Annotated in this window: 50 protein-coding genes, 8 tRNA genes, 1 other RNA gene and 1 pseudogene (1 of these 60 only partly in view); 27 read left to right on the top strand and 33 right to left on the bottom strand. The window is 69.7% G+C overall.

All coding sequences use genetic code 11. The features are described 5' to 3' along the window. Positions 1-102: 102 nt before the first annotated feature. From AQJ84_RS18055 to AQJ84_RS18035, 5 genes are all read right to left on the bottom strand, one after another. The gene (locus AQJ84_RS18055) at positions 103-1,647 is read right to left on the bottom strand and encodes an amino acid permease (RefSeq protein WP_030043813.1); all 1,545 of its coding nucleotides are present in this window, start codon (positions 1,645-1,647) and stop codon (positions 103-105) included. Between the two features lie 48 nt (positions 1,648-1,695). Beyond that, the gene (locus AQJ84_RS18050) at positions 1,696-3,807 is read right to left on the bottom strand and encodes an FG-GAP repeat domain-containing protein (protein WP_030043814.1); all 2,112 of its coding nucleotides are present in this window, start codon (positions 3,805-3,807) and stop codon (positions 1,696-1,698) included. Between the two features lie 230 nt (positions 3,808-4,037). After that, entirely contained in the window at positions 4,038-6,167 is a 2,130-nt protein-coding gene (locus tag AQJ84_RS18045; RefSeq protein WP_053192841.1) for a DEAD/DEAH box helicase, read from the bottom strand. Positions 6,168-6,413: 246 nt separating this feature from the next. After that, the gene (locus AQJ84_RS18040) at positions 6,414-6,950 is read right to left on the bottom strand and encodes a hypothetical protein (RefSeq protein WP_030043817.1); all 537 of its coding nucleotides are present in this window, start codon (positions 6,948-6,950) and stop codon (positions 6,414-6,416) included. 131 nt (positions 6,951-7,081) lie between these two features. After that, complete coding sequence (locus AQJ84_RS18035) at positions 7,082-7,432, bottom strand: metallopeptidase family protein (protein ID WP_030043818.1); 351 nt, start codon at positions 7,430-7,432, stop codon at positions 7,082-7,084. 84 nt (positions 7,433-7,516) lie between these two features. Here AQJ84_RS18035 and AQJ84_RS18030 point away from each other — a divergent pair, with 84 nt between their 5' ends. From AQJ84_RS18030 to AQJ84_RS44190, 7 genes are all read left to right on the top strand, one after another. Next, a complete protein-coding gene (locus AQJ84_RS18030) occupies positions 7,517-9,100 on the top strand; it encodes a metallophosphoesterase family protein (RefSeq protein WP_053192843.1) in 1,584 nt (527 codons plus the stop codon). Positions 9,101-9,180: 80 nt separating this feature from the next. Then, positions 9,181-9,253: transfer RNA gene (locus AQJ84_RS18025), tRNA-Glu, on the top strand. 37 nt (positions 9,254-9,290) lie between these two features. Next, a tRNA-Asp gene (locus tag AQJ84_RS18020) sits at positions 9,291-9,365 on the top strand. 24 nt (positions 9,366-9,389) lie between these two features. Further along, a tRNA-Phe gene (locus AQJ84_RS18015) sits at positions 9,390-9,463 on the top strand. 171 nt (positions 9,464-9,634) lie between these two features. After that, on the top strand, positions 9,635-13,603 hold the full coding sequence (hrpA, locus tag AQJ84_RS18010; RefSeq protein WP_053192845.1) for an ATP-dependent RNA helicase HrpA: 3,969 nt from the start codon (positions 9,635-9,637) through the stop codon (positions 13,601-13,603). A 94-nt stretch (positions 13,604-13,697) separates the two neighbouring features. Next, positions 13,698-13,772, top strand: a tRNA-Asp gene (locus AQJ84_RS18005). A 131-nt stretch (positions 13,773-13,903) separates the two neighbouring features. Next, positions 13,904-14,143, top strand: a complete 240-nt coding sequence (locus AQJ84_RS44190; RefSeq protein ID WP_037804159.1) for a DUF6274 family protein — start codon at positions 13,904-13,906, stop codon at positions 14,141-14,143. A gap of 474 nt (positions 14,144-14,617) precedes the next feature. Here the strand turns inward: AQJ84_RS44190 and bldC are convergent, their stop codons facing one another. Both bldC and AQJ84_RS17990 read right to left on the bottom strand, forming a co-directional pair. Next, complete coding sequence (gene bldC, locus AQJ84_RS17995; protein ID WP_003949541.1) at positions 14,618-14,824, bottom strand: developmental transcriptional regulator BldC; 207 nt, start codon at positions 14,822-14,824, stop codon at positions 14,618-14,620. A 547-nt stretch (positions 14,825-15,371) separates the two neighbouring features. Continuing rightward, the gene (locus tag AQJ84_RS17990) at positions 15,372-16,214 is read right to left on the bottom strand and encodes a hypothetical protein (RefSeq protein WP_030043819.1); all 843 of its coding nucleotides are present in this window, start codon (positions 16,212-16,214) and stop codon (positions 15,372-15,374) included. A 223-nt stretch (positions 16,215-16,437) separates the two neighbouring features. Between AQJ84_RS17990 and AQJ84_RS17985 the strand changes: the two genes are divergently transcribed. Continuing rightward, positions 16,438-17,544 (top strand): Leu/Phe/Val dehydrogenase, encoded by a 1,107-nt coding sequence (locus AQJ84_RS17985; RefSeq protein WP_053192847.1) that lies wholly within the window; start codon positions 16,438-16,440, stop codon positions 17,542-17,544. Positions 17,545-17,865: 321 nt separating this feature from the next. Next, entirely contained in the window at positions 17,866-18,120 is a 255-nt protein-coding gene (locus AQJ84_RS17980; RefSeq protein ID WP_030043821.1) for a DUF3073 domain-containing protein, read from the top strand. Positions 18,121-18,187: 67 nt separating this feature from the next. Here the strand turns inward: AQJ84_RS17980 and purM are convergent, their stop codons facing one another. The 7 genes from purM to purS form a co-directional block, all read right to left on the bottom strand. Continuing rightward, the gene (gene purM, locus AQJ84_RS17975; protein ID WP_030043822.1) at positions 18,188-19,252 is read right to left on the bottom strand and encodes a phosphoribosylformylglycinamidine cyclo-ligase; all 1,065 of its coding nucleotides are present in this window, start codon (positions 19,250-19,252) and stop codon (positions 18,188-18,190) included. 60 nt (positions 19,253-19,312) lie between these two features. Further along, positions 19,313-20,842: an amidophosphoribosyltransferase gene (gene purF, locus AQJ84_RS17970; protein WP_030043823.1), complete on the bottom strand. Its 1,530-nt coding sequence runs from the start codon at positions 20,840-20,842 to the stop codon at positions 19,313-19,315. Between the two features lie 72 nt (positions 20,843-20,914). Further along, a complete protein-coding gene (locus AQJ84_RS17965) occupies positions 20,915-21,712 on the bottom strand; it encodes an META domain-containing protein (RefSeq protein ID WP_030043824.1) in 798 nt (265 codons plus the stop codon). Positions 21,713-21,759: 47 nt separating this feature from the next. Beyond that, entirely contained in the window at positions 21,760-22,557 is a 798-nt protein-coding gene (locus AQJ84_RS17960; RefSeq protein WP_030043825.1) for a maleylpyruvate isomerase family mycothiol-dependent enzyme, read from the bottom strand. 194 nt (positions 22,558-22,751) lie between these two features. Next, positions 22,752-25,010 (bottom strand): phosphoribosylformylglycinamidine synthase subunit PurL, encoded by a 2,259-nt coding sequence (gene purL, locus AQJ84_RS17955; protein WP_053192849.1) that lies wholly within the window; start codon positions 25,008-25,010, stop codon positions 22,752-22,754. Beyond that, positions 25,007-25,687, bottom strand: a complete 681-nt coding sequence (purQ, locus tag AQJ84_RS17950; protein ID WP_030043828.1) for a phosphoribosylformylglycinamidine synthase subunit PurQ — start codon at positions 25,685-25,687, stop codon at positions 25,007-25,009. Before purQ ends, purL begins: the two co-directional genes overlap by 4 nt. Beyond that, positions 25,684-25,947 (bottom strand): phosphoribosylformylglycinamidine synthase subunit PurS, encoded by a 264-nt coding sequence (gene purS / locus AQJ84_RS17945; RefSeq protein WP_030043829.1) that lies wholly within the window; start codon positions 25,945-25,947, stop codon positions 25,684-25,686. Before purS ends, purQ begins: the two co-directional genes overlap by 4 nt. 320 nt (positions 25,948-26,267) lie before the next feature. On the opposite strand from purS, the gene AQJ84_RS17940 reads away from it, so the two are divergent. The 8 genes and pseudogenes from AQJ84_RS17940 (at position 26,268) to AQJ84_RS17905 (ending at position 31,141) form a co-directional block, all read left to right on the top strand. Further along, positions 26,268-26,585 (top strand): histone-like nucleoid-structuring protein Lsr2, encoded by a 318-nt coding sequence (locus AQJ84_RS17940; protein WP_030043830.1) that lies wholly within the window; start codon positions 26,268-26,270, stop codon positions 26,583-26,585. A gap of 124 nt (positions 26,586-26,709) precedes the next feature. Then, positions 26,710-26,781 (top strand) — tRNA-Gly (locus tag AQJ84_RS17935). Positions 26,782-26,861: 80 nt separating this feature from the next. After that, positions 26,862-26,937, top strand: a tRNA-Gly gene (locus AQJ84_RS17930). A 126-nt stretch (positions 26,938-27,063) separates the two neighbouring features. Continuing rightward, positions 27,064-28,026, top strand: coding sequence for an ABC transporter ATP-binding protein (locus tag AQJ84_RS17925; RefSeq protein ID WP_030043831.1), 963 nt, complete (start codon positions 27,064-27,066; stop codon positions 28,024-28,026). Further along, positions 28,023-28,820 (top strand): ABC transporter permease, encoded by a 798-nt coding sequence (locus tag AQJ84_RS17920; RefSeq protein WP_030043832.1) that lies wholly within the window; start codon positions 28,023-28,025, stop codon positions 28,818-28,820. Before AQJ84_RS17925 ends, AQJ84_RS17920 begins: the two co-directional genes overlap by 4 nt. Before the next feature lie 70 nt (positions 28,821-28,890). Beyond that, positions 28,891-30,114: pseudogene (locus AQJ84_RS17915) on the top strand (sensor histidine kinase); the annotation flags it as partial. 317 nt (positions 30,115-30,431) lie between these two features. Then, complete coding sequence (locus tag AQJ84_RS17910) at positions 30,432-31,046, top strand: response regulator transcription factor (protein ID WP_030043834.1); 615 nt, start codon at positions 30,432-30,434, stop codon at positions 31,044-31,046. A gap of 22 nt (positions 31,047-31,068) precedes the next feature. Beyond that, a tRNA-Gly gene (locus tag AQJ84_RS17905) sits at positions 31,069-31,141 on the top strand. Between the two features lie 43 nt (positions 31,142-31,184). Here the strand turns inward: AQJ84_RS17905 and AQJ84_RS17900 are convergent. The 6 genes from AQJ84_RS17900 to ffs all read right to left on the bottom strand — a co-directional run bounded on the left by AQJ84_RS17900 (position 31,185) and on the right by ffs (position 40,287). Continuing rightward, positions 31,185-32,084, bottom strand: a complete 900-nt coding sequence (locus tag AQJ84_RS17900; RefSeq protein WP_030043835.1) for a phosphoribosylaminoimidazolesuccinocarboxamide synthase — start codon at positions 32,082-32,084, stop codon at positions 31,185-31,187. Between the two features lie 137 nt (positions 32,085-32,221). Next, positions 32,222-33,751 carry a N,N-dimethylformamidase beta subunit family domain-containing protein gene (locus AQJ84_RS17895; protein ID WP_030043836.1) on the bottom strand — a complete coding sequence of 510 codons (1,530 nt, stop codon included), beginning with the start codon at positions 33,749-33,751 and terminating at the stop codon, positions 32,222-32,224. Between the two features lie 176 nt (positions 33,752-33,927). After that, positions 33,928-35,850 (bottom strand): M48 family metalloprotease, encoded by a 1,923-nt coding sequence (locus AQJ84_RS17890; protein ID WP_053192590.1) that lies wholly within the window; start codon positions 35,848-35,850, stop codon positions 33,928-33,930. 316 nt (positions 35,851-36,166) lie between these two features. After that, positions 36,167-37,420: a phosphoribosylamine--glycine ligase gene (purD, locus tag AQJ84_RS17885; RefSeq protein ID WP_030043839.1), complete on the bottom strand. Its 1,254-nt coding sequence runs from the start codon at positions 37,418-37,420 to the stop codon at positions 36,167-36,169. 217 nt (positions 37,421-37,637) lie between these two features. Beyond that, complete coding sequence (locus AQJ84_RS17880) at positions 37,638-40,073, bottom strand: DNA polymerase III subunit gamma and tau (protein WP_030043840.1); 2,436 nt, start codon at positions 40,071-40,073, stop codon at positions 37,638-37,640. Positions 40,074-40,192: 119 nt separating this feature from the next. Next, an RNA gene (gene ffs / locus AQJ84_RS17875) (signal recognition particle sRNA small type) lies at positions 40,193-40,287 on the bottom strand. A gap of 73 nt (positions 40,288-40,360) precedes the next feature. On the opposite strand from ffs, the gene AQJ84_RS17870 reads away from it, so the two are divergent. Next, positions 40,361-40,448, top strand: a tRNA-Ser gene (locus AQJ84_RS17870). Positions 40,449-40,526: 78 nt separating this feature from the next. Here AQJ84_RS17870 and AQJ84_RS17865 read toward each other — a convergent pair. From AQJ84_RS17865 to AQJ84_RS17820, 10 genes are all read right to left on the bottom strand, one after another. Beyond that, positions 40,527-41,789 (bottom strand): tyrosine-type recombinase/integrase, encoded by a 1,263-nt coding sequence (locus AQJ84_RS17865; protein ID WP_030043841.1) that lies wholly within the window; start codon positions 41,787-41,789, stop codon positions 40,527-40,529. Between the two features lie 11 nt (positions 41,790-41,800). Further along, positions 41,801-42,034 carry an excisionase family DNA-binding protein gene (locus AQJ84_RS17860; RefSeq protein WP_030043842.1) on the bottom strand — a complete coding sequence of 78 codons (234 nt, stop codon included), beginning with the start codon at positions 42,032-42,034 and terminating at the stop codon, positions 41,801-41,803. Then, positions 42,027-43,331 (bottom strand): replication initiator, encoded by a 1,305-nt coding sequence (locus AQJ84_RS17855; RefSeq protein WP_030043843.1) that lies wholly within the window; start codon positions 43,329-43,331, stop codon positions 42,027-42,029. The genes AQJ84_RS17860 and AQJ84_RS17855 overlap by 8 nt, the downstream gene beginning before the upstream one ends. Before the next feature lie 157 nt (positions 43,332-43,488). Continuing rightward, on the bottom strand, positions 43,489-43,737 hold the full coding sequence (locus AQJ84_RS17850; RefSeq protein WP_030043844.1) for a hypothetical protein: 249 nt from the start codon (positions 43,735-43,737) through the stop codon (positions 43,489-43,491). A 24-nt stretch (positions 43,738-43,761) separates the two neighbouring features. Further along, positions 43,762-43,956, bottom strand: a complete 195-nt coding sequence (locus AQJ84_RS17845) for a hypothetical protein (RefSeq protein WP_030043845.1) — start codon at positions 43,954-43,956, stop codon at positions 43,762-43,764. A gap of 15 nt (positions 43,957-43,971) precedes the next feature. Further along, the gene (locus AQJ84_RS17840; protein WP_030043846.1) at positions 43,972-44,163 is read right to left on the bottom strand and encodes a mobile element transfer protein; all 192 of its coding nucleotides are present in this window, start codon (positions 44,161-44,163) and stop codon (positions 43,972-43,974) included. Between the two features lie 12 nt (positions 44,164-44,175). Then, positions 44,176-44,790 carry a DUF2637 domain-containing protein gene (locus tag AQJ84_RS17835; protein ID WP_030043847.1) on the bottom strand — a complete coding sequence of 205 codons (615 nt, stop codon included), beginning with the start codon at positions 44,788-44,790 and terminating at the stop codon, positions 44,176-44,178. 85 nt (positions 44,791-44,875) lie between these two features. Next, positions 44,876-46,252: an FtsK/SpoIIIE domain-containing protein gene (locus AQJ84_RS17830; protein WP_030043848.1), complete on the bottom strand. Its 1,377-nt coding sequence runs from the start codon at positions 46,250-46,252 to the stop codon at positions 44,876-44,878. Continuing rightward, complete coding sequence (locus tag AQJ84_RS17825; RefSeq protein WP_030043849.1) at positions 46,252-46,608, bottom strand: SCO3933 family regulatory protein; 357 nt, start codon at positions 46,606-46,608, stop codon at positions 46,252-46,254. The genes AQJ84_RS17830 and AQJ84_RS17825 overlap by 1 nt, the downstream gene beginning before the upstream one ends. A 165-nt stretch (positions 46,609-46,773) precedes the next feature. Further along, positions 46,774-47,559, bottom strand: a complete 786-nt coding sequence (locus AQJ84_RS17820) for a GntR family transcriptional regulator (protein WP_030043850.1) — start codon at positions 47,557-47,559, stop codon at positions 46,774-46,776. A gap of 107 nt (positions 47,560-47,666) precedes the next feature. On the opposite strand from AQJ84_RS17820, the gene AQJ84_RS17815 reads away from it, so the two are divergent. The 8 genes from AQJ84_RS17815 to AQJ84_RS17785 all read left to right on the top strand — a co-directional run bounded on the left by AQJ84_RS17815 (position 47,667) and on the right by AQJ84_RS17785 (position 53,921). Further along, on the top strand, positions 47,667-48,074 hold the full coding sequence (locus tag AQJ84_RS17815) for an NUDIX hydrolase (RefSeq protein ID WP_030043851.1): 408 nt from the start codon (positions 47,667-47,669) through the stop codon (positions 48,072-48,074). A 46-nt stretch (positions 48,075-48,120) separates the two neighbouring features. After that, positions 48,121-48,549 carry an ATP-binding protein gene (locus AQJ84_RS17810; protein WP_030043852.1) on the top strand — a complete coding sequence of 143 codons (429 nt, stop codon included), beginning with the start codon at positions 48,121-48,123 and terminating at the stop codon, positions 48,547-48,549. Between the two features lie 74 nt (positions 48,550-48,623). Further along, the gene (locus AQJ84_RS17805) at positions 48,624-48,890 is read left to right on the top strand and encodes a hypothetical protein (protein WP_225877403.1); all 267 of its coding nucleotides are present in this window, start codon (positions 48,624-48,626) and stop codon (positions 48,888-48,890) included. Further along, positions 48,887-49,264 (top strand): hypothetical protein, encoded by a 378-nt coding sequence (locus AQJ84_RS17800; RefSeq protein WP_030043854.1) that lies wholly within the window; start codon positions 48,887-48,889, stop codon positions 49,262-49,264. Before AQJ84_RS17805 ends, AQJ84_RS17800 begins: the two co-directional genes overlap by 4 nt. Positions 49,265-49,623: 359 nt before the next feature. Beyond that, entirely contained in the window at positions 49,624-50,568 is a 945-nt protein-coding gene (locus tag AQJ84_RS43090; RefSeq protein ID WP_128092357.1) for an AbiTii domain-containing protein, read from the top strand. Between the two features lie 897 nt (positions 50,569-51,465). Further along, the gene (locus tag AQJ84_RS17795) at positions 51,466-52,347 is read left to right on the top strand and encodes a hypothetical protein (RefSeq protein ID WP_128092358.1); all 882 of its coding nucleotides are present in this window, start codon (positions 51,466-51,468) and stop codon (positions 52,345-52,347) included. A 339-nt stretch (positions 52,348-52,686) separates the two neighbouring features. Then, a complete protein-coding gene (locus AQJ84_RS17790) occupies positions 52,687-53,184 on the top strand; it encodes a hypothetical protein (RefSeq protein WP_051870183.1) in 498 nt (165 codons plus the stop codon). Between the two features lie 188 nt (positions 53,185-53,372). Next, the gene (locus AQJ84_RS17785; RefSeq protein ID WP_051870184.1) at positions 53,373-53,921 is read left to right on the top strand and encodes an SMI1/KNR4 family protein; all 549 of its coding nucleotides are present in this window, start codon (positions 53,373-53,375) and stop codon (positions 53,919-53,921) included. Between the two features lie 474 nt (positions 53,922-54,395). On the opposite strand, the gene AQJ84_RS17780 is transcribed toward AQJ84_RS17785, so the two are convergent. The 3 genes from AQJ84_RS17780 to AQJ84_RS43085 all read right to left on the bottom strand — a co-directional run bounded on the left by AQJ84_RS17780 (position 54,396) and on the right by AQJ84_RS43085 (position 56,696). After that, positions 54,396-54,965: a hypothetical protein gene (locus AQJ84_RS17780; protein WP_063753177.1), complete on the bottom strand. Its 570-nt coding sequence runs from the start codon at positions 54,963-54,965 to the stop codon at positions 54,396-54,398. 154 nt (positions 54,966-55,119) lie between these two features. Next, positions 55,120-55,881, bottom strand: coding sequence for a hypothetical protein (locus AQJ84_RS17775; protein ID WP_030043860.1), 762 nt, complete (start codon positions 55,879-55,881; stop codon positions 55,120-55,122). A 647-nt stretch (positions 55,882-56,528) separates the two neighbouring features. Beyond that, a complete protein-coding gene (locus AQJ84_RS43085; RefSeq protein ID WP_157875007.1) occupies positions 56,529-56,696 on the bottom strand; it encodes a hypothetical protein in 168 nt (55 codons plus the stop codon). A 356-nt stretch (positions 56,697-57,052) separates the two neighbouring features. On the opposite strand from AQJ84_RS43085, the gene AQJ84_RS17765 reads away from it, so the two are divergent. Beyond that, positions 57,053-57,164 carry the 5' portion of an SCO2400 family protein gene (locus AQJ84_RS17765; protein ID WP_030043862.1) on the top strand. It continues 860 nt past the right edge of the window, so only the first 112 of its 972 coding nucleotides appear in the window; it begins with the start codon at positions 57,053-57,055; the stop codon falls past the right edge of the window.

Genomic DNA, 57,164 nt, shown 5'->3' with positions numbered 1-57,164 from the left:
GTTGCCACCCCGAGCATAGCCGGAGGAGGCCGTGTCTCCGATCGGGTATCGGGGACACGGCCGTGCCGACGGGGGACAGCGGGCTGCTTCGGGCCCGGAGTGTCAGGGATCGACCGGTTCGGGGGCGTTCACACGAGCCGCCGCGAGGGCCCGCGTCCGCTCGTGCTCGGGGTTGAGGAACCAGTGCCGGGCCGACGCCAGCCACCAGGTCGCGGCGAAACCGAGGACCACCAGGACGGCGATCGGGGCGTAGTTGAAGGTCTCCCAGGTGACGGGCGAGACCTGCGGCAGCATGAACAGCACCGTGATCACGCCGACCCACGCCACCGCGACCACACCGATCGCCCGCGACCAGCGGCCCAGGTGCCACGGCCCCCGCTGGAAGGCCTCACCCTTCCGCAGCCGCAGCAGCGTCGGGATGACGTACGCGATGTACAGGCCGATCACGGCGATCGAGGTCACCGCCGCGTAGGCGGTCACGTTGATCAGGTAGGGCAGACCGAGCACCAGCGCGCCGCCGGCCGCCAGCCACACCGCCGCCACGGGTGTCCGGGTGCGCGGGCTCACCGTGTGCCACAGGTGGGAGAAGGGCAGCGCGCCGTCGCGTGAGAAGGCGTAGATCATGCGGCTGTTGGCCGTCACGGAGGCCATGCCGCAGAACAGCTGCGCCCCGATCACGACCAGCAGCAGCAGTTTGCCCGCCGTCGCGCCCAGGGCGTCCAGCAGGATCTGGGCCGGCGGCGCCCCGGTCGACGAGCCGAGGGCACCGTCGTACGACTGGATCGCGAAGGTGAAGCCGAGCAGCAGGACGAAGCCCGCGATCCACGACGTCCAGATGGACTGGACGATCCCCTTCGGGCCGGCCGTCGACGCGTCGTGCGTCTCCTCCGTCATGTGGGCGGAGGCGTCGTAGCCGGTGAAGGTGTACTGGGCCATCAGCAGGCCGAGCAGGACGACGTACACCCCGCTGCCCCAGCCCGTGTTGTTCACGAACTCGCCGAAGACGAAGGACGCGGACTGGTGGTGGTCCGGCACGAAGGTCAGGGCGCCGACGATCACCGCCACGCCCACCACGTGCCACCACACGCTCACGCTGTTGAGCAGCCCGACGATCCGGACCCCGAAGGTGTTCAGCAGGCCGTGCAGGATCAGGATGCCCGCGAACAGCAAAACCGTACGGCCCGGCGTCACCTCGAAGTCGAACTGGAGGTTCAGGTAGGCGCCGAGGAAGGACGCCGCGCCGAAGTCGATGCCCGCGGTCACCGCGACCTGGCCGAGGACGTTGAACCAGCCCGTGAACCACGCCCACGCGGCGGCGGTCCGGGACGGCGCCAGGCGGTGCGCCCAGAAGTAGAGGCCCGCCGAGGTCGGGTACGCCGAGCAGATCTCGGCCATCGACAGACCGACGAAGAGGGTCATCAGGCCCACGGCCACCCAGCCCCAGGTGATCACCGCCGGGCCGCCCGTGTTCATGCCGAACAGGTACAGCGTCAGACAGCCCGACAGGACCGAGATGATGGTGAAGGAGACCGCGTAGTTGGAGAACGCCGACATGCGGCGGGCGAGAACCTGCGTGTAACCGAGCTGGGCCAGCCGTTCCTCGTCCGAGAGGTCCGAGTGCCCACTCGCTGTGCCGTCATCTGTCATGCCCCCAGCAATTCCCACACCGGGGGCGTGACACACGTCACAACTTGGCTAGAAAAGGCCCTTGTAGCCGCTCCAGCCGCTCGCGATCTTCACCCGTCCGGCGAACGACCCCTTGCCGTTGCCGGTGTTGCGGTAGAGGTTGCCCGCGGTGTCCCGCGACACCAGGTCGTTCCTGCCGTCGCCGGTGATGTCACCGACGCCCACGACCGCGTTGTACGAGGCGCCCCAGTCCGCGAAGACCTTCACCCGCTCCTTCAACAGGCCGGTGCCGGTGCCGTCGTAACGCCACAGCGTCCCCGCCTTGTCGCGGGCCAGCACGTCCCCGACGCCGTCGCCGGTCAGGTCGCCCGCTCCGACGACCTTCGTGTAGCCGGTCCAGGCGGAACGGATCTTCACGCCCGCCTTGAGCTTGCCGGTACCGGTGTTGGCGAACAGGTACACGTCCCCGGTCGACGCCTTGCGCGCCAGCAGGTCGACGCGGCCGTCACCGGTCAGATCACCGGGCGCGGTGAGCACGTTGTACGCGTTCCAGCCCGTGCCGAGCGAGGTGTGGCTGCTCGACGGGGCGTAGGAGGAGGCGCCGCACTTGCCGGCGTACCGGCGCAGTTCGCCGCTCGGCACGCGCACCAGCATCTCGGCGCACCGGTCGCTGCCCATGTCGCCGAAGGGAACCGCGACCGAGCCCGCGGGCCAGCCGGACGCCGACAGCTTGTTGGCGCCGAAGGTGCCCTTGCCGTCGGTGTAGTGCAGGGTCAGGCCACCCGAGGAGTTGAGCGTGGCCAGCTCGCCGAAGCTGTAGCCGCCCTGGTCGTGGTGGCCCTGGCGGGCACCGGTGAGCCCGATGCTGCCGCTCGTGCCGTACGTGCCGCCGCCCTCGGTCGCGGTGGCGGTCAGGGTCCAGGTGTAGCGCCCGTTGTAGGCGTACGTCCCCGCGTCCGTCTGTCCGCTCCAGATCACCTCGGCCTCGGTACCGGTGCCGGTGGCGTGGTAGACGGCCCGGCCGGCGGAGTCCTTCACCGCGAAGGTCCAGGCGGCCGGCTTGCTGAGCTGCCAGGTGCTGCCCCAGTAGGAGGACCTGGCCTCCACGTACTCGTCGCCCACCTCGGACTCGATCTTCACCAGCGACTGCGAGGGCACCCCACTCTGCACGACGTGCACGGTCCGGGCCGCGTCCAGGTAGGCGATGTCCCCGCCGAACTTGTCCACGGCCCAGGTCTGGCGCCGCTGGTCGGCGGTGCGCCCGGCGGGCAGGTCGGCGATCTCGCGCGGCGCGGCCGCCGTACCGGTGTGGAAGTCGGTCAGCAGCAGCTTCCCGGCGCTCCGGTCGTGCCGGACCAGGTAGCCGTCACCGACCAGCGCGGCACCGGACGGCACGGAGATCTTCTTCTTCGCCGTACGGTCGTACACGCCCGCCGCGCCCGTGGCCCCGCAGTTCCAGTAGACCCAGCGGCCCACCACCTGCAGTTCCTTGACCGTGCAGGGCGCGCCGGTGGCGAGCGTCTCGACGGTCTTCTTCTGTTCCAGGTCGTACGCGGTGACCGCCCCGGCGCCGGATCCCGGCGTGTACAGCCGCGCACCCCAGACGGAGGCCGCGGAGGCGGTGCGGGTCAGCCGCACGTCCTGGCTGCGCATCGTCTGCACGGAGTCGACGTACTGCTTGCCGGTGGAGGCCGCCTCGTAGACGTAGTAGCGGCCGGTGACGTCCACGAACCGGCCGCCGGTGACGGAGGGTTCGGCGCTTCCGTGGTAGCTGTTCGGGCTCAGCCAGATCTGGGCGCGCTCGTTGCCGTCCTCGTTGACGAGGAAGTAGCCGACGTCGCCGTTGCCGGCCGCGCGCAGCGGCACGCAGGACCCGGCGTCGCACGCGACCCGCTGCGCGTGGGCGCCGGTCGCGAAGGTGCCCGCGAAGCCGCGCCGGCTCAGCTCGCCCACGGTCGAACCGTCGGCGGAGACCTCCCGGTCGGTGACGAACTGCTCGCCGTTGGGGGCGGTCTCCACCGTGGTGAGGACGCCGCCTTCGTAGTCGAGGCCCCAGACACCGCCGGTGGCGAGGGGCATGGGCGTGGTGTCCGCGGCAGCGAGGCCCGCGGTGGTGAGCGAGCCGGCGCCGACGGCGGCCAGGCTCAGCAGAGTGAGTGCGATCCGGACACGCCGGGTCAAGGGTCCCTCCCCAGGGAAAGTGAGAAAGGCATGGCGGTCGGCCGCGTCGGTGTTCCCCCCGGGCACGCACCCCCATGCAAGCCCTGGGATGTTAACAACCGCCCCAAAGGTTCCGGTAGTCGACGGCCGCCCCTGGGAAAGCCTTTACTGCGGCCGCTGCCTGCGCCACTCGGGAACGCCGAAGGGCCCGTACGACGGAGTCGTACGGGCCCTTCTCAAATCACTCGGCGTCAGCCGTTGCGCTTCCAGCGCGGCTTGTCGTCGCGGCGGCCGAAGGATCCGGTGCCGGTGCCGGTGCTGCCGCCACGGTGGTCGTCACGACGACCGGAGGGACGGTCGTGCGACGCACCGGAACGGAAGCCCGGGCGGTCGCCCTGGCGGTCGCGGTTGAAGGGGCGGTCGCTGCCACGGTGGCCGCCACGCTCGTCACGACGCTCGAAGGGACGGGCCGGACGGTCGTCGCGGCGGAAGCCGCCGCCACGGTTGTCGTCACGGCGCTCGAAGCCACGGCCGCCGCCACGGTTGTCGTCACGGCGCTCGAAGGAACGGCCACCGCCACGGTTGTCGTCCCGACGGTCGTCACGGCGGAAGCCACCACCACGGTTGTCATCGCGACGCTCGAAGGAACGGCCACCGCCACGGTTGTCGTCCCGACGGTCGTCACGGCGGAAGCCACCACCACGGTTGTCGTCACGGCGGAAACCGCCACCACGGTTGTCGTCCCGACGGTCGTCGCGACGGAAGCCGCCACCACGGTTGTCGTCACGGCGGAAACCGCCACCACGGTTGTCGTCCCGACGGTCGTCACGGCGGAAGCCGCCACGGTCGTTGTCGCGACGCTCGTACGAGCGGCCACCGCGGTCGTCACGGTCGGCCCTGTCGACGTCCTGCGCCGCCGGCTGCTCGGGGACGGACACCTCGGCGGCCGCGGCCACCACCGCCGCCTGCGCCTCGGCCACCGCGGCCTCCGGGTCCTCACCCTGCTCGCGGGCGACCCGGGCGACCAGACGGTCGGCCTCCTCGCGCAGCTCGGTCGCGCGGCGCTGCGCCCGCTCCAGCTCCTTGGTGAGCTGGGCGACCTCACGCTCGGCCTGCTGCGCGGCGTTGCCCGCGGACTCGGCCTGGACCTCGGTCATCGACCGGGCACCGGTGATCTCGGCGACCTCGGGCTCGAAGGCCGTACCGGAGTTGATGATGTGACGCCCGGCGTCGACGCCCGCGTCCTCCATCAGACGGAAGATCTGGCGGCGCTGGTGCGGCAGCGACAGGGACACCACGGTGCCGGTGCGGCCGGCGCGGGCGGTGCGGCCGGCGCGGTGCAGGTAGTCCTTGTGGTCACCGGCCGGGTCCACGTTCAGGACCAGGTCGATGCCGTCGACGTGGATACCGCGGGCGGCGACGTCGGTCGCGACGAGCGCGTTGACGTAGCCCTTCTTGAAGTCCTCGAGCACGCGGGTACGCGCGCCCTGCGTCATACCGCCGTGCAGCGCGTCGGCCTTCACACCGGAGTCGCAGAGCTGCTCGGCGATACGGTCGGCGCCCAGCTGGGTGCGGACGAAGATGATCGTGCGGCCCTTGCGGGAGGCGATCGCGGCGGTGACCGGCGCCTTGTCCTTGGGCTTCACGATGAGGATGTGGTGCGACATGGTCGTGACGTTGCCCTGGGCGCTGTCGACCTCGTGCGTGACCGGGTCGGTCAGGTAGCGCTTGACCAGCGTGGAGATCTCGTTCTCCATCGTGGCCGAGAAGAGCATGCGCTGGCCGCCGCCCGGGATCTGGTCGAGCAGCTCGGTGACCTCGGGCAGGAAGCCCAGGTCGGACATCTGGTCGGCCTCGTCGAGCACGGCGACCTGGACGTTCGCGAGGGAGCAGGCGCCGCGGTTGATGAGGTCGCGCAGCCGGCCCGGGGTGGCGACGAGGACGTCGACGCCGCGCTCCAGGGCGTAGATCTGGTTGCCCATCGACGTGCCGCCGCAGACGACCTTCATCTTCAGGCCGAGGACGTCGCCGTAGGGCTGCAGCGCGTCGGCGACCTGCATGGCGAGCTCACGGGTCGGCGTGAGGATGACAGCGCGCGGCTTGTGCTTCTCGGTGCGACCGCCGGCCAGCGCGGCCAGGGTCGGCAGACCGAAGGAGAGCGTCTTGCCGGAGCCGGTGCGGCCACGGCCGAGGATGTCCTTGCCGGCCAGGGCGTCCGGGATGGTCGCGGCCTGGATCGGGAAGGGGGTGGTCACGCCGTTCTGGGCGAGCTTGCGCACGACGCCCTCGGGGAGACCGAGGCTCGCGAACGTGACCTCGGGAGCGTCCTCGGCTGCCTCGTTCTCGGGCACGACGACGTGATCAGTACTGGAAATGGACATGCGTATGCGAAACCTTCCGGAGTCTCGTCGGCACGCGCCCGTCAACTCCGTGTTTCGCAATACGACCGCCTCTATGCGGTCAGCCACGGTAAGGGGAGAGAACGCGCCACACGGCGCGCTCTGCGTTGGCGCCGGGCAAATGAATCAAACGATCTACCACCATACGCACCCACCCGCCCTCTGGGCAAACCGACCCTCGTTGACGTACGTCACACCGGGCTCTCGGCCCCGGGCGCGCCGGCACGACTACGCCGGGGACCCCGCCTCCGGCGCCGGCTCCCGCTCGCCCAGCTGCGGTCCCGTCTCCGGGTGCGCGGACGACGAGGGCTCGGCCACCGTGGGCTCCGGGGACGGCGAGGCGGGCGGCGGCTCCGAAGGCGTCGGCTGCGGCTCGGCCGTGCGCGTGGGCGTCGGCTCGGGCGCGGTCGGCGCGGGTGGCCCCGGCCTGTCCGGCTCGCCCTTGCCGGGCTCGGCACCCGGCGAGGCCGACGCGCCGGCCTTCCGCGACGGGGACGCGGACGGCGACGCGGACGCCCCCTTGCCCTTGCCCTTCCCCCGCTTGCCGTGCCCGTGCTTGCCGTCCTCGGCCGCCGCACCGAACCCGGCGGCGCCGCCCGGCCCCGCCGCCCCGCCGTCGGGCGCCTCACCGCCCCGCTGTCCGGCGGAGTGGGAGGGCTCGGCGCTCTTGCCACCGTCGTCGTCGCCGACGCTCATGCAGCCGGCGGCAACGGCGACGGCCATGACCGTGGCGGCCAGACGGACGGGTACGTACAAGGGGCGCACGGGCAGCCACCTCCGGGGGAGGGCGTAGAAGTCAACCTGCCCAACTCCCGCCGCCCACAAGAGGACACGCGACCCGCGTCAGAGCGGGGCCAGCCGGCTGCCACCCGCGCCGGCCGGGCCGCACCCGCCCCTCACCCGTATCCGAGCGCGTGCAGCCGGGCGTCGTCGATCCCGAAGTGGTGGGCGATCTCGTGCACCACCGTCACCTCGGTCTCCTCGACGACCTCCTCCCGCGACTGGCACATCCGCAGTGTCGGCCCCCGGTAGATGGTGATCCGGTCCGGCAGCACCCCCGCGTACCACTCCCCGCGATCGGTCAGCGGAGTCCCCTCGTACAGCCCGAGCAGCTCGGGATCGTCCGCCGGGGGTTCGTCCTCGACGAACACCGCGACGTTGTCCATCAGCCGCGTCAACTCCGGCGGAATCCGGTCCAGCGCCTCGGCGACCAGTTCCTCGAACTCCTCGCGCGTCATCTCCAGCACAGGCCCATTGTCGGGTACGCGGCCGCCGTAGGAGAGTCGGAGCGTGCCCGCATATCCGTGCTCGCACTTGGGCATACGGGACCAATGGCTCGCGTCCCCGTCACCGTCCGGAACATGGTGAACCCCTTGCGCAGGACCCCGCGGGGCCTCGCCCGTCACTACCGCGACCGTCGCCCCCACCCCTCCGTCGAGCTCGTCCACCAGCCCCACCCGTGGACCCGCGCTCTGGGACTGGTCACCGTGGTCGTCCTGGGCGCCTGGCTGGGCCTGCTGATCGTCGGCAACGTACGGACCCCGGTCGGCCCCATGAACACGACGATGACCCTGCGTCCGTCCTTCACCGGCGGCACGAAGATCAACGTCTCGCCGCTCGGCGCCCTCCAGTTGGACAGCCACCAGGCCCCGGTCCGCCTGGACGTCAACGTCGACCAGCTCGACCCGGTGCGCTCCCAGGCCCTGGTCGACCACCCCGAACGCCTCTCCGGCCTCCAGGACGAGGTCGCCGAGGACGTCGAGCACGGCACCCTGGACCTGGCCGTACGCTCCTGCGTCGCCGTGGTCTCCGGCGCCACCGCCCTCGGCCTCGCGGTCTACCGCCGCCCCCGCCGCGCCCTCGCGGCCGGCGGCCTCGCGCTCACCCTGCTCGTCGCCTCCGGCGGCACGGCGTACGCCACCTGGAACCCGGAATCGGTCCTCGAACCGAAGTTCTCCGGCCTGCTCTCCTCCGCGCCCTCCCTGGTCGGCAACGCGCGCAGCATCGTCACCGAGTTCGACGTCTACCAGAAGGAGTTGGCGCGCCTGGTGACGAACGTGACGAAGCTGTACGACGCCACCTCCACGCTCCCCGCCTACGCGCCGGACCCGTCCACCATCCGCGTCCTGCACGTCTCGGACATCCATCTGAACCCGGCCAGCTGGCAGATCATCTCCTCGCTGGTGGAGCAGTACGAGGTCGACGTGATCGTCGACTCAGGCGACACGATGGACCACGGCTCGGCGGCGGAGAACGGCTTCCTGGACCCGATCGAGGACCTGGGCGCCCCCTACGTCTGGGTCCGCGGCAACCACGACTCGATGACCACCCAGCGCTACCTCGAAGGCCTCGAGAACGTGCTCGTCCTGGACGACGGCCGGGCCAGGACCGTCGCCGGCCTGCGCTTCGCCGGGATCGGCGACCCCCAGTTCACGCCCGACCGCTCGACCAAGCCCGGTGCCGAGGAGTCCCAGGAGGAGGCGGGCGCCCGCCTGGCCGCCGCCCTGCGCGCGCAGCGGACCGCCGGCAAACCCGTCGACGTCGCCATCGCCCACGAGCCGTCGGCGGCCCGCGGAGTGGACGGCGAGGTCCCGCTGGTCCTGGCCGGCCACGTCCACCACAACGAGATGGAGATCCTGAAGAAGGGCACCCGCCTGCGGATCGAGGGCTCGACCGGTGGCAGCGGCCTGCGCGCGATCGAGGGCAAGTACCCCGACCCCATCGAGGCGTCGATCCTCTACATGGACCGCGACACCCGCCGCCTCCAGGCCTGGGACGAGATCAAACTGGGCGGCCTGGGCCTGACGACGGCCGAGGTCAGCCGCCACCTGGTCGAGGAGAACCAGCCCGGAGCGACCCCGTCCCCCTCGCCCGCCTCCACGGCCCCGACGGCCCCCACTCCCACCGCCCCGTAAACCGTTTTGGCGATCCCTCCCGCCATCCCATATGCTTCTCACGTCCCCGACGCGCTGAGAAGCGCCCAGGCGGGCCGATAGCCCTCATCGTCTAGCGGCCTAGGACGCCGCCCTTTCAAGGCGGTAGCACGGGTTCGAATCCCGTTGGGGGCACGCAACACCGTGTGCGACACTGTCGTACACAACGCTTGGTCCTGTGGAGCAGTTTGGAGTGCTCGCCACCCTGTCAAGGTGGAGGCCGCGGGTTCAAATCCCGTCAGGACCGCTGAGGCTTCCTCGGAAGCCTCGTGGCTGGGTAGCTCAGTTGGTACGAGCGATCGCCTGAAAAGCGATAGGTCGCCGGTTCGACCCCGGCCCCAGCCACAATTCGAGAAGCCCTTCCGGGATCACCCGGAAGGGCTTCTCGCTGTTCACGAGTCGCGTCGCCGGGAGCCTCCCAGGAGGGCATGCGCCGAGGCTAGGCGGCGGCCGGGGCACCGCCGGGAGCAAAAGCGTTCGCCAGGAAAATCGCGGGGATGAGATCCTGGATCGCGTATGTCTACGCACCCCGCCCCCGGCGCCGTGGCTCCGGGCACCCCCGACCTCGGCGCTCTCGCCCCCCGCCTGACCGAGCTGGCCCTGCGCGACGCGCACCGGCTCGGGCGCAGGCTCGAAGGCGCGCGCAGGATTCGCAAGCCGGAGGCCCGGGCCGCCGTCATCGCCGAGATCGAGGCGGAGGTGGCGAAGGCCGAGGAGCGGATGCGCGCGCGCAGCGGGCGGGTGCCCGCCGTCAGCTATCCCGAGCAGCTGCCCGTCAGCCAGAAGAAGGACGACATCGCGGCGGCCATCCGCGATCACCAGGTGGTGATCGTCGCCGGTGAGACCGGGTCCGGCAAGACGACCCAGATCCCGAAGATCTGTCTCGAGCTCGGGCGCGGGGTCCGCGGCATGATCGGGCACACCCAGCCCCGGCGGATCGCCGCCCGTACCGTCGCCGAGCGGGTCGCCGAGGAGCTGGACACGCCGCTCGGCGAGGCCGTCGGCTGGAAGGTGCGGTTCACCGACCAGGTGAACCAGGACGCCACCTTCGTGAAGCTGATGACGGACGGCATCCTGCTCGCCGAGATCCAGACCGACCGCGAGCTGCGCGCCTACGACACGATCATCATCGACGAGGCCCACGAGCGGTCCCTCAACATCGACTTCCTGCTCGGTTATCTCGCGCAGTTGCTGCCGAAGCGGCCTGACCTCAAGGTCGTCATCACCTCCGCGACCATCGACCCCGAGCGGTTCTCCCGGCACTTCCAGGACGCGCCGATCGTCGAGGTCAGCGGGCGGACGTATCCGGTGGAGGTGCGCTACCGGCCCCTCCTCGAAGAGGACGGCGACGACTCCGACCGCGACCAGATCACCGCGATCTGCGACGCCGTCGAGGAGCTTCAGGGGGAGGGCAAGGGGGACATCCTCGTGTTCCTCTCCGGGGAGCGCGAGATCCGGGACACCGCGGACGCCCTCACCAAGAAGAACTACCGGTTCACGGAAGTCCTCCCCCTCTACGCCCGGCTCTCGCACGCCGAGCAGCACCGCGTCTTCCAGCCGCACACCGGGCGCAGGATCGTTCTGGCGACCAACGTCGCCGAGACGTCACTGACCGTCCCCGGGATCAAGTACGTCATCGACCCCGGCTTCGCCCGGATCAGCCGCTACAGCCACCGCACCAAGGTCCAGCGGCTGCCCATCGAGGCGATCTCCCAGGCCAGCGCCAACCAGCGCAAGGGCCGCTGCGGACGGACCAGCGACGGCATCTGCATCCGGCTGTACAGCGAGGAGGACTTCGAGGCCCGCCCGGAGTTCACGGACGCGGAGATCCTCCGTACGAACCTCGCCTCCGTCATCCTGCAGATGACCGCCGCCGGCCTCGGCGACATCGAGAAGTTCCCCTTCATCGATCCGCCGGACCACCGCAACATCCGTGACGGCGTCCAACTCCTCCAGGAGCTGAACGCGTTGGACCCGGCGCAGAAGGACGCACGCAAACGGCTCACGGACACCGGCCGCAAACTCGCGCAGCTGCCCGTCGACCCGCGCCTGGCGCGCATGGTCCTGGAGGCCGACAAGAACGGCTGTGTCCGCGAGGTCATGGTGATAGCCGCCGCGCTGTCCATCCAGGACCCGCGCGAACGCCCCGCCGACAAGCAGACCCAGGCCGACCAGCAGCACGCCCGCTTCAAGGACGAGACCAGCGACTTCCTCGCCTACCTCAACCTGTGGCGGTACGTCCGTGAGCAGCAGAAGGAACGAGGGTCCTCGTCGTTCCGGCGGATGTGCAAGCAGGAGTACCTCAACTTCCTGCGCATCCGCGAGTGGCAGGACATCTACACGCAGCTGCGGACCGTCGCCAAGCAGATGGGCATCCATCTGAACGAGGAGGACGCGTCCGACCAGAGCGTGCACGTCTCCCTCCTCGCCGGTCTGCTCTCCCACGTCGGCATGAAGGACGTGAAGGACGGCAACAAGAACGAGTACCTGGGCGCGCGGAGCGCCAAGTTCGCGATCTTCCCGGGCTCCGCCCTCTTCAAGAAGCAGCCGCGCTTCGTGATGTCCGCGGAGCTGGTGGAGACCTCACGCCTCTGGGCCCGCGTCAACGCCAAGATCGAGCCCGAGTGGGTCGAGCCCCTCGCCGAACACCTGCTGAAGCGCACCTACAGCGAGCCGCACTGGGAGAAGGACCAGGCCGCGGTGATGGCGTACGAGAAGGTCACGCTGTACGGCGTCCCGATCGTCGCCCAGCGCAAGGTGAACTACGGCCGGATCGACCCGGAGACCTCCCGCGAGCTCTTCATCCGCAACGCCCTGGTCGAGGGCGACTGGCGCACGCACCACAAGTTCTTCGCCGACAACCGCCGGCTCCTCAGCGAGGTCGAGGAGTTGGAGCACCGGGCGCGGCGCCGGGACATCGTGGTCGACGACGACACGCTCTTCGACTTCTACGAGCAGCGGGTCCCCGAGCACGTGGTCTCCGGCGCGCACTTCGACTCCTGGTGGAAGCGCAAGCGGCACGAACAGCCCGACTTCCTCGACTTCGAGCGCGAGATGCTCATCCGGGAGTCGGCCGAGGCCGTCACCAAGGCCGACTATCCGGACTCGTGGCGGCAGGGTCCGCTGAAGTTCCGGGTGACGTACCAGTTCGAACCGGGCGCGGACGCCGACGGTGTGACCGTCCACATCCCGCTCCAGGTCCTCAACCAGGTCACGGACGAGGGCTTCGACTGGCAGATCCCGGGCCTCAGGGAAGAGGTGGTCACCGAACTGATCCGGTCCCTGCCGAAGCCGATCCGCCGCAACTACGTGCCGGCGCCGAACTTCGCGAAGAGGTTCCTGGACCAGGCGGTGCCGTTGCAGGAGCCGCTCACCACCACCATGGCGCGTGAGCTCAAGCGCATGGTCGGGGTCCCCTTCACCGCGGAGGACTTCGACTGGTCCCGGATCCCCGAGCATCTGCGCGTCACGTTCCGGATCGTCGACGAGCGCCGCCGCAACCTCGCCGAGGACAAGGACCTTCAGGCGCTGAAGCTCCGGCTGAAGCCGAAGGCCAGGCAGGCTCTCTCCCAGGCGGCCGCGGCCACCGCCGAGCGTCAGGGCGGCGAGTCACTGGAACGCTCGGGCCTGACCGACTGGACGATCGGCTCGCTCAGCCGCGTCTTCGAGACCCGCCGCGCCGGCCAGCCGGTGAAGGCGTACCCGGCGCTCGTCGACGACGGCGACACCGTCTCGGTTCGGCTCTTCGACTCGGAGGCGGAACAGGCCGAGGCGATGTGGAAGGGCACCCGGCGGCTGATCCTGCGCAACATCCCGGTCAACCCGGCGAAGTTCGCGTCCGAGAAGCTGACGAACGCCCAGAAGATCGCCCTGTCCGCCAATCCGCACGGCTCCGTCCAGGCTCTCTTCGACGACTGCGCGATGGCGGCGGCGGACAAGCTGGTCGGCGACTTCGGCGGCCCCGCGTGGGACGAGGAGTCCTACCGGAAGCTGTACGACAGGGTGCGCGCCGAGATCGTCGACACGACCGTCCGCGCGGTCGGGCAGGTACAGCAGGTCCTCGCCGCCTGGCAGGCCTGCGAGCGCCGCCTGAAGGGCGTGCGCAGCCCTGTGCTGCTGGCGAACCTCCAGGACGTACGCAAGCAGCTGGACGCCCTCGTGAAGCCGGGCTTCGTGACGGAGGCGGGCATCCGGCGTCTGCCCGACGTCATGCGCTACCTGGTCGCCGCGGACCGGCGGCTCCAGCAGATGCCGACCGGCGTCCAGCGGGACACCACCCGCATGGAGAAGGTCCACGAGATGCAGGACGAGTACGCCTGGCTCCTGGAGCAGATGCCGCAGGGCCGGCCGGTCCCGTCGGCGGTGCGGGACATCCGCTGGATGATCGAGGAGCTGCGGGTCAGCTATTTCGCCCACGCGCTCGGCACCGCGTACCCCGTCTCCGACAAGCGGATCGTGAAGGCGATCGACGCGGCCGTACCGTAACGACGCCCGCACGCTGGGTGAGTTCGACCAGCGGGCTCACCCTCCTGTAGAGTCTCTTCTCGCAGCGCAACGCACGAATGGCACTGCGAAACCTGGTCCTGTGGAGCAGTTTGGAGTGCTCGCCACCCTGTCAAGGTGGAGGCCGCGGGTTCAAATCCCGTCAGGACCGCGTCAGATCAGAGAGCCCGGGTCTTCGGACCCGGGCTCTCTGGCGTTTCCCCGCGCCCTTGACGCCGTCACTTTCGCTCGGTACCCAGAAACCAGGGCCCGCTTCCCGTGCGGTCCCCCTGGAGGTGGCGTATGGCGGCAACGGCTAGGCACGAGACGCGGGCGTTGCTCCGTGCGCACCTGTCGGCCGCCTCCTCCTATCGCCATCTGACGCGTCACTGCCCGATCTGCCATCGCCTGCTGCGGCTGGCGATGGACGGCCCCCCACAGCCCGCACAGCCGCCCGTGGAGTCCGCGAGGGCCACGGAGGGTAAGAAGGCGGTGGAGGGGGTGGAGGGCGCCGCGGGAGACGGGACCACCTCCGGCGCATGACCGCCGTCCGGCCCCAACACCCGTGCCACCGTGGGGTGGTGGAACGCGTGCCTCCTCTAGCGCACATGAGCCAGGGGCAACAAGGACTCTGGCATGTGACGGGTGTCACCGCATAAGTTTTTACCGACGCGGTACTTACCCCTCACCTACAACTGGTCAATTTAATATGTGCAATTGCACCAGCTTCGGAGGGGCGCCCACAGGAGATCCGACACCCCTCCCCAGGGTCCGACAAGCTCGCCCACAGAGCCGCCCGCCCGGCCACGCCGTGCACACACGCGCGCACAAAAAAGATCGCGCTGGACTCGGCGGAGTCCAGCGCGATCGACGACGCACCCTGTTCACTTGCCTGGGAAGCCCGGAGGGGCTTGGGCGTGGGTTCCGTTGGGGCAGAACCCGCGTCGCTTGAAGCTAGGGTTCCGGGCGCCGCGGCATGTTGGGGGACCTGCCGGTTTTGCCCGGGTATTCAGTTGTTCAGGCCTCGCTGCGCTGCTGCGGGATACCCGCGAGCAGTGCGCGGACCTCAGCCTCGCGGTAACGACGATGCCCGCCGAGCGTGCGGATCGACGTGAGCTTGCCGGCCTTCGCCCACCGCGTGACCGTCTTGGGGTCGACGCGGAACATCGTGGCGACCTCAGCCGGGGTCAGCAGCGGCTCGGCATCAGGGGTGCGAGCGGTCATGAGCGGCCTCCTCGGGAGAACCGAACCTTCTCGGTTCTTTCCTCTAAATTCTGCACCTTGACCCGCGTTGCCCGAAATGGCGGACGCGAGTCGAGTCGGTTATAGGACGAACGGCTTGTCCTCGGCACTACAACTACACCATCTGTCCAGCCGCGTCGGCCAAACCGATGGAATTGCCCCTCCAGGTGTTCATCAGCGACGGAAGCCGATGGACCATGCCATAGCGGACAGTCACGCCACTGTGACGATCAGTCACAGGACGATCAGGAGTCACCAGACCCCCCAAAGCGTGCAATGCTGAGATTCGCCCCACTCCATGACAGAGCAGGGCGAAGGGAGCCCTCGCCGGACTCCTTGTCCTATTTTGGCATGAGGAGGGGCAAGGGACGCAAGGGCCGCGTAAGTGCGGTCCGTCACGCTTGGCGGCAAACGCCCCGGATCGGGATCTACGCCCCTTGTTGACGAAACCTCAGGACAGAACTCGATCCGAGGACGAAACCCCAAAAAGGGCGCCAGGTCAAACGTCAGTTCGTGACCCGAGCCACGTTCAGTTGGCCGACCGGAGGTTGCGGACCGACCGCCACCGCTCCACGAGCCGCGCGTACGCCTCGCCCGCGGCCGCCCCGTCACCGAGCCGCAGCGCCTCGATGCCCGCGGCCACGTCGGCCGCCGAGTGGTCGTCCTCCAGCTCGCCGGCCGGCAGCGTGTGCACCAGGCCGCCGTAGTCCAGCTCCACCAGCGAGCGCGGGTGGAACTCCTCCAGCCAGCGCCCGACGTCCACCAGACCGTCGATCAGCGGGCCCTCGTCCATGGCCTCCTTGAGCGCCCTGAGCCCCCGGGCCACCCGCCGGCGGGCCTGCACCATGGGCGTGCGGTAGCGCAGTGCCGGGGGGATCTCGCCGGAGCCCTCGTCGAAGCGCCGCTCCTCGTCCGCGACCAGCACGAACCAGCTCAGCGGCACCTGCCAGGTCGCCGTGCGGATCCAGGGCCGGGCGTCCGGGTTGCGCTCCAGCCAGCGCTCGTAGTCCTGCGCCGCCTGGCGCCGTACGACCTCGGGCAGCACCGCGTCCAGGACCGGTCGGGGCAGCTCCTCGCCGAGGTCGCCCAGGGCCAGCCAGCCCCGCAGCCGGGTGCGCCACGGGCACACACAGACCACGCCGTCGACCTCCAGCACGAACGCGTCGCCGCTCTCGTGCACCGGCACCGCGACGGGCGGGGTGGGCAGCAAGTCGGCCAGGGAGCGGCGCAGTTCGTCCTGGTAGGTGGGGCGGTCGGGGCGGCGGGCGTAGCGCGTCCAGTGGCCGCGCTCCGGCTCCGGGAAGGCGGCCAGCGGCTCGTACACGCGCAGATAGGTCGCGTACGGGACGATCACCGAGGACACCTTGGGCACGCCTGCTCTCTCCCCCACCGTCCGCCAGGAAAACCTGCGCAACCCGCACACAAACGCGCGGGAAAACTATGCAAATCGTCGCACGGACGTACTCCGGGAGTAGGTGATCCTGAGCACTGCACGGTGACCGGGGTCACCGAGGCTCTAATCTCATGCTCACAGGCCCCGCCACCCGCACGGAGCCTGCCTCCGACCGCCGCTTCTTACTTCAGGAGTCACCACAGTGACCGACGTAATCGGCGCACCTGCTGATGTACTGCACACCCTGTTCCACTCGGACCAGGGGGGTCATGAGCAAGTCGTGCTCTGCCAGGACCGGGCCAGCGGTCTCAAGGCCGTCATCGCCCTCCACTCCACCGCCCTGGGCCCCGCGCTCGGCGGTACGCGCTTCTACCCGTACGCGAACGAGGCGGAGGCCGTCGCCGACGCGCTGAACCTCGCCCGCGGGATGTCGTACAAGAACGCCATGGCCGGTCTCGACCACGGCGGCGGCAAGGCCGTGATCATCGGCGACCCGGAGCGCGACAAGACCGAGGAACTGCTCCTCGCGTACGGCCGGTTCGTGGCCTCGCTGGGCGGCCGGTACGTCACCGCGTGTGACGTCGGCACGTACGTCGCCGACATGGACGTCGTGTCCCGCGAGTGCCGCTGGACGACGGGCCGCTCGCCCGAGAACGGCGGCGCCGGCGACTCCTCCGTCCTCACCGCCTTCGGCGTCTACCAGGGCATGCGCGCCTCCGCGCAGCACCTGTGGGGCGACCCGTCGCTGCGCGACCGCAGGGTCGGCGTCGCGGGCGTGGGCAAGGTCGGCCACCACCTGGTGGGGCACCTGCGCGCGGAGGGCGCCGAGGTCGTGATCACCGACGTGCGCCAGGAGGCCGTGCGGCGGATCCTCGAGGCCCATCCGGCCGGCGTGAGCGCGGTCGCCGACACCGAGGCGCTGATCCGGGTCGAGGGGCTGGACATCTACGCGCCCTGCGCGCTGGGCGGGGCCCTGAGCGACGACTCCGTGCCGGTGCTGACCGCGAGGATCGTCTGCGGTGCCGCCAACAACCAGCTCGCCCACCCGGGCGTCGAGAAGGACCTCGCCGACCGCGGGATCCTCTACGCGCCGGACTACGTGGTGAACGCGGGCGGGGTCATCCAGGTCGCCGACGAGCTGCACGGGTTCGACTTCGACCGGTGCAAGGCGAAGGCGGCGAAGATCTACGACACCACGCTGGCCATATTCGCACGTGCGAATACGGATGGGATTCCGCCGGCCGCCGCGGCCGACCGGATCGCCGAGCAGCGGATGCACGAGGCCGCCGCGGCCCGCCGGACCCGCTGAGCCGGAGGGGGTTCCCGGGCGCGACCCGGCCCCTCTCGCACGTTTGGCCGGTACCCGCCGACGGGCACTTAGAGAGAACTCTCACGTTCGTCGGCGGGTCGCCCGCCAAGAAGTGGTTAAAATCGCGGTTGACCAGCGAGGACGGGGCACCTCGCGGGTCCTGGGTCCGCTCCTGTCATGCGGGCGACGTACCGTATGGGCGTGGGCTCAGGTACCGTGGAAGCCCTACGGACCGGTCTCTCTGCGGAGAGCCCGTTCCAGATCATGAACGCGTGTCAAGACTCTGGGGCCACCGAGCCCCGTATCCGAGGGGGTCGAGCCATGGGGCGCGGCCGGGCAAAGGCCAAGCAGACGAAGGTCGCCCGCCAGCTGAAGTACAGCAGCGGCGGGACTGACCTCTCGCGTCTGGCCAATGAGCTGGGCGCTTCGACTTCGAGCCAGCCGCCGAATGGCGAGCCGTTCGAGGACGACGAAGACGAAGACGACCCATACGCCCAGTATGCGGATCTTTACAACGCCGACGATGACGACGAAGACGACCAGTCCGGTCCGACGTCTCAACGTCGCGGTGCTTGACGATTCGGCTCTGGCTTGACCCGGTCCAGCGGTTTCCACCGCCGGACCGGGTTTTGCTCTGCCCTCGTCAGGCGTAGTCGCCGACCAGTTCCGCACCCGTGGTGTGCTCGCCGCGGTCTGTGATCTCGCCGGCGATCCAGGACTCGACCCCGCGGTCGGCCAGGGTCGTCAGCGCGACCTCCGCGGACTCCTCCGGCACGATCGCCATCATGCCGACGCCCATGTTCAGCGTCTTCTCCAGCTCCAGGCGCTCGACCTGGCCGGTCCTGCCGACCAGTTCGAACACCGGGGCCGGGGTCCAGGTGGAGCGGTCGACGATCGCGTGCAGCCCGTCGGGGATGACACGGGCCAGGTTGGCGGCGAGCCCGCCGCCCGTGATGTGCGAGAAGGCGTGCACATCGGTGGTGCGGGTCAGCGCCAGGCAGTCCAGAGAGTAGATCTTGGTGGGCTCCAGGAGCTCCTCGCCCAGCGTGCGGCCGAACTCCTCGATCCGCGCGTCCAGGGACAGCCCACCCTGGTTCAGCAGGACGTGCCGGACCAGCGAGTACCCGTTCGAGTGAAGACCGGACGCCGCCATGGCGATGACCGCGTCACCCTTACGGATGCGATCCGGGCCGAGGAGGCGGTCGGCCTCGACGACCCCGGTACCGGCGCCGGCCACGTCGAAGTCGTCCTCGCCCAGCAGGCCCGGGTGCTCGGCCGTCTCGCCGCCCACCAGGGCGCAGCCGGCGAGCACACAGCCCTCGGCGATGCCCTTGACGATGGCGGCCACCCGCTCGGGGTGGACCTTGCCGACGCAGATGTAGTCGGTCATGAACAGCGGCTCGGCGCCGCACACCACGATGTCGTCCATGACCATCGCGACCAGGTCGTGGCCGATCGTGTCGTAGACGCCCAACCGGCGCGCGATGTCGACCTTCGTGCCGACTCCGTCGGTCGCGGAGGCGAGGAGGGGCCGCTCGTAGCGCTTGAGGGCGGAGGCGTCGAAGAGGCCGGCGAAACCGCCGAGGCCGCCGAGGACCTCGGGGCGCTGCGTCTTCTTCACCCACTCCTTCATGAGCTCTACGGCGCGGTCGCCCGCTTCGATGTCGACGCCCGCGGCTGCGTAGCTGGCACCAGTTGTCTCAGACATGACGGTGAGAACTTTCGTGTCGTACGGCAGAAAAGCAGGTGTTTACGGGCCGACGGCCGTCTAAGGACGACGGATCGCGTCGGCCGCGGCCGTGGCGGCGGGTCCGGCGGCCAGCTCGGTCTCCAGGAGCTGCTTGCCGAGCAGCTCGGGGTCCGGGAGATCCATCGGGTACTCGCCGTCGAAGCAGGCGCGGCAGAGGTTCGGCTTGGCGATGGTGGTCGCCTCGATCATCCCGTCGATGGAGATGTACGCCAGGGAGTCGGCGCCCAGCGAGGTCCCGATCTCGTCGATGGTCATGCCGTTGGCGATGAGCTCGGCGCGGGTCGCGAAGTCGATGCCGAAGAAGCAGGGCCACTTCACGGGCGGGGAGGAGATCCGGATGTGGACCTCGGCGGCGCCCGCCTCGCGGAGCATGCGGACCAGGGCGCGCTGGGTGTTGCCGCGCACGATGGAGTCGTCGACGACGACCAGGCGCTTGCCCTTGATGACTTCCTTCAGCGGATTCAGCTTCAGCCGGATGCCGAGCTGCCGGATCGTCTGGGAGGGCTGGATGAACGTACGGCCGACGTACGCGTTCTTCACCAGTCCGGCGCCGAACGGGATGCCGGAGGCCTCCGCGTAGCCGATGGCGGCGGGGGTGCCGGACTCCGGGGTCGCTATGACCAGGTCGGCCTCGGCAGGGGCTTCCTTGGCGAGCTTGCGGCCCATCTCCACGCGGGAGAGGTACACGTTCCGCCCGGCGATGTCGGTGTCGGGGCGGGCCAGGTACACGTACTCGAAGACACAGCCCTTGGGCTTCGCATCCGCGAATCGGGACGTGCGCAGACCGTTCTCGTCGATCGCGATGAACTCGCCCGGCTCGATCTCGCGGACGTAGGCGGCGCCGCAGATGTCGAGGGCGGCGGACTCGGAGGCCACCACCCAGCCGCGCTCGAGGCGGCCGAGGACCAGCGGGCGGATGCCCTGCGGGTCGCGGGCGGCGTACAGGGTGTGCTCGTCCATGAAGACGAGCGAGAAGGCGCCCTTGACCTGCGGGAGGATCCGGGCGGACGCCTCTTCGATGGTCAGCGGCTTGCCGTCGTCGTCGACCTGGGCCGCCAGCAGCGCGGTGAGCAGGTCGGTGTCGTTGGTGGCGGCCACCCGGGTGGAACGGCCGTTGGTGTCCTTCGGGAGGTCGGCGACCATCTCGGCGAGCTGCGCCGTGTTGACCAGGTTGCCGTTGTGGCCGAGCGCGATCGAACCGTGCGCGGTGGCGCGGAACGTCGGCTGGGCGTTCTCCCACACGGAGGCACCGGTGGTCGAGTAGCGGGCGTGACCGACCGCGATGTGACCCTGGAGCGAACCGAGCGAGGTCTCGTCGAAGACCTGGGAAACGAGGCCCATGTCCTTGAAGACGAGGATCTGGGAGCCGTTGCTGACCGCGATTCCCGCGGATTCCTGGCCCCGATGCTGGAGGGCGTAGAGCCCGAAGTACGTGAGCTTGGCGACCTCTTCGCCCGGAGCCCAGACACCGAAGACGCCGCAAGCGTCCTGGGGGCCCTTCTCGCCGGGGAGCAGGTCGTGGTTGAGTCGTCCGTCACCACGTGGCACGCCCCCGAGTGTAGGCGAGGTCGACCACTGGTCCGAATTGGGGAATGCCCGCCCCTGAGCTGCGGTAAAGGATCACTTGCCCGCGACCGCGGTGACGATGTCGTCGTTTTCGCTGGTCAGCGAGAGAGTTCGGTGATCGAGTCGGTAGCTCACGGTGCCGTCGAAGAGGCCCAGCAGCTCCTTCTCCACATTCATGAGTGAGGCGTCGCACACCATTCGGGTGGTGGAGGGGGCGCCCAGGGTGATACGTCCGTCGCGGACCGTGGCATCGGCGTTCACCTTGTTGCAGCCGAGGCTGCCCGTGACCTTGCCGGCCTTCTTGTCGAAGGTGAGGTGCGCCTTGTCGGTGCCGGCGGGGGAGGTGACGGTCCAGGTGGTGCCGTAGAGGGGGGCGTCCTTCGCCTTGGTGAGTTCGACGCGGTCGCCGGCCTCGGTGGTGAGGGTGAGGTGGCCGTCCTCCACCGCGGTCTTCAGGGTGCCGGCGGCGAGGGTGCGGGCGAGGGTCCGCTCGAATGCCATGGGCTGGTCCTCGCAGGCCATCCCGGTCGAGGTGGGGTCGCTGAGGCGGATGCCGTCGCCCTCGACCACGGCCTTGGCACTGAAGTGGTTGCAGCCGTAGTTGCCGGCCGCCTTGCCGTCGGTGATCTCCACGTGGGCGTCGGCGGGGGCCTGGTGGGTGGTGCCGTCGACGGTGACGCTGTCGACGCTCCAGTGCACGCCGGTGACGGCCGGGGCGGCGCGCACGGAACCGCCGTCCGCCTTCTCGTTGCCGCAGGCCGCGGCGAACGGGACGAGGGCCACGGCCGCGGTAGCGGTGAGGGCCAGTCGCCGCTTCTGCCTGTCCTTCTGTGTGTCCGTCTGCCTGTACATGCCGATTCGACGGGACGGGTGGGGTGGTTGGTTCCCCTCGGGTGCCGTCAGCTCAGCAGCGGCAGGAGTCCGCCCAGGTCGGCCCGCTCCCCACTGGCGTTCACCTTCGCCCCGTCGAGCGCCTCCGCCCACGTCAGGCGTCCGGTGGCCAGCCGGATCCAGGTCAGCGGGTCGGTCTCGACGACGTTCGGCGGGGTGCCACGGGTGTGCCGCGGGCCTTCGACGCACTGGACGACGGCGTACGGCGGGATCCGCACCTCGGTCGAGCCGCCGGGGGCCTTCGCGGCGAGGGTGTCGGCGAGCAGCCGGGTGGCGGCGGCCAGGGCCTGACGGTCGTGGGGGATGTCAAGGCCGGGGACGGCGGCGTTCAGGTCGTCGGTGTGGACGACGAGTTCGACGGTACGGGTGACCAGGTAGTCGTCGAGCGAGAGGGCGCCCGCGCTGGTGGCGAGGAGACGGGTGCCGGGGTGGTCGGCGAGGCGGGCGGTGAAGCGCTGTTCGACGTCGGCGAGATGGGCGGCGAGGTCCGGGTGCCGCTCGGCCAGGTCACGGGCGTGAGAGGCGATGTCCGCCGCGTCGGCGCGGATCGCGTGCGGCCAGTCGAGCAGCGCGCCGTCCGCTTTCGGCGGCGCGGGCTCCTCGAGCAGCCGTACGACCGCCCCGAGGGCCATTCCGACGTGCGCGGCCAGGTCCCGTACCGTCCAGTCGCCGAGCCGGGTGGGCAGCGCCGACTGCTCGGGGGTGAGGGTGCCGACCGCCTCCCGTACGTGCCCGAACTGGGCCAGGACCGCGGTGCGGATCTTGGCGGGGTCGTAGGTGCGGGCGCGCTTCTTGGCCGGGGGCATGGGGGCCAGCCTAGGCGGGCGGGCAGACCGGGGCGGAGGTGCGGGTCAGGCCGTCGTGAGGGAGTTGGTCCCGGTCGGGGGAGGAGCGGCTGCGCGGGACCGTACGGGCGAAGCCCGGCCACTCGGCACACGGCGAAGGGCCCCGCCCGACTCGACGAGTCGGGCGGGGCCCTTCAGGACCGCTTGGGTGCCGCTTACGCGAGCAGCGCCGGGATCGTGCCCTCGTGGGCCTCTCGCAGCTCCTCGAGCGGGAGCTCGAACTCGCCCTGGAGCTCGACCGAGTCGCCGTCCACGACACCGATGCGCGTGACCGGCAGGCCGCGCGCCCCGCACATGTCGTTGAAGCGGAGCTCCTCCGAACGCGGCACGGCCACGACCGCACGCCCCGCCGACTCCGAGAACAGGAGGGTGAAGGCGTCGAGTCCGTCGGGTACGACCAGCCGCGCGCCCTTGCCGCCGAGCAGCGCGGACTCCACGACCGCCTGGATCAGACCGCCGTCGGACAGGTCGTGCGCGGAGTCGATCATGCCGTCGCGGGAGGCGGAGATCAGGATCTCGGCGAGCAGGCGCTCACGCTCCAGGTCGACCTTCGGGGGCAGTCCGCCGAGGTGGTCGTGGATCACCTGCGACCAGGCCGAACCGCCGAACTCCTCACGCGTGTCGCCGAGGAGGTACAGCAGCTGCCCCTCCTCCTGGAAGGCGACCGGCGTGCGGCGGGCGACGTCGTCGATGACGCCGAGCACGGCGACCACCGGCGTGGGGTGGATGGCCACCTCGCCCGTCTGGTTGTAGAGGGAGACGTTGCCGCCGGTCACCGGGGTGCCGAGCTGCTGGCAGGCGTCCGCCAGGCCGCGGATGGCCTCCGCGAACTGCCACATCACCGCCGGGTCCTCGGGCGAGCCGAAGTTCAGGCAGTCGGAGACGGCGAGCGGCTTGGCGCCGGTCGTCGCCACGTTGCGGTACGCCTCGGCCAGCGCGAGCTGGGCACCGTGGTACGGGTCCAGCTTGGCGTACCGGCCGTTGCCGTCGGTCGCGATGGCGACGCCGAGCCCGGTCTCCTCGTCGATGCGGATCATGCCCGAGTCCTCGGGCTGGGCCAGCACCGTGTTGCCCTGCACGAAGTGGTCGTACTGCGAGGTGATCCAGGACTTCGAGGCCTGGTTCGGGGACGACACCAGCCTCAGGACCTGGTCCTTCAGCTCGTCGCCCGACGCGGGCCGCGCCAGCTTGTTCGCGTCGTCCGCCTGGAGCGCGTCCTGCCAGGACGGGCGGGCGTACGGGCGCTCGTAGACCGGGCCGTCGTGCGCGACCGTGCGCGGGTCGACGTCGACGATCTTGCCGCCGTGCCAGTAGATCTCCAGACGGTCCCCGTCGGTCACCTCACCGATGACCGTGGCGATGACGTCCCACTTGTCGCAGATCTCCAGGAACCGGTCGACCTTCGCCGGCTCGACGACCGCGCACATGCGCTCCTGCGACTCGCTCATGAGGATTTCCTCGGGCGAGAGCGTGGAGTCACGCAGCGGTACGTCGTCCAGCGTGACGCGCATGCCGCCGGAACCGTTGGAGGCCAGCTCGGACGTGGCGCAGGACAGGCCGGCCGCGCCGAGGTCCTGGATGCCGACGACCAGCTTCTCGGCGAAGGCCTCCAGGGTGCACTCGATGAGGAGCTTCTCCTGGAAGGGGTCGCCGACCTGCACGGCCGGGCGCTTCGACGGCTTGGCGTCGTCGAAGGTCTCGGAGGCGAGGATCGACGCGCCGCCGATGCCGTCGCCGCCGGTCCGGGCCCCGTACAGGATGACCTTGTTGCCCGCGCCGGACGCCTTCGCGAGGTGGATGTCCTCGTGCCGCATGACACCGATGGCGCCGGCGTTGACCAGCGGGTTGCCCTGGTAGCAGGCGTCGAAGACGACCTCGCCGCCGATGTTGGGCAGGCCCAGGCAGTTGCCGTAGCCGCCGATGCCGGCGACGACGCCGGGCAGGACCCGCTTGGTGTCGGGGTGGTCGGCCGCGCCGAAGCGCAGCGGGTCGACGACCGCGACGGGCCGCGCGCCCATGGCGATGATGTCGCGGACGATGCCGCCGACGCCGGTCGCGGCGCCCTGGTACGGCTCGACGTACGACGGGTGGTTGTGCGACTCGACCTTGAAGGTGACCGCGTAGCCCTGGCCGACGTCGACGACACCCGCGTTCTCGCCGATGCCCACGAGCAGCGCGTCGGACTGGGGGGCCTTCTCGCCGAACTGGCGCAGGTGGACCTTCGAGGACTTGTAGCTGCAGTGCTCGGACCACATCACCGAGTACATGGCGAGCTCGGCGCCGGTCGGGCGGCGGCCGAGGATCTCCACCACCCGCTCGTACTCGTCCTTCTTCAGACCGAGTTCGGCCCAGGGCAGCTCGACGTCGGGGGTCGCGGTCGCGTGCTCGACCGTGTCCAGAGGCGTCCGGCTCATACGTTGACCAGCTTCTTGAGGATCGAGGTGAAGAAGGGGAGGCCGTCGGTGCGACCGGTGCCGATGAGCGGCTCCACGGCGTGCTCGGGGTGCGGCATGAGACCGACCACGTTTCCGGCCTCGTTGGTGACGCCGGCGATGTCCCGCTGCGAACCGTTGGGGTTGAAGTCGAGGTACCGGAAGGCGACGCGGCCCTCGGCCTCCAGCTGGTCGAGCGTGTACGCGTCGGCGACGTACTGCCCGTCGTTGTTCTTCAGCGGGATGTGGATCTCCTGGCCGGCCGTGTAGTCGGTGGTCCAGGAGGTCTCGGCGTTCTCCACCCGCAGCTTCTGGTCACGGCAGATGAAGTGCAGGTGGTCGTTGCGCAGCATCGTGCCCGGCAGCAGATGGGCCTCGGTGAGGATCTGGAAGCCGTTGCAGATGCCGAGCACCGGCAGACCGGCCTTCGCCTGCTCCAGCAGGGGCTCCATCACCGGCGAGAAACGGGCGATGGCCCCGGCGCGCAGATAGTCGCCGTAGGAGAAACCACCGCACAGCACCACGGCGTCGACCTGGTGGAGGTTCTTGTCCTTGTGCCAGAGGGCTACCGGTTCGGCGCCCGCGAGGCGGATCGCGCGCTGGGTGTCCCGGTCGTCGAGGCTGCCCGGGAAAGTGACGACGCCAATACGAGCGGTCACTTCGCGGCCTCCGCGACTTCCTCCACCTTGACGGAGAAGTCCTCGATCACGGTGTTGGCGAGGAAGGATTCCGCAAGATCGTGGATGCGGGCGAGCGCGGCCTCGTCGACCGGCCCGTCAACTTCCAGTTCGAATCGCTTTCCCTGACGTACGTCCGAGATGCCTTCGAAACCCAGCCGCGGCAGTGCGCGCTGCACCGCCTGGCCCTGGGGGTCGAGGATCTCCGGCTTGAGCATGACGTCGACTACGACGCGTGCCACTGGCACTCCCGGTGTTGTGGTGCTGAGCAGGTTCCTGCAGGTGTCTTCAGACTACCCGCACAAAATTTCTACGCGGGTAGAGTTGTAGGAACCTACGTGACCGCCATCACGATCCGGTATCGGAGGGGTGCGCTCATGAAAATTTCCGGGAAAGATCCCGGATCACCTCGGGACACCTATTGCGCCCGGACACGCTGACGGATTTAGTCGAGCTTCACATTTCAATGCCGAGCGCTGTACAAATGAATTGGCAATAGCCGATACTCGGCACGTCATCGCAGCTGAGCTGTATGAGGTGCTGTACGGAGGGACCGATATTCGTGGCGCAGAAGGTCGTGGTCACTCTCTTTGACGACATCGACGGCTCGGAAGCGGCGGAAACGATCGCCTTCGGACTCGACGGCAAGTCGTACGAGATCGACCTGAATCAAACCAATGCCAAGAAACTGCGTATGGCGCTCGAGCCGTACGTGGAGGCCGGCCGCAAGCGGTCGAGATCCGGCAAGGCCTACCGGCAGACGGAGGTGGCCCCCGATCCGGCGGCCGTCCGGGCCTGGGCCCAGGCCAACAAGATGGACGTCCCGGCGCGCGGGCGCATCCCCAAGAAGGTCTACGAGGCGTTCGCCGCCGCGCAGTGAACCGAGGCCGACGGCCGGTCACCGGCCCCTCGGGACAACCGACTTGCGTTGCACCCCACCTGGTCAGCTAGAGTCTGGAGCACGCCGAGGGGCCAGGCCGAAAAGCCCAGCCCACGGAGTACATGCGGGTGTAGTTCAGTAGTAGAACATCCCCCTTCCAGGGGGAAGGCGCAGTGTGCAATTCCTGTCACCCGCTCTGCATCGCCGTCCCGACCACTCTTGTGGATCAGGTAGGCTGGTGCTCGCGCCGATCGGTGAGAGCCGGTCGGAGGCACTGCGGACGTAGCTCAGTTGGTAGAGCGCAACCTTGCCAAGGTTGAGGTCGCCAGTTCGAACCTGGTCGTCCGCTCCATGAAAGAGACCCCGGTCATCGACCGGGGTCTCTTTCGTATGCGGTGGACATCCGACTGACATTTGTCATGCCGAGTGGTGACAGCTCGCACTGCTGCCGGCCCCGCCGGCACGGAACGCTGAAGGCATGGACACCAACGAACACGAACACGTGATTGAGGTCACTGACCTGCGGCGTGTGTACGGGGGCGGGTTCGAGGCGGTGCGCGGGATCTCCTTCTCCGTGCGCCGCGGCGAGGTCTTCGCTCTGCTGGGCACCAACGGGGCGGGCAAGACGTCCACCGTCGAACTGCTGGAGGGGCTCGCGCGGCCGGCCGCCGGGCGGGTACGGGTCCTCGGCTGTGACCCCTACGCCGAGCGGGCCGTCGTACGGCCTCGGACGGGTGTGATGTTGCAGGAGGGCGGGTTTCCGTCCGAGCTGACCGTCGCCGAGACCACGCGGATGTGGGCGGGCTGTGTGAGCGGGGCGCGGCCCGAGGGGGAGGCGCTGGCACTGGTCGGGCTCGAGCGCAGGGCGGGCGTCCGGGTGAAGCAGCTGTCCGGGGGTGAGCGGCGGCGCCTGGACCTGGCGCTCGCGCTGCTCGGCAGGCCCGAGGTGCTGTTCCTGGACGAGCCGACGACCGGCCTGGACGCCGAAGGGCGCCGGGAGACCTGGGAGTTGGTACGGGCGCTGCGCGACGGCGGCACGACGGTACTGCTGACCACGCACTACCTGGAGGAGGCCGAGGATCTCGCCGACCGGCTCGCCATCCTGCACGAGGGGCGCGTCGCGGCTTCCGGGACACCGGCCGAGGTGACCGCCGCGCAGCCGTCCCGGATCTCCTTCGAACTGCCCGACGGCTACTTCCTGGGGGACCTGCCGCCGCTCGGTGAGCTGGGGGTGTGCGGGCACGAGGTCGAGGGGCACCTGGTCCGGCTGCGGACGCGTGAGCTGCAGCGGGCGGCCACCGGGGTGCTGGCGTGGGCCGGCCGGGCCGGGGTCGAACTGCGCCGCCTCGACGTGCGGTCGGCGTCGCTGGAGGAGGCGTTCCTGGGGATCGCCCGGGAGGCGTCCGCCTCCCGCGAGACGGTTGAGGAGTACGCGGCATGAGCGGGGCTGTCACCACCGCGGCGAAGCCGGTCACCACCCCTGCGGGGCGCGTCGCGGCGCTCGCACGGGCCGAGCTGACCCTGTTCGGGCGGAGCAAGGGCATGATCGTCACGGCGCTGCTCGTGCCACTGGTGCTGCCGGTCAGCGCGCGCTCGGTGGTCGAGGACATGGACCTCGACGGCGCCGGACTGAGCGTGGGCCTGGTCCTGCTGCCGGGCGCCATCGGCTTCTCACTGCTGTTCGCGGTGTACTCGGCACTCGTGGGCGTCTTCGTCGGGCGGCGCGAGGAACTCGTCCTCAAGCGGCTGCGGACCGGTGAGCCGCGCGACCGGGAGATCCTGACCGGGGCCGCGCTGCCCGCCGTCGTCACGGGACTGGTCCAGTCCCTGGTCCTGGCGGTGGGCTGCTCCGTCCTGCTGGACGTGCCCGCCCCACAGGCTCCCCAACTCGCCGTTCTGGGGGTGCTGTTGGGGCTGGCGATGTGCGCGGCGCTGGCGGCCGTCACGGCGAGCTTCACCCGCACCGTCGAGAGTGCGCAGGTCACCTCGATGCCGTTGGTGATGGCCTCGATGGTGGGCTCCGGGGTCGCCGTGCCGCTGGAGCTGATGCCCGACCGGGTGGCGTCGGTGCTCGAACTCCTGCCGCTGACACCGGTGATCACCCTCGTGCGCGGCGGCTGGACCGGTGAACTGTCGGCGTACGAGGCGCTGGGGCCGCTCATGACCGCGCTGGCCTGGATCGCGCTGGGCGTGTTTGCTGTACAGCGCTGGTTCCGGTGGGAGCCGCGGCGCTGAAGGGCGCCGTTATCGGGGACGGGGGCGCAACATGCGTACGCGGAGCGGCTGGTGGCGGAGGGCGACGGGGATGCGGGGGCCGGGCCGGTGGTGGCGGGGGAAGAGCACGCCGGCGAAGGTGGAGACGTACACCCGCTCCACGTTCCACTTCTTCGCCGTGCTGGAGGTCGCGACGGTCGGGCTCACCGCGCTCGGCCAGGTCGAGCCGTGGCTCGCGGCCTGGCTGCTGCTGATGGTGAGTGCGCACGCCGTGGTGTGCGCCACGACCGCGTCCCGCGCGCTGGACTGGACCCGCGGGCGCCGTGAGCAGCCCGTCCGGCTGCTGTGGACGGTCGGCGTGATCACCGCCGCCGTCGCCACCGGAGCCCTCGGGCTCGCGGAGCACGGGCCGGACGGCGAGAACGTCGACGGCGCGGCCGGCGGGGTCTTCGGGCTCGTCCTGATCTTCGGGGCCGGCACCCTGGCGCTCGGCGTCCGCGACCGGCGGCGGGTGTACGCGCTCGTCGGGGGCTTCGGATCCGGTGCCGGAGCCGTGTCGCTCGCCCTGGGCGCCCCCGGCGGCGCCGCGCTGGCCGCCACGCTCGCCGTGCTGCTCGGCTCCGCCGTCATGGCCTTCACGTCCGCGTTCTCCGTCTGGCTCCTCGACGCCTTCTACGAACTCGACGAGGCCCGTGAGACCCGCGCCCGGCTCGCCGTCGCCGAGGAACGGCTGCGGTTCGGGCGCGACCTGCACGACGTGATGGGACGCAACCTCGCCGTGATCGCCCTCAAGAGCGAGCTGGCCGTGCAGCTGGCCCGGCGCGGGCGGCCCGAGGCCGTCGACCAGATGACCGAGGTGCAGCGCATCGCGCAGGAGTCGCAGCGCGAGGTACGGGATGTCGTACGGGGGTACCGGGAGGCCGACCTCGGGGTCGAACTCGCGGGCGCGCAAGGAGTGTTGACGGCCGCCGGGATCCGGTGCGAGGTGACCGGGGGCGGGGCCGCCGGGCTGCCGGCCGAGGTGCAGTCGGCACTCGCCTGGGTGGTGCGGGAGACGACGACGAACGTGCTGCGGCACGGGGATGCCGCATGGTGTGCCGTGGGGGTCCGGGTGACGGAGGGGCGAGCGGTGCTGACCGTGGAGAACGACGGGGCGTCCGCGCCCTCGGACCGCACCGTGGGCGGTTCGGGCCTGGCCGGGCTGCGGGAACGGCTGGCCGCGGTGGAGGGGACCTTGGAGGCGGGGCGGATCGACGGGGGGCTGTTCCGGGTGGTGGCGGAGGTGCCGGCTGCGGTCTCGGGGGCGGGCACGGGGGCGGGCGCGGGCTCGGGGGCAGGAGCGGGAGCGGTCCCGGGCACGGTCTCGGGAGCGGGCACGGGCGCGGCGGCGGTCCCCAGCTCGGGGGCGGGCGCGGGCGCGGCGGCTGTCCCCGGCTCGGAAGCGGGCACGGGGGCGGGCGCGGGCTCGGGGGCAGGAGCGGGAGCGGTCCCGGGCACGGGCTCGGGAGCGGGCACGGGGGCGGGCGCGGGCTCGGGCGCGGGCTCGGGAGCGGGGGCGGTCGTGGGCACGGGCACGAGGGCGGTCGCGGGGTCGGGGGCGGCTGCCGCCACGGTTATGAGTGAGGTCACGTCATGACTGCTCCCGTACGGCTCCTGCTGGCCGATGACGAGCACCTCATCCGGGGTGCGCTCGCCACCCTGCTCTCCCTGGAGGACGACCTCGTCGTCGTTGCCGAGGCGGCGACGGGACCCGAGGCGCTGGCCATGGCCCGGGCCCACGCTCCCGACGTCGCCGTACTGGATCTGCAGATGCCCGGCGCGGACGGTGTGAAGGTCGCCACATCCCTGCGGACCGAGCTGCCCGACTGCCGGGTGCTGATCGTGACCAGCCACGGGCGGCCCGGACATCTGAAGCGGGCCCTCGAAGCGGGTGTGCGGGGGTTCGTCCCCAAGACCGTCAGCGCGCGGAGACTCGCGGAGATCATCCGCACGGTGCACGCCGGAAACCGTTACGTCGACCCCGAGTTGGCGGCCGACGCGATCTCCGCCGGGGACTCGCCGCTGACCGCGCGGGAGGCGGAGGTGCTGGAGTTCGCCGCCGACGGGGCTCCGGTCGCGGAGATCGCCGAGCGGGCCGCGCTGTCCCAGGGGACCGTACGGAACTACCTGTCGTCGGCCGTCTCCAAGCTCGGGGCGGAGAACCGGCACGCGGCCGTGCGGCTCGCACGCGAGCGAGGTTGGGTATAGTTGCTCTCGCGCCACGGCGCACGCGGACGTAGCTCAGTTGGTAGAGCGCAACCTTGCCAAGGTTGAGGTCGCCAGTTCGAACCTGGTCGTCCGCTCTGAACAGGCCCCCCGGCTTCTGCCGGGGGGCTTCTTCGTGTCCTACGCCCAGCTCGTGCCCGTCAGACGCTCGTACGCCTCGACGTACTTGGCGCGGGTCGCGTCCACGACCTCCTGCGGCAGCGGCGGCGGAGGCTGCTCGCTCCTGCGGTCCCAGCCGGACTCCGGCGACGTGAGCCAGTCGCGGACGAACTGCTTGTCGTACGACGGCTGGGCACGGCCCGGCTGCCACTGCTCGGCCGGCCAGAAGCGGGAGGAGTCCGGGGTGAGGACCTCGTCCGCGAGGACCAGGCGCTCCCCCTCGAAGCCGAACTCGAACTTGGTGTCCGCGAGGATGATCCCCCGCTCGCGGGCGATGTCCCGGCCGCGCGAGTAGACGGCGAGGGTCGCCTGGCGCAGCTGGGCGGCGGTGTCGGCGCCGACCTGGCGGGCGACCTCCTCGTAGGAGACGTTCTCGTCGTGCTCTCCGACCTCGGCCTTGGTGGCCGGGGTGAAGATCGGGGCGGGCAGCTCCGAGCCGTCGACCAGGCCCTCGGGCAGGGCGAGGCCGCAGACCGTACGGGAGTCGTCGTACTCCAGGAGGCCCGAGCCGGTGAGGTAGCCGCGGGCCACGCACTCCACCGGGACCATCCGCAGGGACTTGCAGACCAGGGTGCGGCCGGCCCAGTCGGCGGGGGCTCCCGCGGGCAGGTCGGTGCTCAGGACGTGGTTGGGGACCAGGTCGGCGAGCTGGTCGAACCACCACAGGGAGAGCTGGGTGAGCACCCGCCCCTTGTCGGGGATCTCGGTGGGCAGCACCCAGTCGTAGGCGGAGAGACGGTCGCTGGCGACCATCACGAGGTCGCCCGCCTCGTTCTGGTACAGGTCGCGCACCTTGCCGGTGTGCAGATGCACCAGACCCGGAACCTGAAGCGGCTCGGGCTTATCGACGAATCCGGACACGGTTCCTCCCCGTGGTTGAACGAAAGGTGCGCCCGAAGGGCCCCAACAGGGTGGTGGTGGGCGACGGGCGGGCCCAAGTGGGTCGATTCTCCCGTACGGGAGATCGGTTCCGGACAGCGGGACTGGTGGAAGGGGGTTCAGTCACGTTTGCAGATGCGGTCCAGGAGGTTTGCGGTGGCTCGCTGGACCCTGGGGTCGACGTGGCCCGGGCGGTCCAGTGACGGTGACCAGGCGAACGTCCCGGACGCGAAGACCAGGGCGCCGGAAGGGGCCCGGTAGAGCGAGGTCTCCTGGTGACGGAGGGCTCCCTCGGTGTCGGTGTACGGGGAGTGCGCGAGCAGGATGCGGTCGTCGTGCTCGGGCAGCGGGGTGCGCGGGAAGTACCGGTCGGCCTCGCCCGCGACCAGGCCCTCGATCTCGTCGCCGTCGTGCGCGCCGGTCGACTCCCACATCCAGTGGCCCGCGTTGCGCACGATCAGGGGGTGGGGCTCGGGGACGCGGCCGGCGTACTGGATGCCGATCAGTTGCTGCTCCGGGCGGTCGATCTCCCGCCAGAGCACGGGCTTGCCCGGCCCCCGGCGTTTTCGGCAGGTGAGCAGGCGGTCGGGGACACCGGACGGGGACGGGCCGAGCTCGACCTGCCAGTACATGGTGTTGGCCGACAGGAAGACCAGGCTCGTGCCGTGGTCGCGGGCGCGTTCCACGGTGCGGCGCATGGTGGCCGACCAGTACTCGTCGTGGCCGGGGAAGACCAGTCCGCGGTAGCGGGTGGGGTCGACCTGGCCGCCGTGCAGGTCGCGGGCGTCGGCGTAGGCGAGGTCGTAGCCGTAGCGCTCAGCCCAGCGGATGAAGTCGTAGGCGTGGCCCACGTGGAGGGGAAGGCCGGCGCCCGCGTACGGGCGGTCGAAGGAGAGGGTCGTGGCCGCGTCGGCCTCGCCGAGCAGCCGGCCGTTCTCGTCCCAGGCGTGGTAGAGGCTGGCGCCGGTGCGGCCGTCCTCCGGGTAGAGGTTGTACGCCTGCCAGGTGACGTCCGGCAACAGGAGGAGCAGGTCGGCCGGCTCGTTGTCGCGGACGGTGAACGGGATGTGGGAGCGGTAGCCGTCGGCCGTCGTCAGGACGGCGACGTAGGCGCCGACGCTCCAGTAGCTCGGGATCTGCAGCCGCCAGGACAGCCACCAGTGGTGGCAGGAGACCGTACGGTCCGCGGTCAGCGGCGCGGGCTGGACTATGCCCGACAGCCGGGGACTGGTGGTGACCTTCGCGGCGCCGTCACCGCCGTAGTGACCGATGCGGTAGACGTCGACGCCGAACTCCTGCGGCGGGTCGACGGTGATGTGGAAGTCGACGGCCTCGCCGGGGGCGACCGCGCCGGTGGACGTGAAGCCCTTGATCTGGCAGTTCACGTCGTCGGCGGAGCGGGGGGTGCCGGGGGCGGAGCGGGGGGAGGGGACGTGGGGAGCGTTCCGCGGCGGGTGCGTGGCGCGGTCGGGGTGCGACGATCGCGTCGGCTGTCGCGGCGGTTCCACGTACCAGGGGACGACCTGGCCGCTGTCGTCGAAGTACGTCTCGGCGCCGCGGAGCCAGGGAAGAGGGCCCTGGCCGAAGGGATCCGTCACGGCGTGCGCGAGCGCTCCCGACTCCCAGCGGCGGATCTTCTCCGATCCCATGCTCGCTCCCCTCCCTCACGCCCCCGTACGCCTGTGTCATGTGCCTGTCTTGTGCCGCACGCTCTTGCCAAGTGCCGGATCGATCCCAGCACATCACATAACGCACGCAGGCTGTCACTATTCGTTGCGAATTGGCCGTAAGTGGAAGCGGGGGGTCCGGTATGAGGGGGTGCCGGTCAGACGAGGCGGACCGGCTTCTCCGGGCGTATCCCCGACTCGACCAGCCAGGCCCGCAGCGGGGCCGGGTCGCCGTCCTCGACCAGGCTGAGGACGCGAGGGGCCAGGTCGGCCGCCCGCTCACCGTTGACCATGAGGGAGGGGCCGTCGAGCCAGTCCAGGCCCGGAGTCGCGCCGGCGGTGTCCATCGCGGCGCAGCACACCATCGCGGTGACGTGGTCGGTGAGCAGTTCGCGCGCGGTGCGAGGCGGTTGCAGGGGGAAGAGGGGGAAGGTGCCGTCGTCCCAGAGCGCGGTGTCGGGGCCGCCGGCGCCGCCCTGAACGGAGGTGGCGGGGCCGGCCTGTGACGCGGTCCCGGGTGCGGAGGAGACGGCGGCCTCCTCCTCACGGGCGATCTCGGCGCTGAGGCGGGCGGCGAGGGCGGTGCCGTTCTCCGTGCCGTTCTCGGAGCCGTCGTCCAGGTCGTCGAGGGCGTCCAGGTCGTCGCGGTCCTCGCGGTCCTCGCGGTCTCCGGGAGGGGTGGAGACGGGGGCAGGGGCGTCGGCGTCCGTGGTGACCGTGTCGACACCCTCATCGGTGTCGGGCTCGGCGGCGGTGGAGCGCGCTTCGGCGGCCGGGGGCGGGGTCGGGACCGTCGCCGGCGGTCCGGTCAGGTGGTCCATCACGCGGGCCAGCGTCGGGCCGTCGGGGTCCGTCGACGTGGGGTCGGGGGCATGGCGTACGCCCAGCGCGTCCAGGACTCGGTGGAGGCGGGCCGCGTCGGTGCGCCACTTGCGGTCGACGACCTCGTCCGGATACTCCTGCCAGTCCACCGGGGCCCAGTCCCGACTCGGCTCGGCGGGCCCGCCGTGGAAGAGGCGGGCGGCGAGCAGGGAGGTCGCCTCGTCCACCGCGCCGGGCTCTTCGAGCAGGTCGCACGCGGGGCGCTCACCCAGCCGCGAGGCGAAGCCCTCGGCCAGCCGGTCGCGCCGGGACAGCTCGGTGAGGGCCGCGACGACGCCCGCGTCCAGCCGGGAGGGCCAGCGGCCCATCCGCCAGGCGGGCAGCGCGACCCGGGTCAGCAGACGGTCCCAGCCGGCGTACGCCAGCCCGACCTGCTCCTGGGCGACGATCCTGAGGCCGTAATCCACAGCCTGTGCACGCTCGGCGGCCGCGGCCGCGACACCGCGCTCCATCTCGCCGGCGTGGTCACGGCAACTGCGCAGCAGCAGTCGGGCGACCCAGCCGACGCCCGCGAGCACCGGGCGGACCAGAACGCCGCGATCGGGTGCCGAGGCCACGGCCACCGCCGCGTCCAGGCCCCGTACGAAGCGTCGGGCCGCCGCTATGTCCGGGTGCGCTGAGGGTCCCGTACCGGCGACGACCGGGGCGAGGACCGCGCGCAGCTCGGCCACCCGCATCCACCACAGGAACGGGGAGCCGATGACCAGGACGGGTGCGGCGGTGGCACGGCGGTGGTTACCGCGGACGCCCGCTATCTCGTCGTGGTCCACGCGCGGCGGCGGGCCGTGGGCCGGGTGGGTGCGGTCCTCCAGCCAGCTGTCGCAGTCCGGGGTGAGCGCTATGGCGGAGGGCGCGGGGACGTCGAGGCGGTCGGCGAGGTCGCGCACCATGCGGTAGAGGTCGGGGGCCGACTCCTCGGCGATCGGGATCGTCGGGCTGACGGCCGGACGGGCGCGGGCGACGACCAGGGCGACACCGCCGGCGGCGAGCAGCACGAGGACGGCGGCGACGCACATCACCCACCGGGCGGCATGCCAACCGGGGCCCACGAGGTGGCTGGTGGACCCGCCGGCCAGCAGCACGACGGCCACGGCCGCGGGCAGCAGCGCGACGGCCAGCGCCCGGCCGCGGATGCGCAGCACGGCCAGTGCTCGGGAACGCGCGGCCTGCGCGCCCGCCTCCACACCCATACCGGTCATGACCGGACCTCGCCCCCTCCCTGCCGTCCTGCCGGCCCGGCGCTCTGCCCGGCTCTCCTGGCGTTGCTCACTCCCCCACTGTGGCACCGCTCACCGACATCGCAATGCCGGTGAGCCAAGTGCCGGACCGCTTGCGCCGCACCCTAGTTGGGGCCCCGGCCCCCGTCAGCCGGATGGGGCATCGGTCACTCGATGGAATGGCTCTGGGGAGAGGTGGATGACGGACAGCAACGATCAGGCCCCGGATCCTGAGACGGATCCGGGGCCTGCGGGGTTTATCGATACCGGGATTCGGGACTACCGGATTTCCGGACTCTCAGCTGCCGGACGCGACCTTCGCCGCGATGTCCGTGCGGTGCTGGGAACCGTCGAGGTTGACGCGGGCGACGGCCCGGTACGCGCGGTCGCGGGCCTCGGTGAGGTCCGCGCCGACCGCCGTCACGGACAGCACGCGGCCGCCCGCGCTGACCACGGCGTCACCGTCGCGGCGGGTGCCGGCGTGCAGGACGTACGCGTGCGGGGCGTCCTCTGCGGCCACCTCGTCCAGGCCGGTGATCGGGTCGCCGGTGCGGGGGGTGCCGGGGTAGTTGTGCGAGGCGACGACCACGGTGACCGCGGCGTCGTCGCTCCAGCGCAGGGGCGGCAGGTCGGCGAGGTTGCCGGTGGCGGCGGCCATCAGGATGCCGGCGAGCGGGGTCTTCAGCCGGGCGAGGACGACCTGCGTCTCGGGGTCGCCGAAACGGGCGTTGAACTCGATGACCCGCACCCCGCGGCCGGTGATCGCGAGACCGGCGTAGAGCAGGCCGGAGAAGGGCGTGCCGCGCCGGCGCATCTCGTCCACGGTCGGCTGCAGGACGGTCTGCATGACCTCGTCCACCAGCTTCGGGTCGGCCCACGGCAACGGGGAGTACGCGCCCATGCCGCCGGTGTTGGGACCCTCGTCGCCGTCCAGTGCGCGCTTGAAGTCCTGGGCGGGCTGGAGGGGGAGGACCGTATCGCCGTCGGTGATGGCGAAGAGGGAGACCTCGGGGCCGTCGAGGAACTCCTCGATGACGACCCGCTCGCAGGCGTTGGCGTGCGCCGTGGCCGCGTCGAGGTCGCCGGTCACGACGACGCCCTTGCCGGCGGCGAGCCCGTCGTCCTTGACGACGTACGGGGCGCCGAAGGCGTCGAGGGCCTCGTCGACCTCGTCCGGGGTCGTACAGACGTACGAGCGCGCGGTCGGTACCTCGGCTCCCGCCATGACCTCCTTGGCGAAGGCCTTGGAGCCCTCGAGCTGCGCGGCCTCCTTGGAGGGGCCGAAGACGGGGATCCCCGCCTCGCGCACGGCGTCGGCGACCCCGGCGACCAACGGCGCCTCCGGGCCTACGACGACCAGGTCGGCGCCGAGCTCCACGGCCAGCGCGGACACGGCCGCGCCGTCGAGGGCGTCGACCTGGTGCAGTTCGGCGACCTCGGCGATGCCGGCGTTGCCGGGAGCGCAGTGCAGCGCGCTGACATCGGGGTCGAGGGACAGGGAACGGCACAGGGCGTGTTCGCGGGCACCGCTGCCGATGACGAGGACGTTCACGGGGGTCAGCCTAACCGGGTTTTTGTGCGGGGTTCCGAAGGGGTGGAGGGAGGTGAGCTGGAGCTTCCTCCAAGACGCCGACCCGGCCAGCCGCGACGCCACGGCGACGGACGGCCGCCCGGCCGGGGCCCGCCCTCACTCGCCCCTCGCTTCGCTACCCGTCGCTCATGACCCGTCGCTCATGACTCATGACTCGCCACTCGCCACTCGCCACTCGTCACTCGTTGGAGAACTCCTCCACCACCGTGGCTCCCAACTCCCGCACGATGAGGTCGTGCCCGGACAGGGCCGACTCGTCGAGGTCGGGGTCGTCGTCCTCCGGGATGTCGTCCTCGATGGAGACCGGGGGCGGCGGTTCGGGGGCGGAGCGCTGCGGGGCGGGGGTGGGCGCGGTCGCCGGGGCCGGAGACGAGGCTGAGGCGGACGCCGTGGGGGCCGCCGACGCGGACTGGGCGGTCTGGGACGACGCCGGACGCTGGGAGGCGGTACCGCCACCGCCATAGCCGCCACCACCGCCGGATGTGCCAGGCGCGCCGGATCCGCCGTAACCGGCACCGGATCCGCCGTAGCCCGCGCCGCCTCCGCCGCCGTAGCCGCCGCTCGAGCCGGTGGGGCCTCCCGGGCCGCCGGGGGGCGGGGATGCCGAGCCGCCCGACGGGTCGACGATCGCCTCGATCTTCCACTGCACGTTGAACTGCTCGGCGAGCGCCTGCTTCAGCACGTCCTCGCTGCCGCTGCCGGAGAAGTTGTCACGGGCGCCGGCGTTGATGAAGCCGAGCTGGAGGGTGGTGCCGTCGAAGCCGGTGACCTGAGCGTTCTGGCTGAGCAGGATCCAGGTGAACCGGCGGCGGTTCTTGACGGCTTCCAGGATGTTGGGCCAGAGCATGCGGGGGTCGAGGCCGCCGGAAGGAGGCGCGTAGGCCGAGGCGGAGGCGGCCGTCGAGACCTGGGGAGCGGCGGGCGTGGCCGTCGCGGGCGGGGTGGACACGGGTCCGGGAGCGCTCGACGCCGCCGAGGGCTGTCCGCTGCCGGCCGGCGTCGCGGTGGGCCAGCCGCCAGGCCGGCGACCGCCGCCCGCGGGGGTGGCGGTGGGCCAGGCGCCGGGGGCGGGAGCCGAGACGGCTGGGGGTGCGGCGGCCGGAGTGGGCCCGGAGTGAGGTTCGGCTTGCGGTTCGGGGTGAGGCTGCGGCTGATGCGGCTCCGGCTGCGACGGCTGCGGGGCCGGGGCCTGAACCGGAGCCTGTGCCTGGTCGTTGCCCACCGGAGGCGGAGATGCCGCAGCCGGGGCGGCGGAAGCCGACGCCGGTGCGCCGGTCATGGGCGCCCCCTGCGCGCCTGGCATGGTCGGCGCCCCGGAAGCGCGTACCGCCGCGCGGGCCGCGGCCGGGCCGCTCCCCGTCGGCACCGGAGCCGCCGCCCCCGCTGTCGCTCCCCCGTGCGCTTCGGGCCCCGGCACATAGCCCATGGCCGGCGCACCGCTCCCCGCGGAGAAGTTCACACCGCGCTCGATGCGGTCCAGACGGGCCATGACCGACCGCTCGTCGCCGTACGCCGCGGGAAGCAGCACGCGCGCGCAGATGAGTTCGAGCTGGAGGCGGGGGGAGGTGGCGCCGCGCATCTCGGTCAGCCCCTCGTTGACGAGGTCGGCCGCGCGGCTCAGTTCGGCGGGGCCGAAGGTGCCTGCCTGGGCCTGCATCCGCTCGATGACGTCGGCGGGGGCGTCGATCAGCCCCTTCTCCGCGGCGTCCGGAACGGCGGCCAGGATCACCAGGTCACGCAGCCGCTCCAGCAGGTCGGTGACGAACCGCCGCGGGTCGTTGCCGCCCTCGATGACACGGTCGACGACCTCGAAGGCGGCGGCGCCGTCACCGGTGGCGAAGGACTCGACGACGGAGTCGAGAAGCGAGCTCTCCGTGTAGCCGAGGAGAGAGGTGGCCATGGCATACGTCACACCGTCCTCCCTCGCCGCGGCGAGCAGCTGGTCCATGACGGACATGGAGTCACGCACGGACCCCTGTCCCGCCCGCACGACCAGCGGCAGCACGCCCTCCTCGACGGGGATGTCCTCGTGCCCGCAGACCTCGGCGAGGTAGTCCCGGAGGGTTCCGGGCGGCACCAGCCGGAAGGGGTAGTGATGGGTCCGCGACCGGATCGTCCCGATGACCTTCTCGGGCTCGGTGGTGGCGAAGATGAACTTCAGATGCTCGGGCGGCTCCTCGACGACCTTGAGGAGCGCGTTGAAGCCGGCCGACGTGACCATGTGGGCCTCGTCGATGATGTAGATCTTGTAGCGGCTGCTCGCGGGCCCGAAGAAGGCCTTCTCACGCAGCTCACGGGCGTCGTCCACACCACCGTGCGAAGCGGCGTCGATCTCGATGACGTCGATGGAACCGGGGCCGTTCCTCGCGAGGTCCTGGCAGGACTGGCACTCGCCGCACGGGGTCGGCGTGGGCCCCTTCTCGCAGTTCAGGCACCGCGCCAGGATCCGCGCGCTGGTCGTCTTGCCGCATCCACGCGGACCGCTGAACAGGTACGCGTGATTGACCCGGTTGTTCCGCAGCGCCTGCTGCAACGGGTCGGTGACATGCTCCTGCCCGATGACCTCGGCGAACGACTCCGGGCGATAGCGGCGGTACAGCGCGAGAGACGACACGCATACGAGGTTATAGGCGCCCACTGACATCGGGCTCCGCCCGAGGAGGCCACCCTCCCGCACCCCGGGGCGCCCCGGGTCACCTCCGGTAGCCCCGAGTCGCCTCCGGCCCCGGCAACGCAGACGCCCCCCACGCACCCGCCAGAGCCAACCTACCCTTGCTGCCTTCCGGCCCTGGGGGAGTTCAGTCAGATAGCGCCGCGTGAGGGGCTGCGCCAACAGTACCCGATGCGGGCCAGCGGGAACGAGTTCGCGAGCACTCCCCTCGGTCATGTAATGTTCCCGGCGGAGGATTCGCCTAGAGGCCTAGGGCGCACGCTTGGAAAGCGTGTTGGGGGCAACCCCTCACGAGTTCGAATCTCGTATCCTCCGCCAGTGCCTCACCGGGCACGACTCGAAGGGCCCCACCGTTCGCGGTGGGGCCCTTCGACGTTGTCCGTCTCAGTTTCCGTCTCAGTTGGTTTCTTCCTGGCCGTCGGCGCCGGTGCCGGGCAGCACCCAGAGCACGTCTCCGACTTGCTGGGCGACCTTGCGGAGCATGGTCCCGGTCACGTGCATGTACCGAGCGCGCATCCGGGCCGCTCCCCCAGGCTCCCAACCCATGATCGAGTCGATGACGACGTCCGGGACACCGAGGATCAGCAGCACGGTCGCGGCGGTGTGGCGAGCGTCATGGAGACGGCCGTTCCGGACGCCGGCATCCCGAAGCAGCCGCTTCCAGGTGTGGAAGTCGGTGTTCGGACTCAGCGGCCCACCGATCGGCGACGCGAAGACGTACCCCTTGCCCTCCCAGTCCGCACCGGCCGCGATTCGCTCCCGCTCCTGGGCTTCCTGGTGCTGGCGGAGAATCTTGATCAGCGGATCGGGCAGGCCGATGGTGCGACGTCCGGCCCGGGACTTGGTGGACTTGTGCTCGCGACGGGTCTGCTCCTTCTTGGGGCAGTAGCCCGCCTTCCTGCCGCACGGATTGGCACCGCAGCCGTGCGCGTACCTGGGACGCAGCCGGTTCTTACGGATGCGGACGTACCCCGCGTCCAGGTCGACGTCCTCCCAGTGAAGGCCGAGCGCCTCACCTTGACGGAGACCGAGCGCGAGGGCGACGACCCAGCGCGCACTGTTGCGGAGCTTGGCCGCCTCGACGAGGAGGCTCTGCACCTCTTCGATCGTGTAGGGCTCGATGTCCTCTTCTTCGAGGCGGGGAGCCTTGGCGATCTCGGCCGCGTTGGTGACGACATGCCCGCGTCGCACGGCCTCACCGAGGGCGACCCGGATCGTCCGGTGAGCGTGGTGGGCGGTGCCGGCGGAGCTCCCGGACGCCTGCATCTTCCGGTAGAAGCGTTCGAGGTGCTCGGGCTCCAGGCGGTCGAGCTTGTGAGCGCCCAGGCCGGGGACGAGGTGAACGCGTACGTCGACCTCGTACCCGGCGTACGTGTTCTCGGAGACGTACGGCTGGGCGATGTTCTCGACCCAGTGCTCAAGCCAGCTCTGGACGGTCCACCCCTTCCCCGGCTTCCGGAGCTTCTTGTCGTCGCGGGCCCTCTCCATCTCGCGGACGGCCTTGGTCACCTCGGCCTTTGTCTTCCGCTCGACGTGACGGCGGTCGGGCTTGCCGTCATCACGGACGCCGACGGTCACTCGGCCGTGCCACTTTCCGTCCTTGCCGAGGTAGATGGACGAGGCCCCGTTGGGCTGACGGGTGCGCTTGTTCTCTGGCATGCCCGACCTCCTCAGGCCGCTTGGGCGGGTCGGTGGCGCAGCTTGGCCACGTACGCGGGGATGGCATCGGCGGGAACCCTGCGCAGCCGCCCGACCGTCACCGACTCGATCTCTCCGGCCCGCACGAGCCGGAAGCATGTCGTACGGCCGATACGGAGCCGCCGGGCCGCCTCCTCGACGGTCAAAAGGGCCAAGGAGGGGTCGAAGGGATGCAGCTCAGTGGCGGTCGCCTGAGCCTCAGGCATGGGTCGGTTCTCCTTCCGTTCCGGGGGCGGGGGCGATGGTTTCGGCGAGCCAGGTTTCTGCGTCGGTGAGGCCGGTTCCTGCGTAGACCCAGTGGGAGATGACGAGGGTCGTGTCTAGCGCCTCCGAAATTTCGGAAGTGGTCGCTTGGGCGCGGCGCCATTCGGCGCGGGCGTTGCGGAGGACGCCGAGGGTGGTGGAGTAGCGGCGGGACTTGGTGGAGAAGTGGCCGCGGAAGCCGAGCATGTGGGCCCAGGCGCGCAGGCGGAGGTGTTCGAGATCCTTGCGTGCGCCGAGGGTCCAGGCCGTTCGGATCATGCGGCGGGCGTGGTCGCTGATGTCGAGCTGGGCGAGTTCGGCGAGGAACTTGAGCGGGCGGTCGAGAGCTCCCGTGGCCGTCTCGGCGCCTTTGGTGGCGTACTTGGCGATGTAGGCGGCGACGGCCCGTTCGGTGAGTTCCTGGCCGCCGTCGAAGTCGGCGCTGCGGATGGTGCGTACGTCGAGTTGGCGGCCGAGGGTGAAGACGTGTGGGCGGCCGGCGATGACCGGTCCGTCTATGCGGACGTGGGCGGCGGCGGTGCGAATGGCGTCGGAGAGCAGCTCAGCCGTGGCCCAGGCCGGAGGCGGGGTGTCGCCGCCCTCGGGGCCGTCGATGCGGATGACGGCGTGGAAGTGGACGGCGCCGCGCTTCTGGTACTCGGCGACCTTGGCGAAGGACACCCGGGCGTACTGGCGGAAGGCACGCTGAGTGAGCCCGGCCCGCTTGGCGACCTCGCGGCGCAGGTAGGTCGAGAAGCGGCGCCAGAGCGGTCCGGCATGGGCGTTCCAGAGAACGGCAGCGTCGTAGTCGTACGTGTCCGGGTCGAGCGGGGTGCCGAGTGTGTCGTCGTCCTGGTCGTGGCGGGTGCCGCAGCGGCAGCGGCAGCGGCGGACTGAACCGGCCGGGCCGGTGGGGCGGTTGTGGACGGGTCCGAAGCTGGGTGCGGTGAAGGTGGCGAAGACGCGGGGGTGGGCGGCGACGCGTTCCGGGGTGCCCTTGCCGCCGCGCAGGCCGGAGGTGATCAGGTGGAAGGTGTCGCGACGGTAGACCTCGGAGCAGGCCGCGCAGCGGGTCGTACGGCGGTTGTTGCAGCGCACGAGGAGGTGGCCGGCAGGGAGGTCGGAGGAGTCGAGGCGGTGGAGGACGTTGCCTATCTCTCCGGTGCGGGTGTCGACGTCGTACTCGGTGCGGTGGCCGTCGAGGCGGATGGGGTTGGTGCAGCCTCCGAGGCCGGAGAGCTGGCGGAGGATACCGGGCAGAGTGCCGTGAGAGGCGAGGTTGGCGAGTTCCGGGAGTGGGGCCGGGGTGGTGCGGGTCAGGATGGCTCTCTCCTTCTGACTGGCTCGGTCAGGAGTGACGGACTCCCGGGGCGGCGGATGCTTGGTCGTGTCGAGCCGCCCCGGGAGCCGGGTGCGTTTAGCGCCGGTGGTGGTCGCGGAGCATGGAGCGCAGGACTACGGCGGCGACGGCTACGGAGATGGCCGTGACAGCGACGGCGGCCAGGAGGGCGGTCAGTACGACGCCGCCGACGATCACGGTCGCTATCGCGCCGGTGCTGATGGAGACCTGAGGGAACGGCGTGCGCTGTGCCGGGGCCGGGTCTGCCGGGGCGTGGGTGTGCGCGGGCGGCGGGGTGGGGCTGTCGGGGTACTGGGGCAGGAACACGGGAGTCTCTCCTTATCTACTCGTCTAGTTGTGTGAGCCGTTTATGACGTCCACGCCGGAGCGCGTGCCGGACTCGATGGCCGGGGCCATGAAGGTGTGCGAGAGCCAGAAGCCGAAGAGGGCGACCAGGACGACGATCCACGTGCGGACGCCGAGGAACTTGACTGCTCCCCAGGCGAAGAAGCCGAGGACCAGGACGAGCGGCAGGCTGACGGTCACGGTGTGCGGGTCCTTTCAGCGGACGGGGCAGCGGTGGGTTCGGGCGGCGAGTTCGGCGGCGGCGCGGCTGTCGTAGTCGGAGGAGAAGCCGCAGCGCGGGGCGGTGCAGGCGGCGGTGTGCTTCTCGCGGCCGCGACCGTCGTAGGACGTGCCGACCTGGACGGGGCCGATGCGGGTGACGTTGCGGAAGCGGCGGTTGGCGGTCATGCGGGTCTCCTTTCAGAGGTGGGCGGCGATGGCGTCCGCCATGGGTGCGGGGACACCGAGCCGGGCGCGCAGGGTGGGGGTGTCGATGGGTGTGCCGGTGCGGGTGTGGTGTTCGGCGGCGACCTTGCGGGCGTGTTCGACGAGCGCGGTCGGGACCGATGCAGGCGGGGTCGGGAGCGGGCTCACGTCCTGCTCAGTAGGAGGCTCGGGCGCGGGATCATCGGCGTCCTCCTCCTGGTCCGCCGGTGGTTCCTCGGCGAGGGCGGGTGCCGAGTGCGCCAGTAGCGTGCCGCCGAGGAAGGCAACCGCAGGCCAGCCCGCGACGAGGATGCGCAGCCAGGCCGGCACTGTGTTCAGGTCGAGGAGTCCGGCGGTGGCGACGTTCGCGCCGAGGGAGGCGGCGAGTGCGATGACGAACCAGCACCACCCGGAGGCTTTCGCGTCGCCGGTCCGCAGTCGGCGCCAGGCGGCGACGAGCAGCAGGTCGACCGAGATCGGGTAGGCCCACGCTTTCCACCCGTCCTGTCCGGCCGCCGAGGCGACATCGTGCAGGTGGGCGAAGGACAGGGCGGCGGCGATGACGGCCTGGACGAGCACCGCATCGATACGGGCCAGTTGGGCGCGCATGCTGCGGCTCCTTCCGGATTCAGGCATGGGAGGGGTGGGGACGTGGCGCGAGGCGGTCACGCCGACCGGAGGAAGGGACGGCGGCTCAGTCGGTCACGGGGCGCGGGTGGACGACCGGCGCCGGGGAGTCGACCGGCTGTAGGGGCGCGTCGGGCCGGAAGGGCTTGAGCGCGGGCAGGTTCGGCGTCAGGCTGGCCGATTCCTGGCAGATCCCAGCCGCGTCGCCGAGAGAGAGGTAGGGCGTGCGGAGGCGGGACCAGCCGCCCGAGGTGTCACCGGCGACGGCCAGGCCGGGCCGTTCGGGCGCGATGGCGCAGGCGGCGGCGACCGCTTCGGGGGCGATGTCGCCAAGTGCCATCTTGGCGGAGGCTTCGTCGTTGACGCGGTGGCAGACGCGGCCGGCGAGCTGGGCACGGAGCATGGTGGCGCCCTTGCCGAGTTCGGCGCCGAAGCGCTGTCCGCAGACCTCCAGATAGATGCCGGCCGCGCGGCCGAGCTGGGCGAGGCGGATGAGCTGGGTGACCATCTCGTCCCGGCGCTCTTCCTCCTTCTTCGTGGCGACGAGGAAGAGTTCGGCCACCTCGTCGACGAACAGCACAACGGGCACGGGGCGTTCGTCCTCGGGCAGGCCCCAGATGTCGGAGGTGATCTCCTCGTCCGGAGTGGTCGGCGCGATGCCCTGCCGGGCCTTGATCAGGTCGTAGCGGTCCTCCATTTCCTTGATGAGTACGGGCAGCAGTTCGGCAGCCTGATCGGGGTCGGTGGCCAGCGCCGACAGTCGTGGAGCGAAGGGCGCCAGCTCCACGCCGCGTTTGCAGTCGATGCCGACCAGGGCGACGGACTGTCGGGCGAGTCCGGCCACGAGATGCCGCAGGTACATGGACTTGCCGGACAGCGTCGCGCCGAGGGTGAGACCGTGCGGAACGGTCCGGTAGTCGCGTACGAAGGGAGTGGCGTCCTCCCGCAGCGCCACCGGGACCTTGAGGAACCCGTCCGCAGCCCTGCGCGGCATCCGGACCTTGCGCAGCACGTCGAAGCCGACGAGCCGCAGTTCCACCACGCCCGGCTTGATGGTGGTGACGTAGACGGCGTGAACTCCCCAGGCGTGCCGCAGCCGTTCCGCGGAGGCGGCGACGTCAGCGGGTTCCTGTCCCGGGGCGAGCCGCAGACGAAGCCGCAGTCCGGTCGACGTAGGGCGGATGATCCCGCGCCGAGGTGCCACGGGCCGGACGTCACGCCGGGTGGTGGCCTTGACCGCCAGGACTCGCAGCCGGGATGGAGCGACGGTCAGGCCGCAGGCTTCCATGACCGAGCTGTACGAGCTGAGCAGCCGGGCCGTGGATATCGGCAGGCCGACCGTGGACCAGTAGACCCCGGGGTAGTTGGCCCGGGTGTAGGCAGCCCCGCCGCCGAGCGCGGCGACAGGACCACCCACCTCCAGAAGCGTTGCCAGGTCGGTCATCAGGCCGAGGCCCCCATGGTGGCCGGGAAGGCGGCCGGAGTGACGGCGGCGGCCCGGAAGGCGATGCCGTGCCGCTGCTGACCGTTGAACACGCTTTCCCACGGCCGGGCAACCAGCCCCGGCACCGAGACCGGGGCGCCGAGCGCGAGCCCCTCAGACACGCCGCTCTCCGGAACGGTCACATTGATCAGGGACGACTCCCCCTCCTCGATGTAGACGACGCCGATCGTCATCAGCGCCTCGCCGCTGACGGCGTCCTTGGCGATCTCGCCGGTCTGTCGGTCGCGGACCTTGGGCTCAGGCGCCTCGGTCAGCAGGATCGTTGCGGCCGAGGTCTCCACACGGATGGTGCGCAAGATTTCTTCCCATCTACTCGTCTATACAAGATGCAGTCTTCGAACCCGACCTCCGGGAACGACGACCACCCTGCCACACAACTTGCCCACTCGTCTATACGAGTATGCCTGTTGGGGTGTACGAGTTCGGGAAAGCGGCCCCGCGCACCACCACCGGTCAGGCCCTCACGTGGCCGGGAGCTGATACGACAGGACGTAGGCGTCCGCAGCCATGACCGTGTCGCAGACCTCCACGGCCCGCCCTTCTGTGTCGTACGCGGTCCGGATCAGGTGGATCACGGGCACGCCGGAGGCCAGTCGGAGCGTCTTCACCTCGGTCGGCGAGGGCATCCGGGCCCGGATCTCTTCCTCGAAGTGGTCGAGTTGATGGCCCAGCTCTTCGAGGCGGCCATAGATGCCGCCGGGGCCGGGGTTGGGTTCGGCGATCTGCGTGCCGCGGGCAATGTCGAGCGGAAGGTAGGAGGTTGCGAACTCGACCGGCCGGCCGTCAAGCAGGTACCGGCGTCGGCGGGCGAGGACGCGCCGCACGGAGCCGAGGCGAGTGGAGATGTCCTGGCTGGCCTTCTCTTCCTTGACCTCCAGGCTGTCGACCTGGGGGTGGCTGCCGGCGGCGTCGGCCTCGACAATGAAGGCGGATTTTCCTTGCTCGCGGTGGCGCCGGGCGAAGCGGTCGGAGGCTAGCCGTCGGACAGGTGGCCGTGGTCGCACGAAGACGCCCTTGCCGTGTTCGGCGTGCACCAGGCCCTCGCCCTGCAGGACGGAGAAGGAGTTTCGAACCGTCATACGGGAAACCCCGTAATGCTCGACTAGCTCCGCCTCGGAGGGCAGCTTTTCGCCCTCCTTGAATCGCCCACGGTCGATGGCCTCGCGCAACTGGTCAGCGATCTGCCGGAAGACCGCACGATCACTCGTGGGGTCGAGATCGCCGAGGAGGCTCGGAAGAGACGTCACGTGTACTCCTTTAGGTATCTAGACGAGTGGGCGAGTGTTGTTGCTACGGTGGAGAGCCTAGCCATCCGAGAGGGTCGAGGAACGTGAGCACTGACCGTCCGCACTCCGTGAGCGTTGCCGGAGTCATCGTCGACGACCAGGACCGCGCCCTTTTGATCAAGCGCCGCGACAACGGCAAGTGGGAACCCCCGGGCGGAGTCCTCGAACGTGAGGAAACCATCCCCGAGGCCCTCCAGCGCGAAGTCCTCGAGGAAACCGGCATCAAGATCGCAGTTCCCGCGACCCTCACCGGCATCTACAAGAACATGACGGGTCTGATCGTCTCCCTGGTCTTCCGGTGTGAAGCCGCCGACGGAACGCCCACCACCGGGGACGAGACCCGCGCACTGCGCTGGGCCACCCGTGAAGAAGTCACCGAACTCGCCGACGAGGCGTATGCGATCCGCGTCTTTGACGCTTTGGACGCGGCGTCCCCGCCGGCCATCCGCGCCCACGACGGCGTGAAACTCGTCTAGCCCGAACCCGCTGCACATGGCGGCCTACCAGCACGAAGGAACTTGTATGCACGAGTATACGAGCACTGCTCGGGTCTGGGGGCTCACTTGCCCAGGTTTCCCAGAAGAGGTCAGCCGGGCCCGCCGCTGGACGAGAGACATCCTGCGCGGCTCCCCGCTGGCCGAGGACGCCGAACTGATCGTGAGCGAGCTCAGCGCGAACGCCATCCTCCACACCGCCAGCGGCCTCACCTCCGGCAGCTTCCACCTGGCGCTTGCCGTCTCTGCGCAGGTCATCGCCCTGTCGGTCACGGACGCCGGTAGCACCGGCACGGTCCCGAAGATCGCGCACCAGGACCAAGAGGCGGAGCACGGCCGGGGCCTGGGCATGGTCAGCGCGATCGCGCACCGGGTCGTGGTCCATGACAGCGACGGCGGCCACACGGTCACGGCGGAGCTCTACAGGGATGTCCTCCCAGGAGGTCACCCGTGCTGACGCCGACGAGCGGGGAGCTCTTAGCTGCCGAAGAGCGCGGCAGTGTCTTCCGATGCTGGGCAGCCGCTTACCCTATGCACGAAACGAACACGATCCCGCTCGGGTCCCACGGTGCGGCCAGCCCCCGCCTGGCACTGCGCTGGCTACGCGAGCGAACGCGCCACGTCACGGACCAACTCGACACCGCATACGCCCAGCCGGGCCGCTACTGGCTGACGGACGAGGCGGAGCACGAACGAGTCCTCGCCTACCTGACCACGGGCACGGCCTACCAACTCACGCTCTACGCCGAGAACACCCGCTACGTACTGGTGGCCGGACCGTCGGGAGCCAGCGCATGAACGAACTCCCCCGCGGCTACTGGTGCGAGTGCTGGACCCAGAACCTCAGCAAGGACCAACAGCCGACACTGCACGCGTCCTTCGACGCCTACTCGGCCGCCCAGGCAGACCGGTGGATCGCCATCGCCCTGCGCACCATCAGCCCAGCCCTCGACACCTCGGCCTCAGAACAAGCATGGGAGTGGCTGTACGAAGGCCGCATCGACACCAGGCGAGCTCTACTCCGTGCGGAACCCTGCTCAGTCACCGTGGACCAGGCCGACACACGCATCACATGGACGGTCCGCCCAGTCCTCTTCCTACCGCTCGCACATCGACAGGGCAGCGAACTTCCAGCTTGCGCATACGACTTCAAGCCCCAGCAGACAGACTGAGTTACAACTTTCTCTACTGGTTCAAGGCGGCTCGCTCCGCTCGCCGCGCGCGGCCCGGCCCCCGGCCGGGCCTGCGCTCCTGTCTCCGCCCCGCTCCAGCCCGGCCGGCGCCCGTGCCGCGCACACAGCAATCAGCGAGGCCGGAGAAGGGGGTATGTCGTGGCCGGGGCGGTCGGCTCCACGACTTTACGGAGCCACTTTGGCGCGAGCCCAAAGCCGCTCCACCGACCTCGCGCTTCCAACCATCGCCGCGCTCCCTTGATGCCCACCAAAATCCAACTTCCCAGGACAAGTCACTCAGGGTGTAGCTACCATTCGGCGAGATCGACGGCACCAGGGGATTACAGCGGGAGACGCGAGTGGCGCTATTGCAAGACCTGATTAGAGATGCGGCTGGCGAGGAAGTGTCTACCGCAAGCCTTCTTCGACAGGCTCGAATTGTTGCAACACGTCTACGCATTTCGGAAGCACTGAACTGGATCGATAGAGAACTGACAGGATACCCCGACGAGGACGTACCAGCCTATCGCGGGCCATTTCCTGTGCACACACTTGGAGACTTTGCAGGACCCTTCGGCTCAGGAATGACCAATGCTCCTGTCGCCGTCTCTATGCTACCCGAAAGATTTAATCCCTCTCGACTTGGCAAGACCAGCATAAATTCTAGCATTTCCGAGATCGAAGATCTCCTCAAAGGTAATCTTCGAAATGGACTTGGTGTTCCTTGGACCGCAGACATGGTGGCCCAATTCAACTTCCATCATACTCGTGGCGACTTCACCATGTACGAAGGAATGGGCGCTACGCGCATTTGGCGTCAACTTTCACCGTCGCTCTTGCGTGCCATTCTCGATGCAGTTCGCACACGAATCCTCGACTTCGCACTTCAACTTGAGGCAGAAAACCCGGAGGCTGGGGAGAAAGCAGGGGAGTCTCTCGTGACACCTGAAAAAGGGAACGAGATTTTTCATACCGTGATTAATGGCCCTGGAGCAAACGTAGCGCTAAATTCAAACAACTTCACTCAGAATTCTTACGCTGGTCCCCCAACGACAGAAGGTGAGCTGGTTGACCGATTGAGGCAGGCTGGCGTCAACGAAGAGCTGCTGACATCGCTGACCGTGGCAATCTCCGAGGACCGCGCCGAGGCGGGGGGAGAACTGGCAGAGCCTGGTCCTCGTGTGCAGGGGTGGCTGGGCAGGGTTCTGGCCCTAGGGGCGCGATCGTCTGAGGCGGTCGGCACCGGAGTCGCAGGCGGAGTAGTCACGCAACTGGTTCTTAGCTACTTCGGCCTGGGAGGGTAGCTATAGAGCATCCGATTGATGTGAGGGTCGCCGATGTTGCGCCCAAGCTGAGGGCTCAGGCTCCGTCCCAACGGGCCGGCCGTTGGAGCTTGCGCTGGTCGACGTCATTGGCAGCGTGGCTGAGGCCGGTGGGGGTGCAGCGAGGCATACGCGTGCGTGGTCGGTCGACGCACCCGCCGTCGTGGCTGACTGGCGTCGGCTGGGGTTCGTGCCACTACCGTGCCAGATCCAGGGGGCAGTCACGGTCAACATGGGTGTCTCACAGTCGAGTTCGCGGCTGCCCGACTAGGCACCGAAGCCCCAGGTCAGCCGCCCGACCTCCCAGCCTCTCTCCTAAAGCGGTGCTCAGTCGGTCGTGGGCCTGTCTGTGGACTCGTACCGCCTGATGTGCCACGCGCGGGGCGGTAACCTGCTGCGTTGGCCAGGACCCAAGGGGCCCCAAAGCTGTCTGCACAGTATCGAACTGCCGGGGCCGGTCAGAAGCTAGAAGCAAGCACTGACCATGGTGGATGCCGACAGGAAGAGCCGGGAGTCAGTCTCACTTGGCTCCCGCTCTTTCTCGCTGCACCTCACGGTTCGTGTGGGAGGAGCGTATGAGCCACACGCGAACGGTGGCCTCCTACGTCGCGCACCGGAGAAGGGACGCCACCCATATTCGGAGGCATTCACAGCCCTGGGGTTGTCAGAATGGCCGCCATGGCACGACGGCAAACCCCTACATACGCCTGGCCCGGTCACCTAGTTCGACGTCAGACGGGACAGCGCCTCGTCTACCTGGACCTCAACCACTGGATCAGCCTGGCCAAGGCCGCTACGGGACACCGAACCGGGGGGCCCTATCAGCCAGCGCTCACTGCGGTGCGAGATGCTGCCAGTTCCGGGCTGTATCTCTTCCCCTTGTCTCTGACTCACTACATGGAAATGGCGGGGATCCAGGATCCACGCCAGCGAGCCGACATCGCCGATGTGATGGAAGAGGTCTCCGGCTTCACCACCTTGCTCTCACGGACGCACATAATGCGGCTGGAGGTCGAGGCAGCACTAGACCGCGCACTCGACACCGATTCACCGCATCTTGCAGATATCGAACTGCTGGGACACGGCATCGGTCATGCCATGGGTACGCGGGGCGGCTTGTCCATCCGTTCAGCCTCCGGTGATGTCACCGACGAGGCTCGCGCCGCCTGGCCAGATGGGCCAGCCGCCTTTGATCTGATGCTCGCGAATGCCCGTGAGCAGCTTGAGCGCTCCATGCTGCGGGGCCCCACTGACGCCGAGGTGCCAGACCTTAAGGCAAACGGGTGGGACCCGACAGCCGCTAAGAGAAGCGCGGAAAATCGAGCGGAATCGGAGCGGCAGCTAGCTGAACGCCTCGACAATGATCCGCAATATTGGAACCGCCTGCGCGACGTAGTACAGGCCCGGTACATGTCTCTCGAAGTCATCGACATGCTCACCCAGGCACTTCTTGACCGAGGCAGAACGCTTGCCGAAGTAGTCACGGGCAGAGAGTCAATCAGGGCCTTCACGGACTGCATGCCAAGCGCCGACATCCATGCGACCCTCACGGAAGCGGCACATCGTAACCGCGAGAAGGCATGGGAGCCGAACGACATCTTCGATATTGATGCACTAAGCATCGCGGTGCCGTACTGCGACATCGTCGTAACCGAACGCTACGCATCCCATGTCCTGCACGCTTCCCACCTGCCGCGATGGATGAAAACCGAAGTAGTACCCAGGCTCAAGGACCTAACAGAGTGGCTGAATCGTCAGTGAATGCGCGGCTACCCGACCGCACACTCATGCAAACGGTTCCCTGTCTGACCTACAGCCTATTCGATCTTGAACAGGCAAGACGTAGCAGCCTGTCGTAAGTGATCGGAAGTTGCCCGCCCTGTTGTGCCGCCGGGCTGACATTTCCGTGCACCACAACCGCACCAGATCGAGCGGGGAACAGCGGGGAATCACGGGCAAGGCAGCCGAGCCCGACGAGGACACAGATCGGCCGTTCGCCAAGGTCAGGGCCGAAGCAAGCTTCAAATGATCGCAGCTTCCCAAGCTGAGGACTCGGTCGCATGGCGCCTGAGTCCATAGAGTCACCCGGAGGAGGGGGAGATGTCGTCTCTAGCGATCACATGGACGTTGGGCAGTGACGGCTGGGCGAGCGTCAAGGTTGCTGATGATCAGGGTGAGGCAGAGGCCATCGCTTCTTACATAACTGACGCGCCCGAGGAGTTCCTTTACGCCGTTGTCCGGCTCTTGCTCGGTGACGAGGACACTCGCGCCGAGTTGGAGGGAGAGCCACAGGTGTACAGGTGGTTCTTCCACAGAGACGGATCTGTGGTCGATGCCCGCCTGGTCCTGGCTGACGACGCCCAAGCTCCCGACAGCGCAGGGGTAGTTCTCTGGTCAGGCCGCCACACCGTCACGGCACTTGCACGGTCCGCCGTCCGTGCCTTCGACCGGATCGACCACGAGCAGGGCGAAGAAGACTACGAGTCTCAATGGGGCCGGCCGTTTCCCCGAACCGAACTCGAAGCTCTGCGAACCGCCATGCGGTCGCACCAGAGAGCCACAGCGGCCAACGACACCGCTTTCGAGGCGGGCCGATGAGCGGGAGCCTGGGCCGTCCCTGGGCCGTCCGAAGCCGCTCACCAGTGACCAAGGACGACCAACGACGACCACCAGGCGCACGAGACCACAGCCCCTGACCAGCAAAGCCCCAGCTCACCAAGATCCCGGCAAGACCCAGGGCAAGAAGACAGGTCTTGGCTCGCCCATGGCAAGACTCCGCCGGCTGCGTGGACATCGACAAGGCGTGCGGCGTCCCTGAGGATTTCCATGTGACTGATGATGAACTCGTTCTGGCCGTCCGCAAGCTTCTGGTCGGCCGGGAACTGCCCGGTCCGGCATCCGCTGAGAACGTCGCCGCCTTCGAGCGGGTGGTCGGGTATCCGATGCCCAAGCTGTTGAGACGGATGTATCTCGAAGTCGCCAACGGTGGCTTCGGGCCCTGGGAAGCGGTGTCCCTGACCGACACGGGCGACTGGTTCAGCGACTGCGCGGACATCACGACGGCCTACCGCGACTTCGTCGACCCAGAGCACGGCCTTCCGCCGGGGATCGTCCCCCTCATGGACCGGGGCTGCGCCATGTGGACGCTGATCGACTTCCGCACTGAGGACGGGCAGATCTGGGACTGGGACCCCAACCTCTGCTGCACCCGACACGCTTCTGCACCGCTCGGGCAGTCACTCGCTCAGTGGCTCATCGACTGGATACGGGGTGAGGCACACGAAGGGTCTTATCCAGACCGCGTGGCGGCCACCACGAGTTGTCAGGGGCTGTGATGCTGCGGGGCGGCCCGTCTCAGTTTCCGTCTCATTCAGCGCCGTTCACGGCAGTTCAGGCACGACCGAAGGTAGTGGCCACTCCCGCGACCGGACGGCCATGAACGCAGATGAACGGCCCTGTTCGATGCCCTTGGGCCCACCACCACAGTTGGAAAGCGTGTTGGGGGCAACCCCTCACGAGTTCGAATCTCGTATCCTCCGCCAGTGCCTCACCGGGCACGATGTCGAAGGGCCCCACCGCTTGCGGTGGGGCCCTTCGTCGTTCGTCGTGGTTGCGGTTTTGGTTGCTGACGCAGGCATGGCCTCGCGCAGTTCGTCATCCCGGAGCAGAGCGAGCACATCCGGCGCCGTCTCGTCTCGTTCCGCTCGCTGCGGTCCCGGTTCCAGGCACGAAGCTGGCCACCGATCCTCACCCACACCTCGGCCCTGACCTCGAAGGCTTGTCCTCGTTGAGGCGTACACCGTGATGGTTCACTCCCTCTTCCTGGATTCCTCGACCGGGCGCGACAGTTCCTCGGGCACGCCGATCGGACGTTGGGCGGCTTCGGTGGCCTCGCTCTGAGGCCAGGCGTAGACGCGGACGGGGTCGAGGTGGAGTTCGTTGGGGCCCAGGCAGTCGGCGGCCCAGGTGGCCAAGCGTGAGCCACAGGTGCAGGCCAGGTTGGGTCCGTGCGCGCCGGTGGGCCCGCAGCATCCGGTCCAGTTGTCACCGCAGGTGAAGGGGGTGAGCCGGGGCATGACGTCGTCGGGGTGGAGGACGGCGCTGTTGCGCGGGCCGGCGGAGTCCGTGGCCCCGGACGCGGATCGCAGCAGCTCGCGGCCACTGGCACGTGCAGGCTGGCGGGGTGCGGGGGCGGGGACGAAAGGCGCGCCCCACGGGTCGGGGTCAATGGCGTAATGGCCGCGCGGGACGGTGGAGCGGGCCTGGCCGGTCTTCTCGTCCCTGCCGGCGTCCGGATCGTCGATGTCCGGGACGCTGGGCAGGGCCGGCAGATCTCCGGTGAGCGCGGTCCCGCACTTGGCGCAGTAGAAGACGGTCACACATCGGGTTCTATCGCGGGCCGGGACGGCCCGTCACGCGGGAATCGGCGCATCTCCACCGCCTGCGCGGCCGTCTCGTACGCCCGCATCCCGAAGGAGCCGCTCCGTGCCCTTTCTGTGCCGCGCGTGGCCCGGTCCCCCGGCCGGGCGATCGCTATTGACGATGACGTGGCGACGCCTGCCTTGGCGGCAGAGTCAGTGTGATTTGTCGGACGAGTTGCTGGAAGCAGGCCAGAGAGGCGAGGGCGGGCAGGGCGGCTCCGGCGATTCCGGTGACGGTCCGGTCGGCCTGCGCGACGCACAGCACGATGGCGACGGAGGAAAACAGTAGAACGATGAACCATGAGTGCAGAGCTCGGCGCCGGTGTAAGGCAGTTCGGAGGATGGAGAGAGACGCCACCATCCAGGGGCCGTACACGAGAAGAGGCCACTGATGGATCATCCCGCTCTCCGTACCGGGCGAGATGTTCTGCAGCGGCCCGTATGCCACGATTCCGCCGAACACGCTGACCATCGCCACGATGACGGCCACGAATGCGACGATCACGAAGCTGCCGGTCTGCAACCACTTGAGTCGGAGTTTTCCGGCTCGAACCCTCCGGTGTCCGGTGGAAGAGCGTCGAATGGGCGGTAGCTGAGCGGTGATCTGCGCCAGGTTCTCCATAGGGTCGGAGAAATCAGCGCCGGATGGTGGCTCGCTGCGAGGGGGCGGCACCACGGCCGCCGCCTGGTCCGCCGAAGCGGCCTCCTGGAGGAGGTAGGCGAGTTCCTCGACCGGGTCCCAACCCGTGTCGGGAACCCCTGGGTGAAGGGCGTCGACAGGGCTGCCGCGCCAGTCGGTACCCGACCCGTACGAGGTCGTGTCGGAATTCCATTCACGCCGCGCGAAGGAGGGATCCAGATAGTCGTGATTCATGGATATCCGCCCCCGTCACGCGCGGTCCGCGTGACAGCCGGACATTTTTTGACCGTTCCACCGCTGATTGAGTTCCTGCTGGGCTGCTTCCAGCTCCGTGAGAAACTGGCGGAGCAGGGACTCGGTCACCTGGAGTTCGACCCGGGCGCCGTCCCCGTCCAAGATGCCACGCGGCTCGAGCGCGGAGTGTGCCAGGCCGGGCACGTGAGTGTATTTCCGCACTGTCACATCACGGTTCGCAGGCATTTTATCCTTCCCCGTGTCGCGATGGGGCAAGTCATTGGGCCTTGCTTTCGTCATATACCGCTAACGCCGCCTCCACTCCTCCGGATGCGCGGCGAATGAGTGACGAAAATGCTGAGGAGAGCGTTTCTTCATTAATGTCATCGACGCCACCCCCCGCACGTTATGAGTCGAGCGGTTTGTCTTCTCTAATCTCCTTGAGCCGGAAATAGGATTCGCCGCCGTTATTGATCTTCAATGGGCATGATCCACACCGGAAGCCGGGTTCGAAGGCGGGTTCCCGTCGACCACGGGCAACCCGGGGCGCGGGCCGCCCCCTGCCGGCCGCCGCTCCGCGTCGAAGCGCGACGTCGCCTCCGAGGGCCGGGGCGCCGAGCCTGCGCCGCGGTGAGGGCGACCCGCGCTCAGGACGAAGACCCCGGGTGGGCGGGGGCGTGCCAGTTCAGGGCCTGGGTCGTCTGGTGCAGGGCCTCTTCGGCCACCTCGCGGGCTTCCGTCACGACGTCGCCTAGTTCGCGGACCAAGTCGTCGTAGACGGGGAGCTGGTCGTTCTCGGACGGGCTGGGTGTCATGGGTCTGGTCCTTGTCGATGTCGTACTTCTGTGAGACCTCGGAGGCCGGGAAGCGGAATTCCGCTGCGCTGTCGGCTACGGAGTCGGCGACGGAAATCCTCCGTGCCGTCTATGTCTGCGTCACGCGTCCGTCGCCGCGTTACACATGCCCCGAACATCCATAATCCGGGCACAAGTTCTGCAGATCTCCCGCCGGACCGGCCGTGCGGCACTCGCGAATCCCCGCACGAGCCTCACACAGGCTGCACATGGCCTTTCGAAAGCGTCGTTAGTGTTACTGCGCGCTCGATTCCACGTACGAACGTGACCGGGCCGTGGCCGGACCGGGCGACGGCATCAAGTCAGGAAGACCGTTGATGGACTACTGCTCCTCGTGTCGCCGGCATCTCAACGGCGCCCTGGTGTGCCCGGGCTGTGGTGCCTACGCCCCCGACATCGCCCCTGCCACCTCCGCCGGCCACGTCGTCG

The sequence above is a fragment of the Streptomyces resistomycificus genome (genome assembly GCF_001514265.1).
GTDB lineage: Bacteria > Actinomycetota > Actinomycetes > Streptomycetales > Streptomycetaceae > Streptomyces > Streptomyces resistomycificus.
Note: the sequence above shows the minus strand (reverse complement) of the source record. Positions and strands in the feature narration are given on the sequence as shown.

Excerpts from the sequence above, each read along its gene's own strand:
- AQJ84_RS17865 (WP_030043841.1), bottom strand. The coding sequence starts at position 41,789 with ATGCCAGAGAACAAGCGCACCCGTCAGCCCAACGGGGCCTCGTCCATC.
- AQJ84_RS17895 (WP_030043836.1), bottom strand. The coding sequence starts at position 33,751 with ATGGGATCGGAGAAGATCCGCCGCTGGGAGTCGGGAGCGCTCGCGCAC.
- AQJ84_RS17890 (WP_053192590.1), bottom strand. The coding sequence starts at position 35,850 with ATGACCGGTATGGGTGTGGAGGCGGGCGCGCAGGCCGCGCGTTCCCGA.
- AQJ84_RS18030 (WP_053192843.1), top strand. The coding sequence starts at position 7,517 with ATGGCTCGCGTCCCCGTCACCGTCCGGAACATGGTGAACCCCTTGCGC.
- AQJ84_RS17810 (WP_030043852.1), top strand. The coding sequence starts at position 48,121 with ATGCACGAGTATACGAGCACTGCTCGGGTCTGGGGGCTCACTTGCCCA.
- AQJ84_RS17775 (WP_030043860.1), bottom strand. The coding sequence starts at position 55,881 with ATGAATCACGACTATCTGGATCCCTCCTTCGCGCGGCGTGAATGGAAT.
- purL (WP_053192849.1), bottom strand. The coding sequence starts at position 25,010 with ATGAGCCGGACGCCTCTGGACACGGTCGAGCACGCGACCGCGACCCCC.
- AQJ84_RS18045 (WP_053192841.1), bottom strand. The coding sequence starts at position 6,167 with ATGTCCATTTCCAGTACTGATCACGTCGTCGTGCCCGAGAACGAGGCA.
- bldC (WP_003949541.1), bottom strand. The coding sequence starts at position 14,824 with ATGACCGCTCGCACCCCTGATGCCGAGCCGCTGCTGACCCCGGCTGAG.
- hrpA (WP_053192845.1), top strand. The coding sequence starts at position 9,635 with ATGTCTACGCACCCCGCCCCCGGCGCCGTGGCTCCGGGCACCCCCGAC.
- AQJ84_RS44190 (WP_037804159.1), top strand. The coding sequence starts at position 13,904 with ATGGCGGCAACGGCTAGGCACGAGACGCGGGCGTTGCTCCGTGCGCAC.
- AQJ84_RS17960 (WP_030043825.1), bottom strand. The coding sequence starts at position 22,557 with ATGCCCCCGGCCAAGAAGCGCGCCCGCACCTACGACCCCGCCAAGATC.
- AQJ84_RS17800 (WP_030043854.1), top strand. The coding sequence starts at position 48,887 with ATGAACGAACTCCCCCGCGGCTACTGGTGCGAGTGCTGGACCCAGAAC.
- AQJ84_RS17805 (WP_225877403.1), top strand. The coding sequence starts at position 48,624 with ATGCACGAAACGAACACGATCCCGCTCGGGTCCCACGGTGCGGCCAGC.
- purM (WP_030043822.1), bottom strand. The coding sequence starts at position 19,252 with ATGTCTGAGACAACTGGTGCCAGCTACGCAGCCGCGGGCGTCGACATC.
- AQJ84_RS17840 (WP_030043846.1), bottom strand. The coding sequence starts at position 44,163 with ATGACCGCCAACCGCCGCTTCCGCAACGTCACCCGCATCGGCCCCGTC.
- AQJ84_RS17860 (WP_030043842.1), bottom strand. The coding sequence starts at position 42,034 with ATGCCTGAGGCTCAGGCGACCGCCACTGAGCTGCATCCCTTCGACCCC.
- AQJ84_RS17790 (WP_051870183.1), top strand. The coding sequence starts at position 52,687 with ATGTCGTCTCTAGCGATCACATGGACGTTGGGCAGTGACGGCTGGGCG.
- AQJ84_RS17835 (WP_030043847.1), bottom strand. The coding sequence starts at position 44,790 with ATGCGCGCCCAACTGGCCCGTATCGATGCGGTGCTCGTCCAGGCCGTC.
- AQJ84_RS17980 (WP_030043821.1), top strand. The coding sequence starts at position 17,866 with ATGGGGCGCGGCCGGGCAAAGGCCAAGCAGACGAAGGTCGCCCGCCAG.
- AQJ84_RS17925 (WP_030043831.1), top strand. The coding sequence starts at position 27,064 with ATGGACACCAACGAACACGAACACGTGATTGAGGTCACTGACCTGCGG.
- AQJ84_RS17920 (WP_030043832.1), top strand. The coding sequence starts at position 28,023 with ATGAGCGGGGCTGTCACCACCGCGGCGAAGCCGGTCACCACCCCTGCG.
- AQJ84_RS43085 (WP_157875007.1), bottom strand. The coding sequence starts at position 56,696 with ATGACACCCAGCCCGTCCGAGAACGACCAGCTCCCCGTCTACGACGAC.
- AQJ84_RS17910 (WP_030043834.1), top strand. The coding sequence starts at position 30,432 with ATGACTGCTCCCGTACGGCTCCTGCTGGCCGATGACGAGCACCTCATC.
- AQJ84_RS17965 (WP_030043824.1), bottom strand. The coding sequence starts at position 21,712 with ATGTACAGGCAGACGGACACACAGAAGGACAGGCAGAAGCGGCGACTG.
- AQJ84_RS18055 (WP_030043813.1), bottom strand. The coding sequence starts at position 1,647 with ATGACAGATGACGGCACAGCGAGTGGGCACTCGGACCTCTCGGACGAG.
- AQJ84_RS17830 (WP_030043848.1), bottom strand. The coding sequence starts at position 46,252 with ATGACCGACCTGGCAACGCTTCTGGAGGTGGGTGGTCCTGTCGCCGCG.